This window comes from Brevibacillus fluminis, from assembly GCF_052072235.1.
Classification (GTDB): Bacteria; Bacillota; Bacilli; order Brevibacillales; family Brevibacillaceae; genus Brevibacillus_D; species Brevibacillus_D fluminis_A.
In genome coordinates this window covers 5,298,015-5,355,685 of the sequence record NZ_CM125436.1, presented here as the reverse complement: position 1 = coordinate 5,355,685, position 57,671 = coordinate 5,298,015, and the positions used below count along the sequence as shown (strand labels likewise).

Annotated in this window: 55 protein-coding genes, 2 pseudogenes and 1 riboswitch (2 of these 58 cut by a window edge); of the genes and pseudogenes, 43 read left to right on the top strand and 14 right to left on the bottom strand. The window is 53.2% G+C overall.

The features are described from left to right. The 11 genes and pseudogenes from ACTID9_RS26210 to ACTID9_RS26160 all read left to right on the top strand — a co-directional run. Positions 1 to 139, top strand: partial view of an SWIM zinc finger family protein gene (locus ACTID9_RS26210; RefSeq protein ID WP_441068205.1) — the final stretch only. The gene continues 1,562 nt to the left of window position 1, outside the view; 139 of the gene's 1,701 nt are visible here — the last part of the coding sequence; its start codon lies off the left edge, out of view; it ends in the stop codon at positions 137 to 139. Between the two features lie 472 nt (positions 140 to 611). Then, positions 612 to 1,580: a serine/threonine protein kinase gene (locus ACTID9_RS26205; RefSeq protein ID WP_441068203.1), complete on the top strand. Its 969-nt coding sequence runs from the start codon at positions 612 to 614 to the stop codon at positions 1,578 to 1,580. Next, positions 1,562 to 1,765: pseudogene (locus ACTID9_RS26200) on the top strand (hypothetical protein); the annotation flags it as partial. The gene ACTID9_RS26205 and the pseudogene ACTID9_RS26200, both read left to right, overlap by 19 nt. Positions 1,766 to 1,789: 24 nt before the next feature. Further along, positions 1,790 to 2,329: a DUF2628 domain-containing protein gene (locus ACTID9_RS26195; protein WP_441072737.1), complete on the top strand. Its 540-nt coding sequence runs from the start codon at positions 1,790 to 1,792 to the stop codon at positions 2,327 to 2,329. 135 nt (positions 2,330 to 2,464) lie between these two features. Continuing rightward, positions 2,465 to 3,478: a hypothetical protein gene (locus ACTID9_RS26190; protein ID WP_441068201.1), complete on the top strand. Its 1,014-nt coding sequence runs from the start codon at positions 2,465 to 2,467 to the stop codon at positions 3,476 to 3,478. 50 nt (positions 3,479 to 3,528) lie between these two features. Then, a complete protein-coding gene (locus ACTID9_RS26185) occupies positions 3,529 to 4,440 on the top strand; it encodes a LysM peptidoglycan-binding domain-containing protein (protein WP_441068199.1) in 912 nt (303 codons plus the stop codon). A 100-nt stretch (positions 4,441 to 4,540) separates the two neighbouring features. After that, positions 4,541 to 6,376 carry a dynamin family protein gene (locus ACTID9_RS26180; RefSeq protein ID WP_441068197.1) on the top strand — a complete coding sequence of 612 codons (1,836 nt, stop codon included), beginning with the start codon at positions 4,541 to 4,543 and terminating at the stop codon, positions 6,374 to 6,376. Further along, positions 6,373 to 7,947 (top strand): dynamin family protein, encoded by a 1,575-nt coding sequence (locus tag ACTID9_RS26175; RefSeq protein ID WP_441068195.1) that lies wholly within the window; start codon positions 6,373 to 6,375, stop codon positions 7,945 to 7,947. The genes ACTID9_RS26180 and ACTID9_RS26175 overlap by 4 nt, the downstream gene beginning before the upstream one ends. Before the next feature lie 11 nt (positions 7,948 to 7,958). Next, entirely contained in the window at positions 7,959 to 10,412 is a 2,454-nt protein-coding gene (locus ACTID9_RS26170) for an Hsp70 family protein (RefSeq protein ID WP_441068193.1), read from the top strand. Between the two features lie 33 nt (positions 10,413 to 10,445). Then, positions 10,446 to 11,393, top strand: coding sequence for a hypothetical protein (locus ACTID9_RS26165; protein ID WP_441068191.1), 948 nt, complete (start codon positions 10,446 to 10,448; stop codon positions 11,391 to 11,393). A 171-nt stretch (positions 11,394 to 11,564) separates the two neighbouring features. Beyond that, complete coding sequence (locus ACTID9_RS26160; protein WP_441068189.1) at positions 11,565 to 12,326, top strand: protein-glutamine gamma-glutamyltransferase; 762 nt, start codon at positions 11,565 to 11,567, stop codon at positions 12,324 to 12,326. A gap of 163 nt (positions 12,327 to 12,489) precedes the next feature. Here the strand turns inward: ACTID9_RS26160 and ACTID9_RS26155 are convergent, their stop codons facing one another. Together ACTID9_RS26155 and ACTID9_RS26150 are read right to left on the bottom strand one after the other, a co-directional pair. Beyond that, positions 12,490 to 12,795, bottom strand: a complete 306-nt coding sequence (locus tag ACTID9_RS26155; RefSeq protein WP_441068187.1) for a transporter — start codon at positions 12,793 to 12,795, stop codon at positions 12,490 to 12,492. A 453-nt stretch (positions 12,796 to 13,248) separates the two neighbouring features. Beyond that, a complete protein-coding gene (locus ACTID9_RS26150; protein ID WP_441068185.1) occupies positions 13,249 to 13,683 on the bottom strand; it encodes a DUF488 domain-containing protein in 435 nt (144 codons plus the stop codon). Between the two features lie 264 nt (positions 13,684 to 13,947). On the opposite strand from ACTID9_RS26150, the gene ACTID9_RS26145 reads away from it, so the two are divergent. After that, complete coding sequence (locus ACTID9_RS26145) at positions 13,948 to 15,219, top strand: MDR family MFS transporter (protein ID WP_441068183.1); 1,272 nt, start codon at positions 13,948 to 13,950, stop codon at positions 15,217 to 15,219. A 99-nt stretch (positions 15,220 to 15,318) separates the two neighbouring features. Here ACTID9_RS26145 and ACTID9_RS26140 read toward each other — a convergent pair. Then, positions 15,319 to 15,471 (bottom strand): annotated as a pseudogene (locus tag ACTID9_RS26140) (GNAT family N-acetyltransferase); the annotation flags it as partial. A 230-nt stretch (positions 15,472 to 15,701) separates the two neighbouring features. Here ACTID9_RS26140 and ACTID9_RS26135 point away from each other — a divergent pair. After that, positions 15,702 to 17,219, top strand: a complete 1,518-nt coding sequence (locus ACTID9_RS26135) for a YcdB/YcdC domain-containing protein (RefSeq protein WP_441068181.1) — start codon at positions 15,702 to 15,704, stop codon at positions 17,217 to 17,219. Positions 17,220 to 17,299: 80 nt separating this feature from the next. Here ACTID9_RS26135 and ACTID9_RS26130 read toward each other — a convergent pair whose 3' ends face one another. Further along, entirely contained in the window at positions 17,300 to 18,205 is a 906-nt protein-coding gene (locus tag ACTID9_RS26130) for an ArsR/SmtB family transcription factor (RefSeq protein WP_441068179.1), read from the bottom strand. A gap of 237 nt (positions 18,206 to 18,442) precedes the next feature. On the opposite strand from ACTID9_RS26130, the gene ACTID9_RS26125 reads away from it, so the two are divergent. Beyond that, on the top strand, positions 18,443 to 19,465 hold the full coding sequence (locus ACTID9_RS26125) for an alcohol dehydrogenase catalytic domain-containing protein (protein ID WP_441068177.1): 1,023 nt from the start codon (positions 18,443 to 18,445) through the stop codon (positions 19,463 to 19,465). A gap of 77 nt (positions 19,466 to 19,542) precedes the next feature. After that, positions 19,543 to 19,785: an oligopeptide/dipeptide ABC transporter ATP-binding protein gene (locus tag ACTID9_RS26120; protein WP_441068175.1), complete on the top strand. Its 243-nt coding sequence runs from the start codon at positions 19,543 to 19,545 to the stop codon at positions 19,783 to 19,785. Between the two features lie 57 nt (positions 19,786 to 19,842). Here the strand turns inward: ACTID9_RS26120 and ACTID9_RS26115 are convergent, their stop codons facing one another. Then, positions 19,843 to 20,199: a winged helix-turn-helix transcriptional regulator gene (locus tag ACTID9_RS26115; protein WP_441068173.1), complete on the bottom strand. Its 357-nt coding sequence runs from the start codon at positions 20,197 to 20,199 to the stop codon at positions 19,843 to 19,845. Between the two features lie 12 nt (positions 20,200 to 20,211). Between ACTID9_RS26115 and ACTID9_RS26110 the strand changes: the two genes are divergently transcribed. Next, positions 20,212 to 20,394, top strand: a complete 183-nt coding sequence (locus ACTID9_RS26110) for a hypothetical protein (protein ID WP_441068171.1) — start codon at positions 20,212 to 20,214, stop codon at positions 20,392 to 20,394. A gap of 68 nt (positions 20,395 to 20,462) precedes the next feature. On the opposite strand, the gene ACTID9_RS26105 is transcribed toward ACTID9_RS26110, so the two are convergent. Together ACTID9_RS26105 and ACTID9_RS26100 are read right to left on the bottom strand one after the other, a co-directional pair. Then, on the bottom strand, positions 20,463 to 21,275 hold the full coding sequence (locus ACTID9_RS26105; RefSeq protein ID WP_441068169.1) for a fumarylacetoacetate hydrolase family protein: 813 nt from the start codon (positions 21,273 to 21,275) through the stop codon (positions 20,463 to 20,465). A gap of 23 nt (positions 21,276 to 21,298) precedes the next feature. Further along, entirely contained in the window at positions 21,299 to 22,093 is a 795-nt protein-coding gene (locus ACTID9_RS26100; protein ID WP_441068167.1) for an acetoacetate decarboxylase family protein, read from the bottom strand. Between the two features lie 184 nt (positions 22,094 to 22,277). Here ACTID9_RS26100 and ACTID9_RS26095 point away from each other — a divergent pair, with 184 nt between their 5' ends. Beyond that, entirely contained in the window at positions 22,278 to 23,369 is a 1,092-nt protein-coding gene (locus tag ACTID9_RS26095) for an MFS transporter (protein ID WP_441068165.1), read from the top strand. Between the two features lie 44 nt (positions 23,370 to 23,413). Here ACTID9_RS26095 and ACTID9_RS26090 read toward each other — a convergent pair whose 3' ends face one another. Then, the gene (locus tag ACTID9_RS26090) at positions 23,414 to 24,865 is read right to left on the bottom strand and encodes an IS1182 family transposase (RefSeq protein ID WP_441068163.1); all 1,452 of its coding nucleotides are present in this window, start codon (positions 24,863 to 24,865) and stop codon (positions 23,414 to 23,416) included. 611 nt (positions 24,866 to 25,476) lie between these two features. On the opposite strand from ACTID9_RS26090, the gene ACTID9_RS26085 reads away from it, so the two are divergent. The 14 genes from ACTID9_RS26085 to solA all read left to right on the top strand — a co-directional run bounded on the left by ACTID9_RS26085 (position 25,477) and on the right by solA (position 39,300). After that, positions 25,477 to 25,977: a MarR family transcriptional regulator gene (locus tag ACTID9_RS26085; protein ID WP_441068162.1), complete on the top strand. Its 501-nt coding sequence runs from the start codon at positions 25,477 to 25,479 to the stop codon at positions 25,975 to 25,977. Between the two features lie 302 nt (positions 25,978 to 26,279). Continuing rightward, on the top strand, positions 26,280 to 27,755 hold the full coding sequence (locus ACTID9_RS26080; RefSeq protein WP_441068160.1) for a 4-hydroxyphenylacetate 3-hydroxylase family protein: 1,476 nt from the start codon (positions 26,280 to 26,282) through the stop codon (positions 27,753 to 27,755). Continuing rightward, positions 27,756 to 29,225 (top strand): aldehyde dehydrogenase, encoded by a 1,470-nt coding sequence (locus ACTID9_RS26075; RefSeq protein ID WP_441068158.1) that lies wholly within the window; start codon positions 27,756 to 27,758, stop codon positions 29,223 to 29,225. A 35-nt stretch (positions 29,226 to 29,260) separates the two neighbouring features. Further along, on the top strand, positions 29,261 to 30,139 hold the full coding sequence (locus ACTID9_RS26070; protein ID WP_441068156.1) for a hypothetical protein: 879 nt from the start codon (positions 29,261 to 29,263) through the stop codon (positions 30,137 to 30,139). 61 nt (positions 30,140 to 30,200) lie between these two features. Further along, entirely contained in the window at positions 30,201 to 31,562 is a 1,362-nt protein-coding gene (locus ACTID9_RS26065) for a glutamine synthetase family protein (protein WP_441068154.1), read from the top strand. Then, positions 31,546 to 32,304 carry a gamma-glutamyl-gamma-aminobutyrate hydrolase family protein gene (locus ACTID9_RS26060; RefSeq protein ID WP_441068152.1) on the top strand — a complete coding sequence of 253 codons (759 nt, stop codon included), beginning with the start codon at positions 31,546 to 31,548 and terminating at the stop codon, positions 32,302 to 32,304. Before ACTID9_RS26065 ends, ACTID9_RS26060 begins: the two co-directional genes overlap by 17 nt. After that, positions 32,264 to 32,569: an aldehyde dehydrogenase family protein gene (locus ACTID9_RS26055; RefSeq protein WP_441068150.1), complete on the top strand. Its 306-nt coding sequence runs from the start codon at positions 32,264 to 32,266 to the stop codon at positions 32,567 to 32,569. Before ACTID9_RS26060 ends, ACTID9_RS26055 begins: the two co-directional genes overlap by 41 nt. A gap of 275 nt (positions 32,570 to 32,844) precedes the next feature. Then, the gene (locus tag ACTID9_RS26050) at positions 32,845 to 33,951 is read left to right on the top strand and encodes an amidohydrolase family protein (RefSeq protein WP_441068148.1); all 1,107 of its coding nucleotides are present in this window, start codon (positions 32,845 to 32,847) and stop codon (positions 33,949 to 33,951) included. An 18-nt stretch (positions 33,952 to 33,969) separates the two neighbouring features. Then, positions 33,970 to 34,383, top strand: coding sequence for a Rieske (2Fe-2S) protein (locus tag ACTID9_RS26045; protein WP_441068146.1), 414 nt, complete (start codon positions 33,970 to 33,972; stop codon positions 34,381 to 34,383). Positions 34,384 to 34,525: 142 nt separating this feature from the next. Continuing rightward, positions 34,526 to 35,182, top strand: a complete 657-nt coding sequence (locus ACTID9_RS26040; RefSeq protein WP_441068144.1) for a TetR family transcriptional regulator — start codon at positions 34,526 to 34,528, stop codon at positions 35,180 to 35,182. Positions 35,183 to 35,455: 273 nt separating this feature from the next. Then, on the top strand, positions 35,456 to 36,301 hold the full coding sequence (locus ACTID9_RS26035) for a MetQ/NlpA family ABC transporter substrate-binding protein (protein WP_441068142.1): 846 nt from the start codon (positions 35,456 to 35,458) through the stop codon (positions 36,299 to 36,301). Between the two features lie 117 nt (positions 36,302 to 36,418). Beyond that, positions 36,419 to 37,447, top strand: coding sequence for a methionine ABC transporter ATP-binding protein (locus tag ACTID9_RS26030; protein WP_441068139.1), 1,029 nt, complete (start codon positions 36,419 to 36,421; stop codon positions 37,445 to 37,447). Continuing rightward, the gene (locus tag ACTID9_RS26025) at positions 37,437 to 38,111 is read left to right on the top strand and encodes a methionine ABC transporter permease (protein ID WP_441068137.1); all 675 of its coding nucleotides are present in this window, start codon (positions 37,437 to 37,439) and stop codon (positions 38,109 to 38,111) included. The genes ACTID9_RS26030 and ACTID9_RS26025 overlap by 11 nt, the downstream gene beginning before the upstream one ends. 49 nt (positions 38,112 to 38,160) lie before the next feature. Then, positions 38,161 to 39,300 carry an N-methyl-L-tryptophan oxidase gene (gene solA / locus ACTID9_RS26020; RefSeq protein ID WP_441068135.1) on the top strand — a complete coding sequence of 380 codons (1,140 nt, stop codon included), beginning with the start codon at positions 38,161 to 38,163 and terminating at the stop codon, positions 39,298 to 39,300. Between the two features lie 57 nt (positions 39,301 to 39,357). On the opposite strand, the gene ACTID9_RS26015 is transcribed toward solA, so the two are convergent. Continuing rightward, entirely contained in the window at positions 39,358 to 40,242 is an 885-nt protein-coding gene (locus ACTID9_RS26015; protein ID WP_441068133.1) for a hypothetical protein, read from the bottom strand. 224 nt (positions 40,243 to 40,466) lie between these two features. On the opposite strand from ACTID9_RS26015, the gene ACTID9_RS26010 reads away from it, so the two are divergent. The 6 genes from ACTID9_RS26010 (at position 40,467) to ACTID9_RS25985 (ending at position 47,193) form a co-directional block, all read left to right on the top strand. Then, a complete protein-coding gene (locus ACTID9_RS26010; RefSeq protein ID WP_441072736.1) occupies positions 40,467 to 41,474 on the top strand; it encodes a LacI family DNA-binding transcriptional regulator in 1,008 nt (335 codons plus the stop codon). A 46-nt stretch (positions 41,475 to 41,520) separates the two neighbouring features. Continuing rightward, positions 41,521 to 42,489: a sugar phosphate isomerase/epimerase family protein gene (locus ACTID9_RS26005; RefSeq protein WP_441068131.1), complete on the top strand. Its 969-nt coding sequence runs from the start codon at positions 41,521 to 41,523 to the stop codon at positions 42,487 to 42,489. A gap of 10 nt (positions 42,490 to 42,499) precedes the next feature. After that, positions 42,500 to 43,558 (top strand): Gfo/Idh/MocA family protein, encoded by a 1,059-nt coding sequence (locus ACTID9_RS26000; protein ID WP_441068129.1) that lies wholly within the window; start codon positions 42,500 to 42,502, stop codon positions 43,556 to 43,558. A gap of 39 nt (positions 43,559 to 43,597) precedes the next feature. Beyond that, complete coding sequence (locus tag ACTID9_RS25995; protein WP_441068127.1) at positions 43,598 to 44,947, top strand: extracellular solute-binding protein; 1,350 nt, start codon at positions 43,598 to 43,600, stop codon at positions 44,945 to 44,947. 103 nt (positions 44,948 to 45,050) lie between these two features. Continuing rightward, positions 45,051 to 46,358, top strand: a complete 1,308-nt coding sequence (locus tag ACTID9_RS25990) for an ABC transporter permease subunit (protein ID WP_441068125.1) — start codon at positions 45,051 to 45,053, stop codon at positions 46,356 to 46,358. A gap of 10 nt (positions 46,359 to 46,368) precedes the next feature. Further along, positions 46,369 to 47,193: a carbohydrate ABC transporter permease gene (locus ACTID9_RS25985; RefSeq protein WP_441068123.1), complete on the top strand. Its 825-nt coding sequence runs from the start codon at positions 46,369 to 46,371 to the stop codon at positions 47,191 to 47,193. A gap of 30 nt (positions 47,194 to 47,223) precedes the next feature. Here the strand turns inward: ACTID9_RS25985 and ACTID9_RS25980 are convergent, their stop codons facing one another. Together ACTID9_RS25980 and thiT are read right to left on the bottom strand one after the other, a co-directional pair. After that, complete coding sequence (locus ACTID9_RS25980) at positions 47,224 to 48,084, bottom strand: 5'-nucleotidase, lipoprotein e(P4) family (protein WP_441068121.1); 861 nt, start codon at positions 48,082 to 48,084, stop codon at positions 47,224 to 47,226. Positions 48,085 to 48,243: 159 nt separating this feature from the next. Beyond that, positions 48,244 to 48,795, bottom strand: a complete 552-nt coding sequence (gene thiT / locus ACTID9_RS25975) for an energy-coupled thiamine transporter ThiT (RefSeq protein ID WP_441068118.1) — start codon at positions 48,793 to 48,795, stop codon at positions 48,244 to 48,246. Positions 48,796 to 49,002: 207 nt separating this feature from the next. Then, positions 49,003 to 49,113: riboswitch (TPP riboswitch) on the bottom strand. 145 nt (positions 49,114 to 49,258) lie between these two features. On the opposite strand from thiT, the gene ACTID9_RS25970 reads away from it, so the two are divergent. Then, positions 49,259 to 49,678, top strand: a complete 420-nt coding sequence (locus ACTID9_RS25970) for a hypothetical protein (protein WP_441068116.1) — start codon at positions 49,259 to 49,261, stop codon at positions 49,676 to 49,678. Between the two features lie 170 nt (positions 49,679 to 49,848). Here the strand turns inward: ACTID9_RS25970 and ACTID9_RS25965 are convergent, their stop codons facing one another. Further along, positions 49,849 to 51,093 carry an MDR family MFS transporter gene (locus ACTID9_RS25965; RefSeq protein WP_441068115.1) on the bottom strand — a complete coding sequence of 415 codons (1,245 nt, stop codon included), beginning with the start codon at positions 51,091 to 51,093 and terminating at the stop codon, positions 49,849 to 49,851. A gap of 118 nt (positions 51,094 to 51,211) precedes the next feature. Here ACTID9_RS25965 and ACTID9_RS25960 point away from each other — a divergent pair, with 118 nt between their 5' ends. After that, the gene (locus ACTID9_RS25960; RefSeq protein ID WP_441068113.1) at positions 51,212 to 51,466 is read left to right on the top strand and encodes a hypothetical protein; all 255 of its coding nucleotides are present in this window, start codon (positions 51,212 to 51,214) and stop codon (positions 51,464 to 51,466) included. Positions 51,467 to 51,471: 5 nt separating this feature from the next. After that, positions 51,472 to 51,894: a DUF3995 domain-containing protein gene (locus tag ACTID9_RS25955; protein ID WP_441068111.1), complete on the top strand. Its 423-nt coding sequence runs from the start codon at positions 51,472 to 51,474 to the stop codon at positions 51,892 to 51,894. 12 nt (positions 51,895 to 51,906) lie between these two features. On the opposite strand, the gene ACTID9_RS25950 is transcribed toward ACTID9_RS25955, so the two are convergent. Then, positions 51,907 to 52,779, bottom strand: a complete 873-nt coding sequence (locus ACTID9_RS25950) for a LysR family transcriptional regulator (protein WP_441068109.1) — start codon at positions 52,777 to 52,779, stop codon at positions 51,907 to 51,909. Positions 52,780 to 52,909: 130 nt separating this feature from the next. Between ACTID9_RS25950 and ACTID9_RS25945 the strand changes: the two genes are divergently transcribed. The 3 genes from ACTID9_RS25945 (at position 52,910) to ACTID9_RS25935 (ending at position 56,477) form a co-directional block, all read left to right on the top strand. Then, entirely contained in the window at positions 52,910 to 53,692 is a 783-nt protein-coding gene (locus tag ACTID9_RS25945) for a SagB/ThcOx family dehydrogenase (RefSeq protein ID WP_441068107.1), read from the top strand. A 133-nt stretch (positions 53,693 to 53,825) separates the two neighbouring features. Next, a complete protein-coding gene (locus tag ACTID9_RS25940) occupies positions 53,826 to 54,635 on the top strand; it encodes a VOC family protein (protein WP_441068105.1) in 810 nt (269 codons plus the stop codon). Between the two features lie 141 nt (positions 54,636 to 54,776). Next, positions 54,777 to 56,477 carry a methyl-accepting chemotaxis protein gene (locus ACTID9_RS25935; protein ID WP_441068103.1) on the top strand — a complete coding sequence of 567 codons (1,701 nt, stop codon included), beginning with the start codon at positions 54,777 to 54,779 and terminating at the stop codon, positions 56,475 to 56,477. Between the two features lie 53 nt (positions 56,478 to 56,530). On the opposite strand, the gene ACTID9_RS25930 is transcribed toward ACTID9_RS25935, so the two are convergent. Then, positions 56,531 to 57,671: the 3' portion of an amino acid permease gene (locus ACTID9_RS25930; protein WP_441068101.1), read on the bottom strand. The gene runs 272 nt beyond the window's last position; only the last 1,141 of its 1,413 coding nucleotides appear in the window; its start codon lies off the right edge, out of view — the gene reads right to left on this strand; its stop codon occupies positions 56,531 to 56,533.

Sequence of the window (57,671 nt, the reverse complement as noted above, 5' to 3'; positions counted from 1 at the left end):
TGTATGCCGAATCATTCGATTGCTGGAGAAAGCAGGCGGAAAAGTGGAGGCGGTAGAAATTGCAAACACGCTTCTTGGAAAGTATCCCAACAGGTCTGCCTTTAAGGATGAATTGATGAAGCTACACTACGGGGGGTAACGAAAGAAGATGGTGAACCAAAAGCCAAACGGTTTCCCGCAGCTTCTTTACATTTTATTGGGACCTTCTAACCAAAAAAAGAGATAGCGGCCAATGATCCCACGGCCTATCGCGCTTCGATGATTGCCTAGAAAACGTTGAAGATCGGCAGCAAATTTTTTGACCAACCGTTCGCGATAAAAGATCGAGCAGCATCATATTCCACCGCACTATCTACTCCCTTGAAATACGAACAGTTATCACAGGCTATCCTCTGTGATAACTGTTTTTTTGCTTTGCAACCCGACAGCTGCACCCTCTTTTTTCATAAGGCCGTTTGCAGAGAAATACGTTATTCTAACGGGATTCATGATCAAAATCGAATGGGGAGAGGTTCGTGTATTGTCATACTTGCGGAAAGCCCTGTAACCATGAAGCGAAATTTTGTAAAAACTGCGGCAGTCCTTTACGAAACCAAGGCAAGCTTCCTCTTTTGCAAGATCGATACCTCCTCTTGAATGAGATTGGCCGTGGCGGGATGGGGGCTGTTTACCTCGTCCAAGACCTGCGATTCTCGGCAAAATTGTGTGTGATGAAAGAAATGCTGTGCCCATCCTCTCGGGAAAGTGACATTCAGGAAGCCATTCAACGATTCCACCTGGAGGCGGATACACTGGGATTGCTCAGACACCCTGGCATTCCATATGTCATTGACCGCTTTCACGATCAGCAGCGCCACTATCTAGTAATGGAGTATGTGAACGGTTTGGACTTGAAAAAAGCGCTGCAGTTATATATGGAGAAGTACGGGGAAGCCTTTCAGGTCGATCATGCCATGGAATATATGTACAGATTGGCCTTGATTTTGGACTATATTCATACCAGAGTCCCGGTTGTCATTCACCGTGATATTAAGCCGGCGAACATCATCATCGATACCGAGGGACAATTGAAGCTTGTTGATTTCGGCATATCCAAATCCCAAAATCAACGGGGGCATTCCGGCATCATCGGTACGATCGGCTATGCGCCACCGGAACAGTTGAAGGGGTTTTGCGATGAGCGCTCGGACATTTATTCGCTCGGCATGACCATCCACCATCTGCTTACCGGAAAAGACCCGACGCAGGAGTGGAATGGGGAAGTGGGCAGATTGCGTGCGAAGAATCCGGCAATTCCTGCGCAAGTGGATGATCTGATTCACTGGATGACACAGCCGAATCCATCCGCAAGGCCAGCTCGGGCGGACATCATCGTCCAGCAGCTAACCATGCTGGCGAACCGGCTGGAACCTAATTTTCTTCTGCACAGCCGAAAAGACAGCCCTTTGCATACGATGATTGAGCAGTACCTTTCAACCACAAAAATGCCGGAAACTCGTGTGGTTAAAGCCTGTCACCGATGTCGGACAAAAAATCTGGCGTTTAGCCAATTTTGCAAAGAATGTGGACAACGATTTTGAGTATTAATAAAGTATCAGGACCGAAGAACTATCTTTTATGGAGGAGGTCAAGGATGAAGGCATGTTCAAAGTGTGGAACATCCAATGCGGATCATGCGAATTTTTGCCAAGCTTGCCGTTCGCCGTTGCAGGTGGTGAGTGCAAGCGGCCAGACATCGGGGAGAACGGTGAAGTCAAACAGCAAGTTCTGTCAGACGTGTGGAGCAAGCGTGCAGCCGCAGGACAAATATTGTGAAAAATGCGGGACCCAATTGGCAAATCAGGTAACAGCAGTGGTTCACAGTCATGGAGAGACCCGGCAGGGAACAGAGATTTCCCAGGATGATCTCATCGTATTTGTAGGAAATAACCAAGCCTATTATCTTCAGAAGTGGATGACGTCTTTGCAGCCGGAGAAACGCAGCGGATGGAATTGGGTTGCCTTTTTCTTTGCTCCGATGTGGTTTGCCTACCGGAAAATGTATCTGCAGGCATTTATCTTTTTTATTGTGCAAAGCATCGTCTCTTCCATCACGTTCGGAATCACCGGTTTGGCAGGAGCCATTATTGGCGGTCTATTCGGAAACGCCTATTATTACAAGCATGCGAAACAAAAAATCCAACAGACCATGCTCAGTACGGATAACCCCGACATGAGAAAAATGAAGCTGATGCAAGCAGGCGGTACGAGTAAGGGGGCCTTGATTCTGGTCATCGTTCTTTGGCTGCTCTGGAGCACCCTGACTACCCTTGCAGGAATGCCGGCCTAAATGTTTGGAAAATTCAAACGTTACTTACCCTGGGTGGGGTTCCTTTTCTCGCTCGTTGTCCTCTTTCCTGATCATGCGGATGCCAATAGTGCTCCGGTTTACAGCCCCAGTCTGAACACTCCGTTATTCCCGATCATGAATACCGAAATTGTCGTGAAAGATGAACAGCTCACGTTTTCCATTGAAGATGATGATTTTTATAAAGCAAACGTGGATGTGCACTACACGTTTTTCAACCCTTTGTCGAAAAACATCACGACCCAGGTCGCCTTTCCGTACTCCGGCCATTCTTCAGCGAATCCGTTTCAGGTGACGGTCGACGGGAAGAACCTGGAGCCGCAAAGTCTCGTGCGGATCGAGGACAGGAAGCGGTATGAGCGGTTTTTACAAACATTTGCGGCGGAAAAAACGATCATGGTTGACCCTGTAACAGGCGACATCAACGATGACTGGGGTCATGATGGTTCGTACGATGTCCAATTGGTCGTGTTTCCGCTGACGTTTGAAGCATTGCAGGAAAAAGACGTGCGCATTCACTATCAGCAAATGGCTGGAACGGATAATGTCCTCTACATGAATCCGGTGAAGCTGTATCAATACTATTTGCTGCCCGCATCTGCCTGGAAGATGTTCCAGCATCTGCATGTCACCATCATCACCCCTCAAGATGTATTTTTCGCCGCAAATCTTCCTTTTGAACAAATGGCTGGAGCCGATCAGAAAAATCGTTGGGAAGGTGATTTTCCCTCACTGCCCAAGGTGAATCTGGCGTTTTCGATCATGACGCGGGAAGGGCTGCTTTGGAATATTGCTTCGAGAGAATTTTATGATAGCATCGTGCTTCTGCTCATCACCCTGATTGGTGCGGTCATAACCATTTTTCTGGCAATCCAGTTTCATCGCACGAAAAAATGGTGGTTACATTGGTTGATAGGTCCAATCGCCACGAGTGCAGCCGTTACGGCTGCGGTCATTCAGTTCATCCTTCTGCTTATTTTCGCGGTTCCGATCTTTTCGCGAAGTACGTGGATCGGTTCTTACGGCATCATCGCTACATTTTTCCTCACGATCTTTTTCGGCGGCAGTTTCTATGTGATTACATCCATCGTCATTCACATTCTCGCAAAAATGAAGCAGAAAAATGCGTGAATGCTTATTTGCCTTGTGAATGAAAAACCATAGGGAAGAGAGGGATTGGTATGGATTGGTTTCTGACGGATGGCGACGGTGAAAATGATCACTTGGCGCATGACACAAATGTGACAGAAGAGGTACACGAGGTTCATCAACCTGTGGTGGAAGAACTTGCGCAAGATACGTTGGGTGCGTTTGACGATACAGCACACAACTCGGCACTCGACATTGATATTGAGGAATACCATTCTCAGCCTGCGGACGGGTTATGCGTGCCGTATTCACTCATCGGTATTGCGGATCAGTTTGTCGGCTATGACATTCCGGAGGCTGAGTTTGTCGCGGTTGCCGAAGCGAATGGATTGATCGCGTACAATAACGACGGCACCTGGTCGGGTATGACCCTGGAAGATGCCACGAAGCTGCTCGACTTGTATGGAATCCCCTCTCATGTCGAGCAGGGCAACATTGATACGTTGATCGAGAATTTGGAAAATGGCAACAAGATCGTCTTGGCCGTAGATTCTGATGAAATCTGGTATCCCATGGAAGGCGGTGGCCTCATGGAAAATCAGGCGGATCATGCCATCCAGCTCATTGGCATCGATACGTCTGACCCGAATAATCCGATCGCCATCGTAAATGATCCAGGACAACCGGATGGGCAGGCATGGACGCTGCCATTGGGATTATTGGAAGAGGCGTGGGCTGACTCCGGCTATTCCATGCTGGTGACAGGTCCGGCGCCTGATGGTACTGCCTTTGACTTTATCAGTCTGATTTCCACACCGACGGAAGACGTGCAATCAACAGCCGTTGACGTTCAATATGAGTCGTATACCATCCAGCCAGGCGATACACTTTGGGATTTGGCGATACGCTTCAATACGAGTATAGAAGAATTGGTTGAACTAAATGACATTGAGAATCCTGATCTGATCATCGCAGGCGAAGAGTTAAAGATTCCGACCAACTAATGAAAGAAATCGAGTGTGGAGTGCGCCTTTCATGGATCAGCGAAAGGAGAAGGAAACTCCCACTCGATTTTTAGATTGAGCCAGAGGTCAGGAGGTTTCCATGAAAAACAGCAGTGACATTTTATCCACTTGTCATGCCGTATTAGAGAAAATAAACAAATTAGCCGTGAAGGAAGGAAAAACGCAGGCCGTGACGGAGGTGGAGGAGCTTCAACGGTACATTCACTCTCTTGGTTCTGCCGGAATCAAAACGGTCACCGTCATTCTTGGAGAATTCAAACGGGGGAAATCCAGCTTCATCAATGCGCTGCTTGGCGAGGAAATCTGTCCAGTCAATACGGATATTACCACCAGCATTGTGTCACAAATCCAGTACGGCGCCACCAATGACGCAACCGTGTACTTCACCAATCAGGAAACGAAAACGATAAAGAAAGAGGAGGTTTCCCGTTATGTAACGGAGCAAGAAAACCAGGACAATGTCAAACAGGTTCAACTGGTTGACATCATGACGAATAACAAGCAGCTGCAGGACACAGAGATGATCATCGTGGACACCCCCGGGCTCGGTGCTTTGAACAAATCCCATTCCGAAATCACCCTGAAATATTTGGCAAAAGCCGATATTATCCTGTTTGTCAGCGATGCAACCTCACCATTTACCACCTCGGAATTGGAGATTATCGAAACCGCCTACCGCATCAGCAAACATCTGTATTTTGTGATGACGAAAATTGATCTCATTCGCGGATGGAAGGAGATCGTGCAAGAAAATCAAAAAAAACTCCGCCAGCTCCTTCCCGAATTAGCGGAGAGCACGACCTTTATCCCGGTTTCCTCCCACTACAAATGGGATTACGTGGAGAATCAGGACATCGATAGCCTCAGCTTCAGCAACTTTGAATACCTTGAACAGCTTCTCTTTCAGGAGCTGCAAAGCAAGGTGGCAAGCCAAAAAGTCGCAGGGCCAATCATGGAAACGCGGAAAATTCTTCAGGAGAATTTTCAAAAACCATTTTTTCAAGATCAAAAGTCGTTACATGATTTGAACCCGAAAGAAGCGATATTGGCACAGATCCAGGAGGAAAAAGCCAGAAAGGGAAAACTACAGCGCACGGCTTGGGTCAACAAACTGTCCGAGGCGCATACGGAGTTAAGGTTTGGCGCGAAAGAGCTGCTTGAAGATCGGATGAAGCAGTTGAGCAAAAAAATTGAAGCAAAAATGAAAGATAAAAACTTTTACAAAGACACCAACGGGGTGAATCAATACCTCAACAATGAACTGTTTATCATTTCTACAGAAATTGATCATCTGGTCGATGGCTTTGTTGCGGAGATGTTTCGCTATCTGCAAACGGAATACGCGATCGACAGCATGGTCCAGGAGGAGGACGGCCTGTTTGAACAGATCGATGTGGATGCCGTCGCGGTCGGGCAATTTGAGCGTAAGTCTGCCATCGACAAAACGATGAGCTATGTCAGGCATTTTTCAGGCATCATTACGTTCTCCTCGCTTGGGTCGATCTCAGGAGGGCTTATTTCCACTGTTTTGGGTGGTGCGGTTGCGAGCGGGATTGGCATGGTCGCACTGGCCGTCGGCGGAGCGATTGTGTTTTTATCCCGGGATAAAGTGAAAACGGTGGAACTGCTCAACGAATGCAAAGAGATCATTCGAGAGGCGCGTACCACGTTAAACATGCGGCTGGATAAAACGCTCTATAAAATTCAGAAGGAAATCAGGGAGACCATTGAAAAAAAACTCAAATCCAAAATCGAGGAATGCGATCAGCGCAGTAAGGAACTGGAGATTCGGCTGAATCTGAATTCGGTGGAATTTGCCAAAATGAAAACGGAAATGGAAAACAAAGGGAAAGTGATTGCGGAGATCGATAAAGAGCTGATTGCGGTTCTAAAGGAAGTGCAAAAATCGTCATGACAATCATTCATACCGCTGATTTGCTGGTAACCGACGTCATCAACATCCTTTCGAATTACAAGGAGCTGCAGTCGATTCAGGAAGAATTGCAGGCAGTTAAGGCCAGGTTAAAAGAGCCGTTGCGCGTCGCTGTCGTAGGCGTGATCAAAGCGGGAAAAACGACCCTGCTGAACGCGTTGATGGGTGAGAAGCTTCTGAAAACAGGCGAAAACGAGACCACTTTCAATGTGACCTGGTACAAGTACGGTGAGAGGCCGGAATTGATGATTTGTCTAAAGGACAGCAGGATGATCAAAGAAGATGTTTCCCTGTTGAATGAATGGACGACACATAACCACGCCAATCCCGAGATAAAAAACGTCGAGTATGTCATTTATAAATACCCCAGTCCGATTTTGAAACAGATCGAGTTCATTGATACACCCGGGCTGAAATCGACTCATCAGGACGATGCGGAAAATACCCGTGAATTCATCGGGCTGCCGGTGAATGAATTAGCGGACCGAACGACGTCGGAAGGGTCGAAGGCGGATGCCATCATCTACGCTTTTCAGCGGGGAATATCTGACGATGAAAACAAGATGCTGGAGATGTTCCGCAATCCGCTGTTCTCCCATGCCTCGCCGATCAATGCCATCGGAGTTTTGACCAAAGTGGATATGTACTGGGGGAAACAGGTTCCGGCCCCCATGCAGGAAGGAAAGAAAATTGCCGATCGATACACAAACCATGAGGAGATCCGCAGCCTGCTTTATGAGATTGTGCCGATTAGCGCCAAGATGGCGGAAAACTGCCGCAGCTTGACTGAGGAACACATGGAGGTGCTGTACAGGCTGTCCCGGCTTGACGAGGCCACCTTGGGCAGGATGTTTAAAGGTGTTCACTTCTTTTGTGATTTTGCATTTCCGCATGTACAGGTGACACCCGAAGAACGAACCCGGCTGTATGATACGTTAGGCTTTTACGGAGTCTATGTGGCCATTCAGGCTGTCAGGGAGGGGATCACCGCACCGGTTGAGCTGGCGAGACATGTGAGCAGGCAGAGCGGAATCCCGGCGTTAAGCCAGAAGATTCGGCAGCATTTTGGAAACCGATCGTTCATGATTAAATTTCAATATGCATTAAGCCGGATCAAATCACTTTGTCTGTCTGCATCCATCACCTATCGCAATCACCAGGATATCAAGCAAAAGATGGATCATATCATCAATCGATGCGATGAAATCGTCGCACGGGAGCACATCTTTCAAGAGATGGAAGTCCTGCAGTTCTTTTATCAAGGCCACTTGCATGTGAGCGAGGAAGAAAGCAGAGAGCTGCTTGAGATAACCGGAGAGTATGGAAGTCATTGTGAAGCCAGATTGGGCGTGGAGGAAGGATTGTCGATCTTGAGCCTGGCCCGAATCGCTCACGAGAAGTCCATGCGATGGATCAAAAAAACGGATGACATCTTCTCCAATCGATATGAGATTCAGGCAGCGCGCGTAATAGCCCGTTCGTATGAAATTATGTACTTTCACTTAAGCAGTGTAAGCGGCTTCCAAACTTCCGGGTTCGACGATGGAGGGTGAATGGTGAAGCGATGGCGAGAATAGGGATTGATTTTGGCACGTGTTTTACAAGTGCAGCCTTCATTGAGAATGGAAAGCCTGTGGCGATCGATCTGAGCACGGGAATCGGGAAAGGCGACAAATTCTCGATGCCCACCTGCGTATTTGTTGACGAGCATAAGGTGCTTGTCGGACAAGTGGCTGACAACAAAAGAAAGTCGGACCCCAGCCGGTTTAAAGAGCATTTTAAAAACGACTTGATTGATAACATTCCGTACTCGATCCAAGGCAGGTACTTTTATCACCCCAAGGATTTGGCAAAGGAAATTCTCCTGCATGTAAAAAAACAGGCGATGAAACGTCTGGATGTGGAAAGAATCGATCATGCCGTTATTACCTATCCTGCCAATTTTAGTGAAAAATACCGCGACGCGCTGAAGGAAGCGGCTTTCAATGCTGGATTTGTCCGGGTTGATCTGCTGGACGAACCTACTGCCGCAGCGATTTATTACGCGAGCAAAGAGAAAATCGAGATTGGGACAAAAATTTTGGTATATGACCTGGGTGGGGGGACGTTTGATGTTGCCCTGATCGAAAAAGCGGAGGAAGGATTTTCGCTTCTGACGCCATCGAAAGGAATTGCGAATTGCGGTGGCAAGTATTTCGATGACGAGATTGAACGGCACATCATCATGGAAACCAAAGAGCTGTCAGATGAAATCGCCCGATTAAAACAGGGCGGCCAGGAATATGACAAAAAAATTCTTCAGTTCATCAAAGATAAGATCCAGGAAGCCGCATTGGACGTGAAAATACAATTAAGTGAAGATGTGATCGGCACGGCCTATATCACAACCAATGCAACGAACGCACCGATCGAATACAAATTGACCCGCGCCGCTTTTGAAAAATTGATCAGCAAAGACATCCAGAATTCCTGCAACAAGATCAAAGAGGTGGTTCGAAATGCCGGGCTGACGATGGCGGAAATTGATCGGGTTTTGCTTGTCGGAGGCAGTACGCGCATTCCTTATGTCGTCACGATGGTGGAACAAACCGTAGGAACAAAAGTCAAGCAGGACGCCGACCGCGACTTGGTTGTTTCCTTTGGCGCCGCGCTTTGGGCCGAGCGCTGGGCAGAAGCAGGCAACGAAGCGGAACAGCATGAAAACATCGAGCATGAACCGCTTTCGGATAACCCGCTGCCGAACTTTCCAGATACGATCACCAAGATTGACGATACGCCTGTCCCGCCCGAAAACCGCAACGACTTCCGGTGTTCGACGGTTGAGGAAATCGTGCGAGCCATTTCGGAGGCTCCCCGCGAAGCGGTGATTACCATCGAGCCGGGCAGATACGAATTGCCAGAGTCGATTGTGCTGACACGGCCGCTTTCCTTGCAAGGAGCGGGAAGTGACCGTACTTTTCTGGTGATCTCTTCCTATTCGGCGATTTTGATTGATAGCGATGAATATAGCGGCAGCATCACGGGCGTGACCATCATCCACGAGGAAAGCACGAGAGACATTTCGCCTGATGAGCTGCTATACTCCATCCGTGTTTTGAAAGGGAATGTCGTCATTTCGGATTGTTCGTTTCGGGGGGAAGGAGATGTCGAATATGTTGGCGTTGCGTTTGAGGGGTTCTCAACCGGCAAGCTCATGCGATCGGTTTTTGATTATTACGCCAAAGCCATCCAAGTGCTTGGCTCGTCAACCCCAGTCCTTTTCGAAAACCGCTGTATCAACTCCTGGGAAGCCGGTATTTACGTCGATCATTTTGCCCAGCCGCTGATCGAAAACAACATCTGCAGCGGGCATGCGGATTTTTCACCGATCGGGATTTGGATAAAAGGAGAAGCAAGTCCCACATTGATCCAAAATCTTTGCGACCAAAACAGGCACGGAATCCATTTTGCGGATCAATCGACGGGCAGCCTGACGGATAATCAATGCGAACACAATCTGGAAAACGGAATCCTTTTGACAGACCAGGCGGACCCGATCCTTGAGAACAATATTTGTACAGATAATGCGCGGGCGGGCATCTTTATCGCGCTCTCACAGCCAAGCGCGAACGCATCCGTTCAGCGAAACATTTGTACAGGAAATCACACGGGGATCGTCATCTCCAAACACGCGACTCTTCCCGTAGAGGGGAATCTCTGTCAGGAAAATACCAACCATGGCATTGAGGTACTTCTGTCGGCAAGCGCTTTTCTCGGATATAACGATTGCATGCAAAATGGGCAGGACGGGATCTGGGTGGGGGGAAAAGCTGCGCCAACACTCCAAAACAACGTATGCCAAGGCAACAGGCGTTATGGCATCAGCTTTTTTGATGAGGCAAGAGGCAAAGCGCTGCAGAACGATTGTACTTCGAATCAACTGAAGGATGTTTTTTGTACGGACGTCGCAGAACCAATCATCAATCACATTCCCATAAAACCAAGCATGTTGGCAAAATTAAAATATTTTTCGAAATGAGCAACGAAAACGGCGATCTTCGGAGGAATTTTTATGTGTACATCGCGTTTCCTGCAGAAGGTATTTCTGTTCTTCTTCGTTTTTTGTTTGCTTGCTCCGTCCGCTCAAGCGGCTGATCCAGCAACCTCTTTTCCGGAACCCACATCCACGCTGATTCCCGTCATGAAAAGCGTTGCCGAGTTAAAGGAAAATCAGGTTCAAATGTGGATTTCCCAAGCGGATTTGAGCAAAGCCACCGTCGATATTCAGTATGTCATCCATAATCCCTCGAATGAGAAGATTACGCTTCCCGTTACCTTTCCCTATCAAAATTTTGATGCAATTAAAGAGTTTCAGGTGCTTACCGATGGAAAGCCGATTACCTTGAAACGATTCACGGAGATCACCGATCAAGCCAAGTATCGGGAGAACCTGGTGAAATACGGGGCAGATAAATGGCTGGCAGTGGACCCGATTACGGGGCAAGTAGAGGAAAAAGCGGCCGACTTGCACACAATCGAAAAAGTGATGGTACTGCCGCTCACCATAGCTGCCAAGCAAGAGATAACCGGAACCATTCATTATATTCAGAGTGCCGGGATTCAACAGAAGAATGAAAAGCAAACCGTAATGGCGTATCAGTACCTCCTTCTGCCGGCAGCTTCCTGGCGTCAACTGGATATGTTGCAACTGCGTGTCATTGCGCCAAAAGATACATCTTTTGCGGCTACGCTCCCCTTGAAAAAGAGTGGGAGCGCCGGCGAGTTTCATCCTCCGCTGCCGCAGCAGGTTCAATCCGACCTGAAATCGTGGGATGTGTGGGAGCTGAAATTCAATGGAGTCCCATCGAAAAACTTGTCCTTCTCCGTGATGGAGAAGGGGAGTGAGGAAGGTAGTGATCAAGGTGCTTTTACCTGGATGACGTATCTTTTCATGGCAATTGCTGCTGTACTTCTCTTGATGGTACTAATCAGCAAGTTGAAAAAGCAAACGTCCGGTTGAGCGTGGTTCTTGGGATCAATGACTTGGCCAAGTTTGCGAGGAGCTAGCGAGTTTAGCTCCTCTTTCTTTTTTGAAAGGAAGCACTGGTACTCACACATATGTACTGTAAGAAACGGGTTCATGCCCCTCCGCATATACATAAGCATTATGAACGGCGGAGGAATGACGGGTATGATAAAAATCGGTCAATCATTGATCAATGGCGAAACCATTCGGAATCAACTGCGTTTGAACCAGACACAGCTGGAAATCGTAGAACGGATGTCAGCGAGCCAACACGTGTTCTCATACGATTCTCTGGATCAACTGAAGTTTGAATTAAAGCTAAGAAACGACATCGTCGAAACGGCCAAAGCGCTTAATGATAGCGGTGCTTCGTTTGCCTCCTTTTCAAGATCGCGAGCGAATCCGGCATATTGGCATCTGACCGATTTTGGAGGTTTTCAACTCCGGTATGGAGTGAAGCCTTCCGACGCCATTCTCGATATTTTTATGAATGGTTCCGAATATGCTTTCGAGTGTTCAACCGCAATTATTATTGTTTATTATCGAGCGGTGCTGCAATCGATTGGTGCACGATCGTTCAACCGGTTATTTCCTGCGATTTTGCTTTTTGACGGTCAATTTGATGAGGGACTGGGATTAACCACACAGGATTTATCGAAAACAGTAATCCTGCCAGGAGATGTATTGTATTTCGACAATCCTGATTATAATCCTGAAACCCCCGAATGGATGGGAGAAAACGTTGTGTATGTGGGGAACGGTTTCTTTTATGGCCATGGAATCGGGATTATGGGAGCCGCAGACATGATCGATAATCTGAATACGCTAAGAAAGCCAGGGGCGAGACGTTCAGCTTATTTGATGGATCGGGTTGCCCGTCCGGATTTTGCCTCTTTGGCCCGGTACAGCACGGATTCCATGCCTTGAACGCTCAATATTCTGGGGGTTTTTTCAGAAGATAGGCAGAAAACCTCTAACCGACTGCTCGCGATCACTTGCGGAACAGTCGGTTAGTTGATCGGGTGAATCCTTGGTCAAGGTATGCCTATCCGGTGTATCGAATCGTTGGGGAAGGAAATGGAGCAGTGGCTTAAAAGCATGTAAATGAAAGAATCAGCCTTAGATCAAATCCGGTATATCTCCACGACCTTCCCGTCCATCTAAACCCTGCAACGGACCTGGCGCCTACGAATACAGGGAAAAACCAGAATTGATCCCCATCTACGAGCCAAAGATAGGTAAAACGAAACAGACAACCCGAAATCGCTCCAGGATCAATTCGAAAGGGAGCAGGTTGCATGGGGATGAAGGTTGGGGGAGGAGATGTCGGGGGCGGCACCTGTTGTGATCCTGGCGGTCGACCTGGAGGTGGTCCAAAAGGTGGTCCAAATGCCATTGAATATCACTCCTTTTACATGATCTTTGACCATTGTATGTTCGATCGAATCACAATGATTGGGCAGATTTTGTCCGGGGTTGCGACTGTTTTCCGTTCAATCCGACGTTTCTTGCTTTTCCTTGCGCTCCGACACTCTGTTGCTGCACGGTATGTGACGCTTCGATGGCTGCGTTGTTTCCGGCTGCGCTGCTTTTGCCGGCGCCGCTCGCGATCTGTGTGGTGTTTGGCCTCACTCCTTTGCATGGTTGTCTTCGATTAGTAATGCGAGAATACGCAGGGGGGTGTTGGACAACGGGCTGCATAAGAGAAAATGTACAGATGCACAAGGGCTGCTGCCTGCTAATTTTTTTGAATGGAAGAGAGCGGCAGGCTACGTCCAAAACAAACAAAAGCAACTGCACGGGAAGTGGCAGTTGCTCGTGTTTCAAATGATCTTGAACAAACCTTCGTTTATAAATGGACAATCTCAATCCGCGGGTCGAACTCACGCAAATACTCCACAACCAGCTTGCGGTGGCAATGGTGCGGTTTTTCTTCGCTGCATAAAAAGCAAGGGACCTTGTCGCCCAGCCATTCGTGCATGTGCGTCTCGACTTTTCGCTCCTGCAGCAGACCGAGGAACGTCTTCTCAAACTCGCTCCACGCAATCTCTTTTTGCTTCACGGCTTTCATCAAGCTTTCCGTTGGCGCTAGCGACAGCTCGTGGCGGTATTCGATATTCAGCAGTTCCAGGATGTATTCGAGGTCGTCCTTCTTGGTGAAGCCGGCCAATTGGGAGGTGTTATGCAAACGTACGTCGATCAGGCGTCCGACGTTGTTGTCTTGCAGGGCTGACGCAAAGGTGCGCAGCGATTTTTTGGAAAAACCGATGGTTGTGGCTTGCATGTGCATTCTCCTTCGCTGCCTTTGCTTCATCTCCTTGCAGAGTCCGGCAGATGGTAATGGGTGGGCTGAATGGGTCCATACGATTCTATGTTAGTGAGGGAAGAAAGCGCTGTCAACAAGCGAACATTCTTCCAGGGGCAAACGAATGATTCTATGAAAGGGACTAGCAGCACATTCCAACTTTTTAAAATTTTATTTATTGATTGAATTCATTTTACTTTTGTCATATATTGGTTCTTATCACCACTGAGAAGGAGCAGATATATGCGCTTCAGGGATTTGCATCCGAATATAAAAATCCGGTTTGTGGAGATGTTTGTCGCCAACATTCTCGGGAATATGATTTATCCGTTCATGACGATTTATTTTGCCCAACGGATGGGGGCTGCGCTTACCGGAATCCTTTTGATGGTGAATGTGCTTGTCGGGGTCGTCGCTGAATTTTATGGAGGGACGCTGGCTGACAAGGTTGGGCGGCGGAAGGTGATTTTGTTCTCGGAGTTTTTGCGGTTTGCCGCGTTCGGTATTACCGCCCTTGCCAATTCGCCGTGGTTTGATTCCACGTGGGTCACGTTTGCGATGGCGATGCTGCTCAGCATCTTCTGGGGGCTGTCGTCTCCGGCGCAAGAGGCGATGCTGATCGACTGTTCCACGGAAGCGAACCGTCCGTTGATTTACGGGTTTGGCTACTGGGCATGGAACGTTTCTGTGCTGGTCGGCAGCTTGGTTGGCGGGTTCTTTTTCCAGACGCATCGGTTCGAAATCTTTTTGGGCGCTACCTGTGCTTCCTTGCTTTCGCTTGCTCTCATCTACTTTTTTATCCAGGAGACGTATGTTCCCGAAAAGCGGGAGCAGTCTGAAAAAAATCCGCTATTATCTATCATTTCCGCTTACAAATCGGTGGTTACCGACAAGCTGTTCATGCTGTTTTTGCTGGCAGGTCTCTTAAACGGAGCGATTGAGAACATGGCCGGGCAGTATACGAGCGTGCGGCTGATTCAGGAGTTTCACCCGCAGCAGTTGTTTTCATTCGCTGGCTTCAGCCTGCAGGCGGACGGGGTGAGAATGTACGGGCTGCTCACGGCTACCAATACGTTCATCGTCGTTTTGCTGGGGCTGGTTGCCGTCCATGTGATCAAGATGCTTTCGCAGCGATTCGCGCTGGTGGCCGGAATTTTGCTCTATGCCGCCGGGTATTCGATCGTTTCGTTCACGAACCAGCCGTGGCTGCTGATTCTGTTCACCGCAGTAGCGACAATCGGCGAGCTGATTTGGGTGCCGGTGATGCAGAGCACGACGCCGAAGCTGATACCGGATGATAAGCGCAGCACGTACATGGCGGTTCTCGGCACATCGTTCAAGCTGAAGATGATCATGGCATCCCTATCCGTCACACTCGGTTCCTTTGTGTCCTCCTATGTGATGAGCGGTCTGTTTTTCCTGTCCGGGGTCATCGCGATCGTGCTGTTTTCCGGATTGTTCACCAAGCTGGAGAAAAAAGAGCAGGAACAGGTAAGCGGCGGAATCGCGATGTAGCCAGAGGTTTGCCAAAAATCTTGAAATCCCCCGGGCTGATCTGACTCTCTCTTTTGCAAGAAGAGGGGGGCGGGTCGAGTGAGGGGGATTTTATTCTCGCTAGAACAGTTTTGCCATATGGTATTCATCGATAAATTGCCCGTCCACCAATAGTGAATGGCGCTTGGTTCCCTCGATTGCGAATCCCGCTTTTTTGTACAGCGTACTTCCCGCCTCATTATGCGTCATGACAGTCAATTCGAGCCGGTGTATGCCGGTGACCGCTACATCGCCAACAAGGGAGGAACCTCCTTTTTTCCAACTTTCCGGCACAGCGGTGTCATGAAAGTCGGTTTGGTGGATCAAATGAGAGGAAGCCAGCGACTTTTATATGTACACATTCATGAAAAAAGGCAAGCCGACGATCAGAGCCTCTGTAAACAGCACAGGCTTTTTCGATCGCGTTTCGGTTGTGCCGGAAAGCGGGATGTGCGTGCACATCTGTGGCGCAAGAAGTGCAGTTCACGCCAGAATTGGCGCAAAAAATCCGCGATCGGGCTGGTAAAGGAAGAAGGGGCGGCTACCGGAAGCTGTGCGCGGCAGCGACGGCGGTCGCTTGTCTGGCGACTGCGCTTGCGGTTTGGAATCCCGATCCATCCAAGCTCCAGAATCAAGTCAAGCAATCGGCGGCTGCGCTATCGGACCAAAAGAGCAAGGCGATCATGCAAACAGCTTTGCAGCCGCTACAAAAGGCGATTCCCGAGCTTAGCGGCTACAAGCTGGAGATGACGGGAAGCACGGCTGGGATGATTACGTCATTTTTGCGGGAAAAAGATGGTGTGTACGCGAACATTGCCGTCAACAAGCAGACGGGTCAACTTGAGGTGTTCAAGTGGTCGACGGGAGATGGAGCGCAGAAGCAGCCGCCCGCACACGTGGCGAAGGAGAAGGCGGAGCAGTTCCTGCAGGCGATGCTCGGCGAAAGAAGCGCACAGTACAAGCAGGTGGCCGCAGGGGAGATCGCCCGGCCGCGCAGCGGTTACCTCGATTTGGATGTGCCGGCGATCGCAGTCATGTACAAACAGATGAAAAATGGGGAGGCCGTACCTTTTTCCGATGTGGTGATTTGGGTCGATGGCGCCGGCAAAGTCGTTTCGTACGGCAAAGTGAATGCAGCCGAGCAAGCGACTTTTACCAGGCTGAAAGAGGCGCTGCCCGAATTGAATCCAGATGCCGTGCTATCCAACAAGGGGTTTCATTCGTCAGGCTATTCGTTCCTCCTGACGAATGCAGACAAGGAAGGGAATCAGGCACTGATCAGCATGACGGGGCAAGGCGATGCAGTGACCGATTACGCGGTGGAGAGCGCAGGCGGCCGGGAGGAACCTGTCGCATGGGCGCCAAAAACGGCAGCCGTCGAGAAAGCAGACCAATTCCTGCAAAGCATGCTCGGCAAAGAGCGGAACCAGTATCGGGAAACTGGGAATGCCGCTATTCCCACCTACATGCGCTATTACAACGACATCCCCGTGCTGGAAGATAATCTGTATGTGGCTGTAGATCGAAGCGGGCGCATTCGTCAGTACAGCCGCAGCGACGTTGCACATGATCCCGCTTTGCTGCCGGACCCGTCCAGCGCGGTTTCCAGACAGAGCGCGGAAGGCGTATTGGCGAAAAACATGAAGCTGCGCTACATCGAGCAAGCGGTCATCAAGCGCTATCCGCAGGCAGGCGGGAAGCCGGAAGTACGGCCGATGCTTGACTACACGCCCACAGTTGCTCACTTGCAAATAGGGGTTAGCCGTTCCCTCTATTGGTACATCGATGCCGTAACCGGCAAAATTCACTATGGCACCGGCAACAACGGAATGGATTACGACCGCCGAGGCACGCATGAGCCGATCACGCTCAATGCTGGCAAAGCCAATCAGCCGGTCATGGTCAAAACGAAAGAAGAGGCGGCAAGTTTGCTGGCTAATACCGTTACATCAACATCGATGCAATTACGGGAAAAGCTGTGATCCATTGAGTAGAAGCAAAAAGCAAGGCGGATTGTGGGATGGAGCCACGAGCTGCCTTGCTTTTTTTTGCTGGAGGCTTATTACAGGCCGAGAAACTGCTCCACTTGCCCGCTCAGCATGCGAAAGGCGTGCGGCCGCAAGCTGTAGAAGGCCGCAGTCTCCCCGACCGTATGGTTCATTACAAGCCCGGCGGAACGAAGCGTGGTGACGTGGTCATGCACGGTGCTTTTCGCCAAACCGGTATAGGCGGTGATCTCATTCAACGTTCGCGGCTGCTCTTTCAAATAGCGCATGATCTTCATTCTGCTTCGGTCGGCGATGCAGCGAGTGAAGCGCGCGATCTGCATGGGCGGTTCGTCCTCGGCGAGCGGAAGGGCATCGACGGCGTACATGCAGATTGTGCTTGCGCCGAAGTGATGGATGAGATTGAACGGGCTATAGTGATGCTGAGGGATCAGGAACAGTTGCTGCAGTCCTTCCTTTGGCTCGAAGCGACATCCGTTGGTCACCTCGCCGCTGAACGCGACAGCATCATCATAGCGAATCTTTGCCCATTTTTGCTGGTTGTTCTGGAGGTTTTCCATGATCCGCGGGTCGAGATGGCGGAAATAGCATTCATCCCATTGGGCGAGCAATTCGAGCATCTGCTCCCGGATCAGGTGTAAATTGACGGAAAACGTGCTGACATACGGGACAAGCCGCTCATACATCTCACCGACGGACAAATCCGCAAACCAGTCGAGAAAGTCAGCAGTCGTCTGCTTGTGTGGAGACTGGAGGATCAGGATGGAAAGCGGATGCCAAAAGGTATGCAGAGCGACCTGCTCCAGCCGGGCGGCAAAATCCACAGGGAGCTGCGCTTTCGTCACTGTTACCCACTCCGTTCCAAGGTCCAGCCGCTTTTGGATTTTTTTGCATAAAAAAGCGTACAAGCTGATGAACAGCTCGTTTGCGGGCGCAAATCCTATCTCAACAGAATATGCCATTCTATTCGCTCCCTACCGAATGAAATTGTTTTTTAATTATAAAGCAGTGGGGCACAAAATTGTACCTGGTTGGTTGAGGGAGAGCGTGCGGGCAAAGAGAATGGCGAAAAAGAAACTGCAAAAATATGGATGACAAACTCTTTTTGTTCGGTTATGATTTGAATTATTAAAACGTTCGGTGTGTACCGAATGATAACAGAGTTTGTTTTTAACCGTATGACAATGGGAGATGATCGCATGAAAGCAGTGGCATTCGATGTGAACCAGGTAGCGCCAGCCCTTTTCCATGAGTGGGAAAAACCGCAGCCGGACGCAGGGGAAGTATTGATTCGTCTTCATGCTGCCGCGCTCAATCACCGGGACATCAATATCACCAATCCGAAGAACAAGGTTTCCTTCGTTTATGGATCGGACGGGGCCGGCGTGGTGGAGAAAATAGGAGAAGGCGTGACCGGATGGAGCCCAGGGGATGAGGTGATTCTCAACGCGATGGTTGCATGTCTAACGTGCCCTGCTTGTTTGGCGGGGGAGCATTCGCTTTGTGAGAACGAGAGTCTTTTGGGCGGACGGATCTGGGGCGGCACGTTTGCGGAATACATCAAAGTTCCGGCGCGCAATGTGGTACCCAAGCCGGATCATCTCACCATGACCCAAGCTGCGGCACTGCCGATGGCATTTGGCACAGCGTGGCGTGCCCTCATCACGCAGGCGCGCTTGACGCCAGGCGATACCGTGCTCATCCAGGGGATTGGCGGGGGCGTTGCGCTGGCTTGCTTGCAAATTGCCGTGGGCATGGGAGCGAGGGTCATCGTTACGTCAGGCTCGGCGGACAAATTGCAAAAAGCCATCAACATGGGGGCGTATGCGGGGATTCATTATAAAGAAGAGGATGTTGCTGCCCGCACCAAGGAGCTTACGGGCGGCAAAGGCGCGGACGTGATTGTGGCGAGCACTGGCGACGTATTGTCCAACAGCATCCAAGCAGCTGCGAAAAAAGGCAGAATCGTGCAATTCTCCTATATCGGCAAACCGGTGGAGTCCTTTGATGTGGACCAGCTTATGTTCAGGCAGCTCGCGCTGATCGGATCGGCGATGCATACGCATGGTGAGTTTGAGGCGGTGCTGCGTTTCGTGCATGAGAAAAAGATCGTGCCGATCGTGTCGGAAATCCGCCCGCTGGAGGAGTTTGCGGATGCGTTCGCGAGCATGAGGCAGGCCTCGCAATTCGGCAAGATCGTGTTGACCATGCCGCAAACGTGATCCGCGACCGACAGGAGTAGGTCTGCCCGAGGCGAATACCATACACCGCAAGACGATTCGGATGACGGGTGACCGGGATGAACGATGCCGTTCACCCCGATCACCAGCAGGCATCGCAACCAGCCGTGCCGCTGCCCAATCCGCTGCAAAAACGGGAGCGGATCATGCTGCGGGGGGAGATCCTTTCGCCGATGAACCCGCCATCCGGGTGTATTTTTCATACGAGATGCCCGTTTGTAATGGACCGCTGCAAGCGCGAGGCCCCCGTGAAGCAGGAGGCCGCGCCGCAGCATTTCGTGTCTTGCCACTTGTATTCGTAATGACAAAAACACCCGGGTGCGGGTGTTTTTTTTTAGGCTGCATGTGAGGGAAGCGTGTCACGAAGGGGTAGTACCCGCTTGCGCTTGGGCATCTTCCTGAAGCTGCCGCAAATGCGCACGACCCCATTCGCTCATAAGCTGCAGAATCGGGGTAAGGCTGGAGCCGTACGAGGTCAAGCTGTATTCGACCGTGACGATTTTTCCGCTCTGTTCGGTTCGCTTGATCAGACCGTCGGCTTCCAGCTCGCGAAGCGCTTGTGCCAGCATCTTGCCGGTGATCTCGGGGATCAGCCGTTTGAGTTCGCCATAACGGTATGGCTTGTGGCCGAGATGCCACATGAGGCGGGATTTCCACTTTCCCCCCATCGCGTCGACGGTGACCTCGACAGGGCAATAGTATTTCTTTTTTTGCATGCGGCTCCAACCATGCAGCTTGTGGCCAGCTACGGGCACTATTGGGGCTACGCGTGCGCGTTTTTGCTTGCCGCTGTCCTGATCGCAGCTTCTCTGGCTTTTTTTTACCGGACAGCCGAAAAGCGACCGGGCGCGCGCAGCGATGAACTTCGCGGGAGTGTGCAGGAGAACCGCGCGGGGCGGAATTCAGCCTGAAGATGCCTGCCAAAACAGCCAAAAGGTCTGCCAAGTGCAATCGACTGGCAGACCTTTTGGCTGTTTGGTTACTCGATTTCAAAAGCGGTGTTGCGGGCGTTGTCCGAATCCTCGGGCTGGGCACCGAAATCGGCGAAATCAACCTCGCTTTCGACGATGGTCGTCGTCAGGCGGGGATAGCCTTCGATTTCGACCTCGACGACATCGCCGGGCTGGACCGGACGGGAATTGGCTGGCGTGCCGGTCAGAATGATATCGCCGGGTTCCAGCGTGATCAGGCGGGATAGGTCGGCGACGATATAGTCGAACGGAAATTTCAGCGTGCGGGTATGGTCTTCCTGGACGACTTTGCCGTTCACATAGGTGCGCAGCACGAGGGTGTGCGGGTCCACCTGATGGGCGGGAATCAGCGCAGGGCCGATCGGGCAAAAGCCATCCTGCCCTTTGACACGCAGCATGGAGCCGGCATCGGATGTGCGGAAATCGTGCAGGCCGTAGTCGATGACCGGGCTGTAGCCGGCGATATAGTCCCAGGCTGCTTCGCGCGAAACGTTTTTGGCTTTTTTGCCGATCACCAGCGCGATTTCACCTTCATAGTTCAAATATTGCGTATTTCGCGGCCGTGCGACCTGGGCCCGGTGGCCGGCGAGTGAAGAAGGCGGTTTCATGAAATAAGACGGCCAACGCGGGTCTTTGATGCCGAACGCTTCGATCCGGCTGGGAAAATTCAGGTGCATCGCGATGATTTTGGTCGGTTCTGCCGGAGCCAGGAACTGCGCATCGGCAGCGTTGATGATTTCACCATTATCCAAAATGAGCTGTTCGCCATCGAGGTAGCCTTTGACGATCTGCTCCCCGCGTTGTACACGGACGAGTAGCATGACGATTCCTCCCTTACTGTGCGTTATCGTTTGTGCTGTTCGACGACCTCGCCGCCGATCATGGTATAGCCGAAGGAATGATAGTAGCCGCCGAGCATCTCGATCGGCTCCAGCGCTTTCAATTCTTCAAAAGGCGAATCGAAAACGTTGATGCTCGCTGTTCCCTCCCAAATCGGGCTACATTCCTTGTCCACACCTTTGACGGTGACCATTTCGTAGAGCGCAGGCTCCAGGCTGTCCCAGCGCGGGAAATGGCGGCTGTTGTATTGCGGCGGATTGTTGACCTGCGGGCCTTTTTCGGCGAGCCCGATCAGCTGTACCTGTGCTTCAATCAGCCTTCTGCCGCCGACCGAGAGCGTAGCGCCCAGCTTTCCGCCCGGTGCGATGCGGGGGCCGGCTTTCCCGACGGTCACGGGCCGTGTCATCCAGACATCGCCGTGCTTTTTGGGGAATCCTTGCACCCAGCCGCGCAGCATGGCAAAGTCTTTGTCCACCCAAATGTAGACGCAGCGGCAGATCGGCTGGCCTTTATACTTGGCACCGACATAGACCATCGCTTCCTTGTACTGGGCATGATACGGGTCCAGCCATTCCTCGCCTTCATCGGTGCAAGACTGCCAATCGGCGAAAATTACGGAGACGGCACCGGGATCGTCGGCAGGCTCCAGCTCATCCGGCAAAAGGGCGATGACAGCATCCGGGTTGGCCCGGTATTCCACCAACAGCATGTCTCCGGAATAGTGCCAGGGAGGGGCAGGCAGCAAATTGGCTTTTCCTTCAGGAGAAAGGGGGAGCGAAAATCCGCGAAGCTTTGACATAGACGGTCAATCCTTTCCTATGAGAATGGAAACAAATGAGGTGGGGTGCGAAACACAAGCAGATCATATCATATCTAACGTTTAGTATCAAATAATTTATTTAATTTCGATAATTTTGATTCCAGTCATCCCATGCCAATGATGGGAGCCAATTCATGTGCAGTTTCATCGGAATTGAATCGGTGTGCCTGAAAAGGGTGGAAAAATTGGATGTCCAGGGGAGCGTCTCGACCGGACCGCACTGTCATATTTCGTCCCGATCATGGTTCATGAATTGGATCTGAACAACAGCCAAATCGGCCAGATCAACATGTGGCAAACGATCGGCTACGCTATTTCCGGCCCATTGATCGCATTCCGATCGGATCGGACGGGGAAGCGGAAAACGTATTTGATCGTCGCGGTTTTGGCGACGTCAGTCTTCGCGGCACTGTCGGCCGCCGCTCATTCGTACTCGGCGCTTCTTTTTCTGCGCACATTGGTGGGCGCGAGCGAGGGGCCGATCCTCCCGCTCGCGATGGCGATGGTGGCCGCCGTGTCCAGTCCGGGGCGGTTTGGGCGGAATGCGGGTATCGTAAACAGCGGCGTAGCGGTTATTGCAGGGTCGGTCGGACCTGTGCTGGTCACGCAGCTGGCCTCGATGATCAATTGGCGGATCGCATTTCTTTTGGTAAGCGTGCCAAGCTTTCTGCTGGCACTGGCGTTCGCTCCACTGTATTTGACGACGGTGGGCAAACTTTCCGTGGAAAAAATGGGGTTCGTCATGTCGACATTGGGGCTCATCACGATCATGTGGGCCGTCGTTGTTCCGCTGCTCTCCGACTATTTCGGGCGCAAACCGGCACTCATCGGCTTTTCCTTGCTGGGCGTTGCCGGACCGCTCGCACTGTACCTGGCTCCCGAATGGTTCGGCACGCTCGTCATCATTTCGCTGATCGGCGGCATCATCGGTGCCATCGCTCCGCTGTTCATGAACATCATCCCGGTCGAAACCGTCCCGGCCCACCTGTCCGCGACCGCCAGCGCGATCATCATCGGCGTCGGCGAGATCGTCGGCTCATTCGTGCTCGGCATCGGAGGATCGTTAGCCGACTCCTACGGCCTGCCGATCGTCATGCTGCTGGCCGCCATCGCGCCTTTATTGCTTGCGCTTTTATCCATGGCGTTGAAGGAAACCAGGCCACGCAAATCGGAGGCCACTGAAAAACTTACGCTTTTTCGAAGTACGAAAAAGCGATTGAACAAAAAAGACGACTATCCCCCATTTATTGGATGAATAGTCGTCTTTTCATTTGTTTCATCTTGTTTTAGCCTCGTAATTTACTCTGTCAGCTTCAATATTCGCTTCAGATTAACGGCGAATATCGCCATAGCACCTTGCATTTGCATCCCTAACAGACCCGAGGACGACGCTACGTCGTACCCGTGTCGGTGTTTTAGTTCACTGTTCTTTGCTTCAATTTTGTAACGTTCTTTCGCCTTGGCTTTAAAGTACTCGCTTTCCTGAAATGCTGCTTGTTCTGAGTGCTCGTCCGACTTCATTGTTACAGCGTACGTCTTGCTGGCTCCACCGTTGTAACACCCTTCCTTAAAGGGGCAACTCTTGCACTTTTCTACATCAAAGTAGTATATTGTCCTTTGGTTTTTCCCGCCTTCTTTCCTCCTAGCTTGCTTTGCTTTCCGAATCGCCATATGGCCGGCCTTACATACGTACATTCCTGCATCTTTGTTAAACTCGAATTCATCTTCTTTCTTACGTCCGCCTTGGGTGATCTGCGGATTCAACTTCGCAATCAATTCAATATCATTGTTTTTGCTATACGCGATGTTGTCTTTTTCTGAATATGCCGTATCGCCAATCACCGTCTTCACGTCCATGCCCGCCGCTTTGCTTTTCTCTACGAGCGTCTGTAGCTGCTTGCCGTCGTTCTTCTCTCCAGTCGTGACAATGGTAGCTGTAACGATTCGTTCTTCGGTCATTGCGAGGTGCGTTTTGTAGCCAAAGAACGACGAGTCCGCGCTCTTGTGACCGACACGCGCATCCCGATCTTGCGAGATGCGCAGTTGCTCCACGTCATCTTCAACGGTCTCTTTGAGCAGATTCAGCGGTTCTGTGATTTTTGGCAATAGGGCGAGTCCAAGTTGCTTCTCGACAGCTTGTACAAGTTTCTCACAATATTCGATCTCCGCTTCAAGCGTATCTACTACGTTCTTGGCGGGAAGTTTCTCTTTCAGAGATTCATCTACAGAATAAATCGCTTTTCGTAACTTACGGGAACGATCTTGCAAGATCTCTCTCGGAGATTTCTGATTGTAACGGGCCTTCGTATGCGTCGCGTCCACAATAATAGCCGTGCTCTTTAGGATGCCCTGGTCAATGGCTAGTTCGACAGTCTTGCCAATCAGCAAATCCAGTAAGTTCAGGTCTTTAAGTCGTAGCTTGCGGAACTTGGTGAGCGAACTCGGATCAATGACAGACTCTTCCGGTGCCATTTGAAGAAAGAATTTGAACGACATGTCGTATCGGGAACGCTCGACCACATCCACATCCGATAGCTCGAAAATGGCTTTAAGGAGCAAATATTTAAACATCCGCAAGGGGTCGATAGCGTTGCGGCCGTTGTCCAGACAATAGTTTGCTTTCAATTCGCCGTAGACGAAAGAGAAGTCCACCAGCTCGTTAATCTGGCGCAGCATGTTATCCTTTGGCACAATAAGGTCGTATAGTGCCGTATAAGGGCTGAACGCAAATGAGATTTGGGGCTGGAACAATGGGCTTCACGCCTTTCGCTATAATACATTAATTATACAGCAAAGAAGGTACTGCTCCCTCAATGTATTTGAGGAAAGGTACCTTCTTTGCTTAAAGGACTTTTTCAGTGGCCTCCGCAAATCGCAGGCGGGGCTTGCTGGCACGTCGAAATTCGTGCAGTGAAGAGAGAAACGCTTAACTGCGAATGCTAGTTTGCTATGACATCCAAAATAATAAGAATGCGTTCTAGCCATAAAGAGGGGTTCTGCAACGATGTAGGACCTCCTTTTATTATTTTTTCTCCTCAGCAGCAAAGGGATTTTCGGAAAAAAGTGGAGCGACGCCTTTACGATGCCCACCAGGCGGAGCGAATCAAAGGGAAACGCTTTGCGCCACATCTACGTCCCTGAGATACTTCCGCCGCGCAGCGTGTGGCTTTGGGGCGCAGTTTCCCTTTGATTCGCGGAGCCGTTCTCCCCGACCCGCAGCAGGCATCGTAAGAGCGACGCGTAACTTTTTTCCGAAAATCCCCGTGCTTCCACCACAGCCCAACTTAATGCTATAATCATAATATATCTAACGGTACTCAATATTTCGGCAAATCAAGCGAGCAGTGCTTTAGGAGGAAATCATGCCCCCGATTGACGAGGAATTATTGCCTGATGAATTGGATGTTTTGAATCGCCTGACCGACTACAAAATCGACTATAGCGCCATGAAAGTGTGCACGCACCTGTATTGGGCGACGCAGCGCATGCGCAACAAAATGGAGCAAAAAGTGCTGTCCGAGTACAATCTGTCCTGGACCGCTTTTTCCATCCTGTACGACCTGTGGATCTGGGAATCGATGGAGACGCGGAAGCTGGCCGTCTCGGAAGGCGTGACGGTTGCGACGATCAGCAGCATCGCCAATACGCTTGAGCGCAAAGAGCTGTGCAGGCGGGAAGTCGATCCGAATGACCGCCGGCTGGTCCGCTTGCGGATTACGGAAAAGGGAAGGCAGATCATCGAAGAGCTGTACCCCAAGTTTAACCAAGGCGAATCCCAGGTCGTCAAAGGATTGAGTATGGAGGAGCAAAAAGCAGTCACCAAAATGCTGCGCAAAATGATCGAGAATATCGATGAGATTTAATCTGCGCCTGGCCGAAAAGCCGCGTCCCGAAAAGAGGGGCGCGGCTTTTTGCGTGCGTAAAAAACGCGAGCCACGGTGTACCTGCTATTTTTTGAATTGTTAGCTATTTAATGACTTGACAAAACAATGGGAGCCTTCTATTCTTATGCTATCGAACGTTAAATATCTAACGATAATCAATGTTGTAAAATTTCTTAATTTTCAAGTTAGTGAAAATGGATTGCGTGACCGTCCGTCAGCTTGGCAGCAAACGCTGATTTGGCGGAATTGGAAGCGCACTCAACATTTCGAGGAGGAGTAGTATGGCAGCCAGAACAGGGAAGCAATTTCTTCAGGACTTGCGCGATGGGCGAGAGATTTGGTTGAACGGCGAACGGATCGAGGATGTCACGACACATCCCAAATTCAAGGGTGGTGCCGAGTCGATGGCGAGGTTGCTCGATCTGCAGCATGAGCACCCGGACATCATGCTCTATGACTCGCCGGATACAGGCGAAAAGGTTGGCATCACCCACATGATTCCCCGCAGCAAGGACGACATCAAGCGCATCCGCAAAGCGATGAAGCTGTGGGCGGAAGCTTCCGTCGGCTTGATGGGCAGAAGCCCGGATTACATGAATGTGACGTTTGCCTGCTTTGCCGGACACGCGGATGTGTGGGCGCGGCGCGGCAACGAAAGAGGCGCGCAAAACATGATCAAGTACCAGAAGCATGTGCGCGAAAACGATCTGATCATGACCCATTCCATCATCAATCCCCAGGTAGACCGCTCCGTCGCGGAAGCGGAGCAAGGAGGAGGCGAGGTGTCGCTGCACAAGGTGGGGGAAACCGACGACGCAATCATCGTCCGCGGCGCCCGCATGTTGGCGACGTTGGCCCCTTATGCGGATGAGCTGGCTGTTTATCCCGGCAGCGATATTCGCCTGCAGGACAAAAAATACGCCATCTGCTTCTCCATCCCGATGAATACGCCGGGACTCAAGTTCATCTGCCGCGATTCGTTCAGCAAAGACCGCAGCGCCTTCGATTACCCGCTTTCCTCGCGTTTTGATGAAATGGATGCGGTCGTCATTTTTGACGATGTGCATGTGCCGAAGGACCGGGTGTTCATGGACGGCGATACGATCGGCTATTCGGAAGTGATCGGGGCCGGGTACTGGCGGAATTACATCATCTATCAAGCGATGACGCGCGCGCTGACCAAGCTGGAGTTCGCGTTCGGCCTGGGCCACAAGATCGCGGATATGACCGGCGTGAACGCATTCGATCATGTGCAAGAAAAGCTCGGCGAAATCTGGAACATGATGGAGATGACCCGCTCGGGTGTGGTGGCTGCCGAGGAAGGCGCGTTCGAGGTGGAAGGAAAAGGCGTCTGGGCGCCTGACGATCGGCCGATGCTTGCGCTGCGAGGGCTGATGCCAAAATGGATTCCACGTGCGACCGAGCTTCTGAAGCTGATCGGCGGCGGCGGCTTCATGCTCACGCCGAGTATGGCTGACATCGAGGGGCCGCTTGCCGACGACATCAAGAAGTATTACCAGGCGAGAAATGCCGACGCCGAAAACCGCATTCGCCTGTTCCGTCTCGGCTGGGATTTCGTCGGATCGGAGCTGGCGGGCCGCTGCGATCTGTACGAGCGCTTCTACTTGAGCGATGCGTTCCGCATGACGGCATTGAACTACAAGCTCGCGGACAAAACGCAGCCGGAGCGATTGGTGAACCAGCTGCTGGCCGATCCGGTGCAAAACGGCCAAGACGCGAAAATAGGGGTGAACTAAATGCTGACACAAAGCAAACGAATCAATATCGCGGGTGTGGAAGTTTCGCCTGACCACTATATCGGCGGAAAGCGTGTAAGCTCGGCATCCACGTTTCAGGTGATCAGTCCGATCGATGAATCCGTCATGGGCGAGGTGGCGGCGGGGGGCCAGGCGGAAATCGATCTGGCCGTTCAGGCTGCAAAAGAAGCGTTTCCGGCATGGGCTGCACTCGGCCCAAGCGGACGTGCTCCTTATTTGAAAAAGCTGGCCGATGTGATCGAGGCGCATCTCGAAGAGCTGGCCATCGTGGAAACGACGAACAACGGCTCACTGCTGGAAGCGAGCCGGCTGCGCGTCATGAAACGCGGCGCGATGAACATTCGTTTTTTCGCGGAATGGGCGGAAACGCTGAAAGGCGAGTCATGGGAAGCGAACGGTGTGCAGTACAGCGTCCATTACGATCCATCGGGCGTCTCGGGCTTGATTACGCCGTGGAATGCCCCGTTCATGCTGTCGACGTGGAAGGTCGGACCTGCTCTGGCCGCAGGGAATACGGTGGTGATCAAACCGCCGGAATGGGCGCCGTTCACATGCTCCCTGCTCGCTGATTTCGCCGAGGAGGCCGGGCTGCCTGCAGGTGTTCTCAATGTTGTGCAAGGGATCGGGGAAGACGCGGGAGCAGCGCTGACGGCACATCCGGACGTTACCCGGATTTCGTTCACCGGCTCGGAGGAAACCGGCAAAATCATCGGGAAGGCAGCTGCCGATCGCATCGTACCGGTCAGCCTTGAGCTGGGCGGCAAGTCCCCGCTTATCGTGTTCGCCGACTGCGATTTCGCTGCTGCGCTGCGCACAGCGCTCGGTCAATATGACAACGCAGGGCAAGTCTGCCTCGCCGGCACGCGCATTTTGGTGGAAGAATCGATCGCGAAAGACTTTATTGAAGGCATGAAAACCGGTGCCAAGGAGCTGGTGCTGGGCGATCCGCGCAAGCCGGAAACGCATGTCGGGCCGCTGATTACCCGCGAGCATTTGGAACGGGTGCAGGGGTTTGTTGAGCGGGCGCGTGCAGCCGGAGCGGAAGTCGCTTACGGCGGCGGGGTTTCCTCTGCGCTTGGCGGCTTGTACTTTGAGCCGACACTGTTTATCAATGTGCCGGAAGATGCGGAAATTTTGCAGCGGGAAGTGTTCGGTCCGGTCCTGACGCTGCAGACGTTCAAGACCGAAGAGGAAGCCATTGCGCTTGCCAATCACACGGATTATGGCTTGGCAGCCACCATTTTCACCGGAGACGAGGAGCGGGCGAACCGGGTCGGGGCTGCGGTGACAGCTGGTACGGTCTGGGTCAACACATTTTTTGCACGCGATTTGTCGGCACCGTTTGGCGGGGCGAAAAACTCCGGAATCGGGCGCGAAGGCGGCAACTGGAGCTTTGAATTTTTCTGCGATGTCAAAACGCTGGCGAAGCGGAGCGGTTCGTTTCAATAAAGCTCGACCAAACAAGTGACAGGGAGGCAACTATCATGGGGGAAATTATCGGGGCAGGCATCATCTCGCACGTACCGACGATCATGCTGCCGGAAGAGATTCGGCTGGAACTCAATGAAGGCAAAGATTTCACAGTGGTCACCGGGCTTCGCCGCCTGCGTTCAGAGGTGCTGGAAAAGCTGAAGCCGGACACGATCGTGATTTTTGATACCCATTGGCATACGACGTTTGAGACGGTCGTGGACGGGCGCCATCATTACAAAGGGCTGCATACATCGGACGAATTGCCGCGCAGCCTGTGCGACATTCCGTATGACTACGCGGGTGACCCCGAGCTGGCCGATCTGATCGAGGAAGCGGCGAAGGGAAAACCGGACACATGGGTGCATGTGAGCCGCAATGCCAACCTGCCGATCCACTACGGCACGGTCAACCTCGTTCATTATTTGCATCAAGGCGAGAAAGTGCTGTCGGTCAGCTGCGCGCAAACAGGAGAGCCGGATGATTTCCTGAAGTTCGGCAAAGTGCTGCGCGAGGCGATCGACAAGAGCGGAAAACGCGTGGTGCTGCTGGGATCAGGCGGTCTTTCCCACCGCTTCTGGCCGCTTTCCGTCATCCGCCAGCACGAGTCGGCTGACTTGTCCCACGTCTTCACGCAAGAAGCGCGTGCGATGGATGAACATGTCATCCGCTTGCTGACCGAAGGCAAGCATAGCGAGGTCATCAGCCTTATGCCCGAGTACCGCAAGCATGCGCCGGAAGGACGGTTCGGCCACTATCTCATGATGGTCAGCGCGCTGGGGGGAAGCGGCTGCACGGCCCCAGGTGTGCAGTTCTCCGACTATGAAGCGTCGGTCGGCACCGGGCAAGTGCATATATGGTTCGATCGGCCGGATAAAGGCTGGACCACGTAACGGCTGCGAACACGCTATCAAACGGGCAACTTTTGATGACGCGACGATGGAGGATTGGAACATGCAACCAAACAAAATGGCCACATATACGGACACAAGGCCGGATGCAGTCAAGGAAATCATCACGCGCCTGGAGCGGCAAGGGGTCAAATACGTCCGCGTCACTTATAGCGATATGCATGGATACCCGCGCGGGAAAGACATTCCCCTCGAGTATTTCGCCAATGTCATAGAAGATGGGCAGACGTTTTGCGTAGCCAATCTGGTCGATGGCCTGGACGGCATTCCACTGAATGCACCCGGAATGGCCCCGGACCGCGGATTTCCCGATATGCGGGCCGTTCCCGATTTATCTACGCTGGCGACCATTCCGTGGGAGCCGCATACCGTGCAATGCCTGGCCGATCTTTACGATCACAACGGCAAGGAAATCGACATTTCGCCCAGGCAGTTTTTGAAGCGGGCGGTGACGCTTTTTGAAGAAACGCTGAACCTGACCCCGGTGTTCGCGCATGAGCTGGAGTTTTATCTGCTCCAGCACACAGAGGCAGGCTGGAAAAAATACAGCGATCGTCCTTCCATGGTGTACACGGTCGGACGGCGATCGGATGAGCGGGGCATGCTGCATCAATTTTTGGACGCGGGAAAAACGCTGGGCTTGCAGCTGACCGCAGCGAACCATGAGATCGGCGGCGGGCAATTCGAGGTCAACATGCTCCATGGCACAGCCACCGAGTCGGCCGACCGCGCGTTCCGCTTCAAAAACATGGTGAAAGAGATCGCGGCCTGCAACGGGCTCCACGCCACATTCATGGGGAAACCGTTTACGCACGAGCCAGGTTCGGGCTTTCATATTCATGTCAGCTTGCTGAACGGGCAGGACGCGAATGTGTTCCATGACCCGCAGGCGGCAGACGGCTTGAGCCAAATCTGCAAGCATTTCATGGCAGGCGTGCTTCGCCATGCGCCGGCTACGATGAGTTTCCTCGCGCCTACCGTCAATGCCTACAAGCGGCTCGTACCCGACAGCATGGCGCCGCTCGCGGCAGATTGGGGCTACGATGTGCGCACGGCATTTGTCCGCATCCCGGCAGAGCGAGGGCGGGGAAGCCGTCTGGAGCTGCGCGCAGGCGATGCATCGGCGAACCCGTATCTGATCGCAGCCGCATGCCTGCTTGCCGGCTACGACGGCATCGTCAACGAACTGGAGCCGCCCGGCCCGGCGGGAGAAGGCGGCCAAGGCATCTCGCTGCCGCGCAATTTGCATGAAAGCATCGAGGTGCTGCTCCGTGACCAGCGGCTTTGCGAGCTGATCGGCGCACCGATGGTCAAAGCTTTCACCGCGATGAAAAAGGTGGAGGCGGACCGCTTTCAAAAGCACGTCACAGATTGGGAGTTTAACGAATATGTCTACCATATTTGATGGACGAAAACCGATCATCGGCATTACGCCTTGGCGCAGGGATTTGCCTACTTTTCTGGGGGAAAAGACGGATTTGTATACGCTGGATCCAGAATATTCGAACTGCATTGAGCTGGCGGGCGGCGTGCCGGTCATCCTGACGCAAAATCTGGCCAATATTGCGTCCTACATGGAGCTGCTCGACGGGCTGGTCGTGTCGGGCGGCGGCGATGTGGACCCGCGCAGCTATGGCGAAGAAAATAGCGGCCAATCGTATGACGTCAACGAAAAGGCGGACGAGTTCGAGATCGCCTTATTGCGGGAAGCGGCAGCACGGAGGTTACCGGTCTTGGGGATCTGCCGGGGCTTTCAGATGATGCAGGTCGCGTTCGGCGGGGCGATGCACCAGGATTTGCACAGCGTGTACCCCGCTCATCCCAAAAACCAGGGGGATGCCGAGACGATTTTGGCACAGCGCCATCCGGTCAAGCTGGCGGAAGGCTCCTGGCTTGCCCGGGCATACGGGACGACGGAGCGCATCGTCAATACGATCCACCACCAATGCGTGCGTGTGCTCGGGGACGGATTCAAGCCGGTCGGCTGGAGCGAGGACGGGATTGTCGAAGCGGTGGAGGCCCAGACACAGTGGCAGGCCATCGGTGTCCAATGGCACCCGGAAAAGCTGAAAAATGAAGCGGAGCTTGGGCTGTTTCGCGCATTTATTGAAGGCATCGAAGAAAACAAGCGGAAGGAGCGGTCTTGATACCGTCGAGGAGGTTATTCAGCAAGCGAACGACTCGATCTATGGGCTGGGAGCAGGCATTTGGACGCGGGACATCGGGCTTGCCCACGGGGTAGCCAAGGCGCTCAAGTCAGGGATGATCTGGATCAATGCTTATGGCGCGGTCGATCCGGCAGCCCCGTTCGGCGGCTACAAAATGAGCGGATACGGGCGAAAGATGGGCGAATACGCGATGGAGCTTTACACCGAGGTCAAGTCGGTTTGGGTCAAGCTGAATCGGATGTAGGGAAGAAGCTGTTCCGATGTCGCATAGGGATGACGCGGGAAGCAGCGGGTAACAGCCACCTGAATCGGGTGGCTTTTTTGTACGAGGAAGAAAAAAGAGAGGCCACCCGGATGATCCACGCCTGCCCGACATACAGGCGGAGCAACGTCAACAAGCCCGATCTTTCGCTTGACCGTACGATTTGACCGCGCGATAATAGGCTAAAGTCATTTTATGAACGCGTTCATATTTTGAATACGATTCTATCAACGTATGTGTAACGGGGTGAATCTAGCATGGCAGCTACATTTGAGCACAATGGATTGATTGACTGTGACGTGCATCCGGTTTTGAGCGATTTCAATGAATTGATTCCGTATCTGGATGAATCGATCCAGCAGTATATGAATATCGGCAAATTCGCCAAAGGGGCGCTCTCCAAGCAAAACAGCGGGTCGTTTAAGTTTCCCGCGTCGGCCTACGCCAATCCGCTGCCTGTCCCGCTGCGTGCCGATGCGTTTCCGCCGTCGGGGGATATTCCGGGGAGCGATCCCGCTTTTTTGGCCAAAGACTTGTTTGACCGCTGCCGGACGACAACCGGCATCCTGAATATCGGGCACGGGACGATGGCCGCTTTCCACAACGTGGAGGTTGCTGCCAAGTACACGTCAGCCGCCAACGACTGGCTGTACCACAGATGGGTGAAAAGCGACCCGCGTTACAAGATGACGATGGAGATCACGCCGCTCGATCCTGCGCTGGCCGTCAAAGAGATCGAGCGCATCGGCAAACGCCCGGAAATCGTCGGCATCAACATGCACTGTGTCAACATCCCGCTCGGCAAGCGGCATTACTGGCCGATCTATGAAATCGCGGAAGCGTACAACCTGCCGATCGTGCTGCACCCTGACACCGAGGGGACGGGCGAGTATGCGGCCAGCTTCGGGGTGGGGCCAGCGTCCACGTATATGGAATGGCATACATCCCTCGGCTTGATCGGCCAGCGGAACGTGATCAGCCTGGTATGCGAAGGCGTATTCGAGCGATTCCCGAACTTGATGGTGAATTTCATCGAATACGGATTCTCCTGGATCGCACCGACCATGTGGCGGATGGATAAAAACTGGAAGGCTCTCCGCCATGAGGTGCCATGGGTCAAAATGTTGCCGAGCGAATACATCCGCCGCAACATCCGCTTCGGCACGCAGCCGATCGAGGAGCCAGCCCGTCCGAAAGATTTGGTTGAGCTGATCCAAATGATCGATGCAGAGCACATGCTCCTGTTTTGCAGCGACTATCCGCATTGGGATGGCGATGAGGTGGAACGGGCATTCCTGCACTTCCCCAAAGAGCTGAAGCACAAAATCTTTTACCAAAATCCGCTGGATTCATTCAGGCTGTAAGCAGGGGGGGACATGGTCATGAGCAATAACGGCAAGCATCGCGTAGCAGTCTGTTCCTCTGCAGAACTGGCCGAGGGCCAGCGTCAGCTTTTTGACATCGACGGCGTCGAAATCGGCTTGATCCGCGTGGAAGGAAAGTGCCACGCCTTTCGCAACAGCTGTCCGCACCAAGGCGTGCCGATGATCTACGGTTCGGTTGTCGGGACGATGGTGCCTTCCCGGCCGCAAGAATACGTCTATGGACACCACAATGAAATCATCCGCTGTCCGCTGCACGGATGGGAGTTCAATCTGAAAACGGGAAAAGCGCTGTTTTCGCCCAGCGTCTCGCTGAAAATGTATCAGGCTGAGGAGGAAGCAGGCGAGATCGTCCTGTATATGGACCGGGAGCCAGTGCAGGTGAAGCGCAAGCAATTTTTCTGCGCGCTCTAGTCATTCCTGGGCACAACCTTCCCGCGCATCGCGGAGCTTCATGCCGGGGGGCGAGGGGAGGGTTTCAGGCGTGCAGGCCAAGTTGTGTATAATTAAGAAAGGCAACATGCCTGTAGCCAAGATCAGTAGGGGAATGAGTGGAATGATGAACAGAAAAGACATCAAAATAAAGCGCATGCTCCAATATTTTGTCGATGCCACCGTACAGATCATAAAAGAAGAAGGCATCGAAAATGTCAGCGCGCGCAAAATCGCGGACATCGCTGGCTATACGAGTTCGACGATCTACAACTATTTCGGCGAGCTGTCCCATCTGCTCTATTTCGCCTCCATGCGCTTTGTGAAAGATTACTTGCTGGAGCTGCCCTCCTATTTGGAACGGGGAAAAACCTACACGGAAAAATATTTGCTGAGCTGGGAATGCTTTTGCAAACATTCCTTTGCCAATCCGCAAATTTACCATGCGGTCTATATCGCCGATCTGGGAGAAAAACCGGAGGAAATGCTGGCCCGTTATTTTTCCATTTATTCCAGCGATTTAGTAGGGTTTTCCGACGAGATCCGTCCGCTGCTTTTTGAGTCTGACTTAACAACGAGGAGCAAGGCGCTGCTCGAGATGGCCAAGCGGGAGCGAGAGATTACCGACGAAGCGATCGAGGAAGTCAACGAAATGGCGGTGCTCATCTGGGAAGGAATGATGACGGCTCTCGTGAACAACCGGCGGAATACCGACCCGCAAGAAGCGGTAGAAAAAACGATGAACTATATTGCAAATATTGTGAAAATACTTGAAAGATAGAGGTTTGGGCAAAAAGATGGCACTTGTCTGCCATCCTATATTTTTCTCTTGATCATTGTGCCCAGTATAGAGATAATAGCAAGTGTCCTTTGATTTGGTAACGCGAAACCGCGGTGTTCTTTTGATTCTTTCCCCGGTTTTGGTGTGAATCGGCGAGCTGGAAGAAATCGTTCATTTTTTATATTTGTAAAAAACCTTGACGGATGGTTCGATAGCTAGTATATTCAATTCCATAGTAAACCAATCGGATATCCGGTTAATAGGAGGGCAATTATGAAGAAATCGTACTTATCCATTTTCCTGGCGATGGCTGTAGCTCTGGTAGTGACCGGTTGCGGAGCTGGCCAACAACCTGCTCCACAAGCTGGCGGCGATGCGAATGCCGCGAAACCTGCCGCTGAAGAAAAATTGAAACTGGGCGTTATGGCCGGTGCGGAAGAAGAGATCTGGAAAGTGGCGAAAGACGTCGCCAAGAAAGACGGCTTGGACCTCGAACTGGTAACGTTCAGCGATTACGTTCAACCGAACAAAGTTCTCGAAGACGGCCAACTGGATGCCAACGCGTTCCAACATCAGCCATACCTCGATGAATTCAACAAAACCAACGGTACGCATATCGTGAAGCTGGCAGACACCATCAACTATCCAATCGGTGTGTACTCGCAAAAAATCAAAAACTTGTCCGAGCTGAAAGACGGCGATGTGCTCGGTCTGCCAAACGATCCGACAAACGGCGGACGCGCGCTGGTTCTGTTCCAAAGCGCAGGTCTGATCAAATTGAAAGACGGCGTGACCACAACCGCAACGGTTAAAGATATTGTAGACAACCCTAAGCATCTGCAGTTCAAAGAGCTGGATGCGGCGTTCATTCCGAAAGCGCTGGGCGATTTGACAGCAGCGGTGATCAACACCAACTATGCGATTGAAAACGGTTTGTCCCCAAGCAAAGACGCGATTTACCGCGAGCCGAAAGATTCCCCATGGGTGAACATCATTGCGGTTCGTGAAGCAGACAAAGACAAACCGGTCTTCCAAAAGCTGGTGAAAGCATTCCAGTCTGAAGAAGTGAAAAAGTTTGTAACCGAGAAATACGGCGATTCCATGGTTCCTGCTTGGTAAACGATTCATTACTTTTGTACACAGGTCTCCTCGATACATGAGGGGACCTGTGGTTTGCTTTTTCCAGCACAGTTGCGGTAGCAGAACTATTTTTCATGATGGGGGTAGGTGGATACCTTGATAAAGCTAGAAGGAATCTCGAAGGTATTTTATCAAAACAAGCGGCAGATCACAGCGGTCAAAGAAGCGACGCTGCACATCGAGAAAGGCGAGATTTTCGGAATTATCGGCTTCAGCGGTGCGGGAAAAAGCACGCTGATTCGCTGCATCAATTTTTTGGAGAAGCCGACATCGGGCAAAGTGCTGATCGGCGGCGTCGATCTGGGCAGCTTGAATGAAGCGCAGCTTCGCGGTGTTCGCCGCAAAATCGGCATGATTTTTCAAAACTTCAATCTGTTATCCTCCGCTACCGTCTTTGAAAACGTAGCTGCGCCGCTTCGCCTGGTACATGCCCCGAAACAGGAGGTTGCGAAAAAGGTTCGCGAGCTGTTGGAACTGGTCGGCTTGAAAGAAAAAGAGACGATGTATCCGTCGCAATTGTCCGGCGGGCAAAAGCAGCGCGTCGCGATCGCGCGCGCATTGGCGAGCGATCCTGAAATTTTGCTGTGCGACGAGGCGACATCGGCACTCGACCCGCAGACGACAGAATCGATTCTCGACCTGCTGCTGGAAATCAACCGGAAGTACAACATCACCATCGCGCTGATCACCCATGAAATGCATGTGATCAAGAAAATTTGCGACCGTGTGGCAGTGATGGAGAACGGCGAGGTTGTCGAGCAGGGCAAAGTGCTGGATGTCTTCTCCAATCCGCAAAAGCCGATTACGAAAAACTTCATCAAGAGCATCTTTGACGTGAACCTGCCGCAGCATCTGGTCAACAAGATTCAGGAAGAGCAGGTGCCGGGGAAAATTTTGCGCATCTCGTTCATCGGAGACAATGCCGCAGAGCCGATTTTGGCTGATTTGGCCACCAAGTTTACGCTGCGGCCCAACATTTTGTACGGAAACATTACGCAAATCAAGGATACGACGTTTGGCTGCCTGATCATCCGCGTGACGGGTGAAGCCGAGGCGATTCAGGCGGGCATCGATTATTTGGCAGGGGAACGGCTGCAGATTGAGGTGATTGAACATGCTGACTAATTTTTTTCAAAGCTTTGTGGAAAACAGCGACCTGTACGCACAGTCGATTGAAGAAACGGCGATCATGGTCGGCTATGCATTGGTCATCTCCACGATCATCGGGCTGATCGTCGGCGTCGTGCTGGTTGTGACCCGCAAGAACCATATTTATGAAAACCAGGTTATCTTTCAGATTCTCAATGTGATCATCAACATCTTGCGGTCGCTGCCGTTCATCATTTTGATGGTGGCCATCATTCCGTTTACCAAGCTCGTCGTCGGAACGACGATCGGCGTGAAAGGTGCGATCGTGCCCTTGATTGTGTATACGGCGCCGTACATCGCGCGCTTGATGGAGTCGGCGCTGCTGGAAGTGGACAAAGGCGTCATTGAAGCGTTTCAGGCGATGGGAGCGACCCGTCAGCAGATTATTACGCGCGTCTTGCTGAAGGAAGCGAGACCGGGCCTTATCCTCAGCTTGACGATCGGGGCGATCGGCCTGATCGGGGCGACCGCGATGGCGGGTGTGGTTGGAGCGGGCGGTTTGGGTGACGTCGCAATCCGTTTCGGTTACCAGCGTTGGGACCCGGCTGTCATGCTGACGTGCGTCATTTTCCTGATCGTGATCGTGCAAGTGATCCAATCGCTGGGCGAGCTGATCGCCAAGCGACTGCGCAGACGCTAACGCTGTGCGATCGATCCAACCAAGCTGACAGAAATCAGGTGACAGACAGATGACAGGCACACATGAGGTAATCATATTGGGAGCAGGTTCGATGGGGATGGCGGCGGGCGCTTTTTTGGCCAGGCAGGGCGTCAAAGTGCTGCTGATCGACGCGTTCGATCCGCCCCATGCCAACGGTAGCCATCACGGAGATACCCGCATGATTCGCCATGCGTACGGGGAAGGCAGCAAATATGTTCCATTGGTGCTACGGGCACAGGAGCTGTGGGGCGAACTGGAGCGAGAAACGGGGAAGCGTCTGTTTGAAAAGACAGGCGTGCTGGGACTCGGCGCATCGGATTCGCAGTTTTTGGAGGAGGAGATCCGGAGCGCTCGTGAATTTTCCTTGCCGCTGGAGATTTTGCAGGCCGATGAGATGGTGAAAAGGTGGCCAGGCATCCGGGTGCCGGAATCGTTCATCGGGGCTTTCGAACCGGCTTCCGGCCTCTTGTACAGCGAGGAGTGCGTTCGAGCATACCGTGAACAGGCAGTAGCGCATGGCGCGAAACTGCTCATGAATACCCGGGCGCAGGCAATCGAGTACCATGCGGATGGCGTGACCGTGCGGACCGAGCGAGGCGATTACCATGCCGACAAGCTGATCGTGACGGCAGGTGCATGGACCGGATCGTTGCTCTCCGATTTGTCCATTCCATTGCAGCCGATCCGCAAGACCGTAGTCTGGTATGAAGCGGACGAATCGCTTTATGGCGCCGGCCGCTTTCCTTCTTATTTCATCGATTTGCCGGAGGAGCGTTTTTACGGCTTCCCGAGCATGCAAGGCGCAGGCTTGAAGATCGGCAGCCATGATGCCGGGACACCGGTTGATCCGGACCGTGTCAATCGGACGTTCGGCGCTTTGGACAGCGATGAAGGCAGTCTGGCGGCGGTGAGCCAGCGCTTTTTCCCTGGTGTGAAGGGCCAACTCAAAAATGGCCAGGTATGCATGATCACCTGGACACCTGACCATGATTTCATCATCGACCGCCACCCGCTGCACGAGCATGTGCTGATCATCTCCGCTTGCTCGGCGCACGGCTTCAAATTCGCCAGCGCGATCGGCGAAATGGCGATGCATCTGACGCTTGCAGGCAAAACGGATTTTGACATCGCGCCGTTTTCGCTCGGCCGGTTTTTGCCGAAAAAATAAACAGGTACGGAATAACAAACAGGCTCCTGCGTTGTGCAGAGGCCTGTTTTTCTTCGTTTATTCCTTCATCGTCTTCCAATATTCGTACGAATGAACCGCCATTCCGGCAAAGGAGGGGTGCTCCGACAGCAGGGGAGACAGCTTGGCCAGCTGTGCGTTCATGTACGTTTTTCCTTCTTCCGCAAAGCTGACGAAGTTCCCTTCGCCGCTCTTCTTCGCCTCCACCGCAATGAAGATGCGCTTGCCCAGCTCATCAGCGAAAGCCAGTTCTTGCGCCGAGAGCGCGGAAATGCTGTTCGATCCCACAGCCCGGTCGCGGTAGGCCATTACAGTCGCATGATCATGCTGCGCGATCAGCCATTTGCCAAACGATGCTGCGTCATCATTGGGCAGGGCGATGCTGTCCAGCCAAAACGGGATGTCGCAGCCGATTTCGAGCCCGGGTGTCTTGCGGGCTTTGGCTGCATATGCCTCGATGTTTCCCATCCATTGCCCGATGACGGCGGACTGCCTGGTTTTCCATTCGGGCAAAAGGTACGGCTCGATGTCGAGGTGGATGCCTGTGAAGCGTTCCTCTTTGCTCACGCCGGCATTGTAAGCGAGCACCCGGTCGACCCATGCCAGCAGGCTGGTGCGGTTTTGCTCCAGACCCCAGCTACGCTCTCCGCCCAAAGCGTGGACGGCGATTCCGGATGCTGTCGCTTTTTTGATGAAGGTCTGGTACTCGGCGGCTTTGCGCGCAGGCGAGAAGTTGAGGTAAAGCAGCGTGACGCCGTGTTCCTTGGCGAACGCCAGTATTTGCTCCGGCTCAGAGGAGATGAGCTGGGATTGCCACAGCCAGGTAGCTTTTGTCTCTGCCTTGGCGGCGGAGAAGCCGGTTACGACGATCAGTGCGGGAATAAGCAGAAATAGTCCGATAATCCGTGGTGCGTACTTCATCATGCGTTCCTCCAGAAGTCAGTCATGCTGAGGGGAAAGGAAAGGCTGCTTGCAAAGGGTGCCAAATTTTTCTTCTCTTTATTCGTATCGTCGTTTTCGGTGTATTGCATGAGTCACGATACGCTTTATTTTAATTTTCAGAATACTAATTGACAATCGTGCCCAGTAAATGGTATTTTTTGTAACAGGAAAACGTTTTCCCATAAAACGGAAAGAAGTGACCGACCATTACAGTAACCATTAAGGACATCGCACAACTCGCCAACGTATCCATCGCAACAGTCTCCCGGGTCTTGAACAATTCCAAACCCGTTCGTCCGGAATTGCGGGAGCGAGTCATGAAGGTTGTGGAAGAGACGGGCTTTCAGCCGAACGCTGTCGCCAGAAGTCTGGTCAACAAGGAGACCCGGATCATCGGGGTGATGATTCCCGACATTTCCAACAACTTTTACTCCAACCTGATCTATGGAATCGACAGCGTCATCAGTGAGTATGATTACAGCCTGTTTTTGGCCATCTCGGACGAAGTGGTGGAAAAAGAGCTGAAATTTTTGCGGCTGTTCAAGGAAAAGCAGCTGGACGGCGTGATCATGGCGAGCATCCATTTTCTTGAAGGCCATTTCCAGCAGCTGCAGGACATTCAGGTGCCGCTGGTCGTGACGGGCCATGATTTGCCTGGCTACAACATCCCTACCGTCAACATCAACAACGTCCAGGCTTCCTACGATGCCACCGCCTATCTGATTGCGCAGGGGCATCAAAAGATCGCCTGCATTTCCGGCCCGCTGTGGGACCCGCCGTGCGGCCTCGACCGTCTGGGCGGGTATCGCAAGGCGATGCGGGCGCACGGCCTCGACATTCATGACGGCTTCATGCAGGAAGGCGAGTTCACGGCCAAAAGCGGCTATGAAGCGATGCGGAAAATTTGGGAGGAGAGCGTCCGGCCGACAGCCGTCTTCGTGGCGACCGACCTGATGGCTGTCGGCGTCCTGAATTATCTCTATGATCAAGGAGTCAAGGTGCCGGAAGACGTCTCGGTCATGGGCTTTGACGATTTGGAAATGGCGTCGCTGACGCGTCCGATGCTGTCCACCGTGCACAATGATCCGTACATGTACGGGCGGGCGGCGGCGGAGCAAATATTGAAGCAGCTGCGCAACGAACCGGTGGAAAGGATGAGTATTGTCCCGCATGATCTCGTGATTCGGCAAAGCGTGTGTGCGATCGGGAAGTAAGCATCCATTTTCATAAAAGCAATCGAATGCGAGAGGGGGAAGCGTTTTGAAACTTGGCGTATTCACCGTCCTGTTTGCGGAAAAGCCGTTTGAGGAGATGCTCGATTATGTGAAGGAGGCCGGGCTGGAAGCGGTAGAGATCGGCACGGGAGGCTATCCTGGCGATGCGCATTGCAAGCCCGACGAGCTGTTGGAGCATCCCGACAAGCTGCGCGCGTTCAAAAAGGCGGTGGAGGACCGGGGCCTGACGATCAGCGCGCTCAGCTGCCACGGCAATCCGCTCACACCGGACAAAGAGTTTGCCCGGCATTCCCATGAGACCTTTGTCAAAACGGTCCATTTGGCCGAGCGGCTGGAGGTTTCCGTGATCAACTGCTTCTCCGGCACGGCGGGCGACCATGAGGGGGCCAAATACCCGAGCTGGCCGGTGGCGCCCTGGCCCAACGAGTACCGCGATGTGCTGACCTGGCAGTGGGAAAACAAGCTGATCCCGTATTGGAAAGAATGGGCGGATTACGCGGCATCCCATCAGGTCAAGGTGGCGCTGGAGATGCATGGCGGTTTCCTGGTTCACACCCCCGGCACGCTGCTCAGGCTGCGCGAGGCGGCTGGCGAAAACATCGGGGCCAACTTTGATCCGAGCCACATGTGGTGGCAGGGGATCGACCCGGTGGCGGGGATCAAGATTTTGGGCAAGGAGAAGGCGCTGTTCCATTTCCATGCCAAAGACACGTATATCGATCAGGAAAAGGTGAACATGTACGGTCTGACAGACATGAATTCGTATGCGAATCTGCAGGAGCGCGCCTGGTACTTCCGCACGGTCGGATACGGGCACGATGCGAAAGACTGGGCCGACATGATGAGCGCGCTGCGCATGTACGGCTATGACGGGGCGATCAGCATCGAGCATGAAGATGCGCTCATGTCGATCGAGGAAGGGTTCACGCGCGCGGTGGCCAACCTGCAGCAGGTGATTTTGCGCGAGCCGGTCAAAAATCTGTGGTGGGTGTAGGAGGGAGAGCATGGCGGAGAAGCGGAAATGGAAAATCGGCATCATCGGTGCGGGAAGTATTTCAGAAGCGCATTTGGAGGCGATGAAAGGGGATTCGCGGGCAGAAGTGATGGCGATCGCCGACATCTCGGAGGAGCAAGGGGCGAGTCGAGCGGAGCAGTATCGGATTCCGCAGGTGTTCACCGATTACGGCGAGATGCTTAAGCTTGCGGACATCGATGCGGTCATCGTCTGCGTCCCCAACTACCTGCATATTGAAGCGACCAAAAGCGCGCTTGCGGCCGGCAAGCATGTGCTGTGCGAAAAACCGATGGCGATGAACGTCGCGCAAGCCGAGGAAATGATCGCGGCAGCCAGGCAGGCGGACAAAATCCTCATGGTGGCGCAAAACAACCGGTTCCGCAGCGACACCCAATACGTGAAACAAATGCTGGAAGAAGGCAAGCTGGGTGAGGTATACCATGCCAAGGCGGGCTGGGTCAGGCGAAACGGGATTCCTGGCTGGGGCAGCTGGTTTACGCGCAAGGATTTGGCGGGCGGCGGCCCTTTGATCGATATCGGCGTGCATATGCTCGATGTCGCCTTGTGGCTCGTCGGACATCCGAAGCCGGTTTCGGTGCTCGGCCAGACCTATGCCCAATTCGGGCCGCACAAGCGCGGCTTGTCGGAGTGGGGCCGAAAGGATGAGAGCGGCTATTTTGATGTAGAAGACATGGCGGTTGCCATGATCACGTTTGAAAATGGCTTCACGCTTACGCTGGACGCAAGCTGGGCTTCTCACATCAAAGAGGAAAACGTTTTCCTTGACTTGTACGGAAAAGAGGGCGGTACCTCGCTGCGGCTGATGGATCAGCAATTCGCGTACTACCACGAGCTAAACGGCGCTGCCGCCACCACCGAAATCCAGCCCAATCCGGTGAAGGAGCGGGTGCAGCTGTTCCGCAATTTCCTCGATTCCGTGGAAGGGACGGCGACGCCGCTGTGCACGCCGGAGCAGGCGCTGTACATCAATCGGCTGATCGAGGCGATCTACCTTTCGGCGCAGACGGGGGAAGCAGTCCGATTGTGAACATGGTTTCAGGGAAAGAAAACATAAGGGGGAAATGGAATGAAAGTTTTGAAAGGACTTACATCGGTCGGGCTCAGCTTGTCGATGGCAATCTCCTTGGCAGCATGTTCATCCACTCCACAGCAATCCGCGCCCGCGTCCACTCCGCAGCAGCCGGCAGCACCTACCACAGAGGCACCGAAACCGGAATCCGCACAGCCGCAGCCTGCGGCGGAAAAAGTGAAGCTCGTCTATGCCCGCGGCAAGGACGTCACCGAATCCACGAAAAAGCTTGTCGAAGCTTTCCAGAACGCCCATCCCGACATTGAAGTCGAAATCCGCGAAACGCCTTCCGACACCGGCCAAAGCCACGACCAGTACGTCACCATGTTCAGCGCGCAATCATCCGAAATCGATGTGTTCGACCTCGATGTTATCTGGCCCGCAGAATTTGCCCAAGCGGGATATTTGCTCCCGCTCGACCGCCTGATCGAACAGGACGGGATCGACACCAGCAAATATATCAAGGGCGCCTTGGATGCGGGCAATTTTGGCGGCCAGCAGTGGACCATGCCCAAATTCATCGATGCCGGGCTGCTGTTTTATCGCAAAGATTTGGTCAAGGAAGCGCCGAAAACATGGGATGACCTCATCGCGCAAGCCAAGGCGACAAAAGGCAAGGACGGCATCAAGTTCGGCTATTTGATGCAAGCCAAGCAATACGAAGGGCTTGTCTGCAACTTCGTCGAGTTCGCCGCTGCCTACGGCGGCAAGATTTTGGATGAACAGGGCAATGTGGCGGTGAACAACCCCGGCACGATCAAAGGCTTGAAAAAAATGATGGAGATCGTGAAGTCCGATATTGTGCCGAAAAATATTACGACATTTACGGAGACCGAATCCCATACCGCTTTTATTGAAGGACAATCGCCGTTCATCCGCAACTGGCCGTACCAGTTCGCATTGGCACAGGATCAAACCCAATCCAAAATCGTCGACAAGGTCGCGATCGCTCCATTGCCTTCGGGCGATGCACGCTCGGCGGCGGCGCTCGGCGGCTGGATGGGCGGCATTAACAAATACACCAAGCATCCGAAAGAGGCATGGGAATTCCTCAAATTCATGACAGGTGCCGAAGGACAAAAAATCTCCGCCGTCTCCGGCGGTCTGGCACCGACGCTGCTGCCTGTGTACAGTGATGCGGACGTCCAGAAAGCGAGTCCGCTGTTTGCCAACCAAGATTTTGTCAATGGCGTCAGCGCGGCCGTGTCCCGCCCGACCAGCCCGATTTACCCGAAAATTTCCGAAGTAATCCAAATCGAGGTGTCCAAAGCGCTGGCTGGTCAGCAAACGGCCGAGCAAGCGGCGAAAAACATGGAGACCAAAATGAACGAGCTGATGAAAAAATAAGGCAGGGCACGAAGGTGTAGCCGTAAAAGCCCTCAAGGAAAGCGATGCTGACATCCTTGGGGGCTGCTCACTTTTCGCATGCAGGAAAGGAAGCTGGTGATGGATGACCCGTGTGAAAAAAGGATCACTGTCGGAGAAGCAGATGGGCTATCTTTTGATTGCCCCGGCCTTGCTGATCATTCTCATCATTGCGATTTGGCCTGTCGTACGTTCATTTTGGATCAGCCTGCATGACATCAGGCTCAACGATCCGACCAAAACCGAGGTGCACAACGCGTACGGCCTGGACATGGAGCGGTACGTGAACTCGCTGCCGATTTTGCTGCGCAATCTGACCAAGGAGGCAAATGCCGCCGAAGGCAGCGCCAAGGAAGAGCTGCTGGCATTGAAACAGCAGGCCGAACAAATGAAGGCGACGCTCGCGCAATCGGGCGAAATCGCCCAGCGCTACCAAGAGATTGACAAGCTGTTGCTCGATTTCAAGCCGGTGCCCAATGAACTCAAGTATGTCGCGCTGTCCGATGCTCAGACGCAGGCGCTCCGTGCGACACTGCAGGATCTGGAAACGAAGCTTATGGAAATGGGCAAGCAGAAGCAGCTGGAAAAGCCGGAGGGGGTCATCGCGGTCGTCAAAGGGATCGAAGCCTCGATCATTTCGCCCAACTATGTTGGTTTTGCTTACTATCAGCAGTTTCTGGCGGACAGCCGCATGTGGGCGGCGCTGTACAACACGCTTTTTTTCACGGTGGTATCCGTCGCCATCGAGCTGGTGCTGGGGCTGTGGATCGCGCTTTTGATCAACAAGCAGTTTTACGGGCGCGGTTTGGTGCGTGCGACCGTCCTCATTCCTTGGGCGATCCCGACCGTCATTTCCGCCATGATGTGGAAGTTTTTGTATGACGGACAAAATGGCATTGTGGCGTATCTGTTTGAACAGACCGGATTGGTCGCGGACATGGGGATGCTGCTGACGACAAAGGCGGGAGCGATGTTCTCCGTGATTTTGGCGGACGTGTGGAAAACGACGCCGTTCATGGCCCTGCTGCTGTTCGCCGGACTTCAGACGATACCGCACAGCCTGTACGAGGCGGCGGAAGTCGATGGGGCCGGCAAGGTGCAGCAGTTTTTCCGGATCACGCTGCCGATGCTGAAGTCGACGCTCCTGGTCTCCCTCTTGTTCCGCACGCTGGATGCATTCCGCGTGTTCGACCTGATCTATGCGCTGACGGGAGGCGGGCCGGCCAACTCGACCGAGACGATTTCCATCTACGCGTACAAGACCATGTTTGCGCAAATGAGCTTTGGCGAAGGGTCTGCGCTCGCCGTCATCGTCTTTTTGTGCGTAGCCTTGATTTCGATCGGGTATATCAAAATTCTGGGCGCCGACCTGCTCGGTGAAGGCGGAAGATAGGGGGGAGAGCATGCAGAAAAAAGCAGGACCGCTGTTCTATGTCTTTTTGACACTGTTCATATTCATTGTCATGTTTCCGTTTGTATGGATTCTCCAGGCGGCGCTCAAGCCACCGGGCGAGCTGTTCGGAGACCATGCCTTCCGCCTTGTGCAATCTCCCTCCTTTGACAATTTTGTCCGCGTCTTTACGGAGCGGCCGTTTGCCCGTTATTTGTGGAACTCCACCGTGGTAGCGACGCTTACCACGCTGTACTCCATCGTCATCGCGTCCGCTGCCGCCTATGCGATCGCCTGGCTCAACTTTCGCGGGAAAACGATCATTTTGGGGATCGTCCTGGCCGTCTCCATGTTCCCGCAGATCGCGACCATTTCGCCGATCTTCATGTTCATGCAGTCGATGGGCCTCACGAACAGCTATCTGGGCCTGATCCTGCCGTACACGACATTCGCGCTGCCGCTTGCCATCTGGAATTTGACGATTTTTTTCCGTAAAATCCCGAGCGATTTGGGAGAAGCGGCCAAGGTCGACGGCGCGACAATTTGGCAAACGATGACCAAGGTGTTTTTTCCGCTCGCCATGCCAGGCGTGTTCACAACCACGATTCTGGTGTTCATCGCGGCATGGAACGAATTTTTGTTTGCGCTCACGATCAATACGCAGGAGGCGATGAAGACGGTTCCGGTCGGTATCGTCATGTTCCAGGGGCTTTATACGATCCCGTGGGGCGAGATTTCCGCTGCGTCCATCATCGTCACGATTCCGCTTGTGATCATGGTGCTGATTTTCCAGCGGCGCATCATCTCCGGGCTGACATCGGGCGCGGTCAAGGAATAGGAAAACCCTGCTGAAGCGAGCAGGGTTTTTTTATCGCGCTTGCTGCCGCACGGGGGAAGGCGAAGGAGAGAGCGCTTTTTTTCGCGCTTCCAGCTTCTGCTCCGGGGACAGCTGCCGGTAATTGTACAAGGCGTATTCCCAATCGCCGTACATCGGATTGGGCAGTACGATGAAGGAGCGGCCGAATTTTTCTTTTAACAGATCCACGGCCTTGCTGCGGTCTGCCACGCTGCGCCCATCGAAAATTTGCGCGAAGTCGCTCAGGTTGTCGCCCATCAAAAGCACGATGTGATGGTCGCGCTCGATCTGCTGGCGCCGCGATTCCTTGGAGCTTTCCCCATCGGAGAGGAGCAGGTGGGTTGCCCTCGCCTGCGGGAAACCGGCAGCTATCAGGTTGCGGATAGTGCTGTCGGTGTGCTCGACTGAACGATTGGACACGTAGTAGATGTCCACGCCGCGCTTGTGCGCTTTGGTTAAAAAGTCGACGGCGCCGGGAAGCGCTCGCGCTTGGGCAAGCTTGACCCACTCGTTCCAGGAGAGCGCCTCTGTACCGCTGTGGTTTTCAAGCTGTGCGACGTTATACGGGCTGTTATCCAGCAGCGTTTCATCGATATCGACGATCACGGCCCGCTTTTTCGTGACGGACCGGTCGGCCAAGTCTTTCTCCAGCATCATGTCTGCGAGGGCGAATGCCTGGTAGTAGAGCGCGCGGGCTTCAGCGGAAGTTTGGTACCAGGTGTAGGCCATGACCGATTGCTTCAGCAGTTCATCGGAAGGGTCCGGGCGGGCTGGCACTCTGGCATACGGTGCATGTGCCGCGAGCAGCGGAGCGGGAATGAGCAGCAGACATGCGGCGAACAGCGCCAGCGCTGCGAATGGGCGGTTTCTCATCGGGCGATTCCCTCACTTTTTGTACATGGTGGTTGTCATGACGCATCGTGCGTGATGCATTACTAGCGTGCGTCTCTTTTTCCTGATCCATCCATTTTTTTGCCCGATAAAAAACCGCCAGTTTTCGCTGACGGTTCGGTTGTATGCTTCTGCATGGGCCTATGAGGTATAGGAGCGGGCCAACAAAATTTGCTGCGGTGCTTTTTTGGCGAGCAGCGTAAGCACGATTCCGGTAATGATGAACTCTGGGACCAGGTACGACAGATTGTACAGCGCGGAATACGTGGCGACCGGCATTCCTTCTGGTGCGTAGGAGCCGAACCAGACAACCCCTGATGTGAAGTGGCAGAGGAAGCGGATGGCGATTGCGCCAAACAGGAACGACCAGACTTTTCCCAATTGCGGCACGCCGGCAGCAGGACGCGCGAGTCCGACAAGGCCGACAGCGGTGTAGGCGATCGGATAATCGAGCAGCAGCTGTACCGGATGCACGACATAGCCGCCGATCAGGTGGTCGAGTTCGCCGACGAGAAGGCCGGTGATCAGTCCCGGCACCACGCCCCGGCGCAGGGCGATGATGGCGATCGGCAGCATGATGAGCGAGATGGAGCCGCCCTGCGGCATTTGAAACAGCTTGATCATTCCAAGAATATAGGCAAGAGCAGCCATGATGGCAATTTCGGTCATAATGGTGAGGCGTTTCGTATTCATTTTGTTCCCTCCGTTTTATGGATTCATTGATCGACAAAAACAACTGCCAACGAAAACATCCTTCCCCCTTTCAGCATCGGACTGACGGCGGAAGCGGTGGGAAAACAAAAATGAGTGCATACGGCAGCAAGCGTTCATCGCGCGTTTTGACAGCAAAAAAACCGCTGTGCAAGCAACGGTTTTATCATACAGATGAACATCACACAAGAGTGACTCCATATCATTCCCTCCGCCGGCATTATCCAGATCAGGTCAAACGGTCGACAGCAGCATAGCTGTCCTCTCAGCCTGGTTCCCCAAGCTCCCGCATATTCAATTTTACATAATTATGGTAGCAAATATGTCTGGGTTGTCAAGGGAAAAGCGGGCTCGAACTGTTTTTGTGTACCCCGGTATTCGTCCAATCCACAGCATTTGTCCCGTCATACACTTATCATGACCATAGACGAAGGAGTGGATTGCCATGACATATAATCGACCACCGTATCCGCCGCCCGGTGGTGGGGGAGGCGGGAGCCAGATGTTTCCGCCGGGAGGCAGCCAAATGTTTCCGCCAGGGGGAAGTCAGATGTACCCGCCGGGAGGCAGCCAGATGTTTCCACCGCCACCTGGTGGACAGCATCAGCAAGGCGGGCCAGCAGGGCCGCCGCCTCATCGAACGCCACAGCGTCCGCAAAATCAGCTGTATCGCGTCGATCCCGGCGCCATTTCCGGCTGCTTGTACCGCTACACGTATGTTTGGCTCAATAACGGGCGCCATTTCTGGTTTTATCCAACGTTTGTGGGCCGCACCTCCGTTTCCGGATTCCGCTGGCAGGGCAACATGTGGATGTATTACGGGATCGATCTCAACCGGATCGAATCGTTTACCTGCCACTACTAACGGCGCGTGCTTCCATGCTCATCAGCAAAAAGCCACCTTTTAGGGTGGCTTTTTGGTCGTGTAAGAATTTATAAGTGCATGCGCTTATAAATTCTGGAGCGGAAGAAAAACTTCCACAGATCGAAGGATCTGCTTCTTGAAAGGACTTCTGAAAGAAGTTTTTCTTATCGTTATTCCGCAGCGATAGGCTGCGCCGGGCAGGCTTCTTTCCCTTGCCGCTTTTCCCATAAGTGCTGTCCGCGATGAAAAAACGGAAAGGCGAGAAAGGTAAGCAGCATCAGCACCCCGAATATGACCGGTCCTTGCCCGAACCCGAAGGCGTTGAGCAATATCCCGCCGAGCCACGCCCCGCCGCTCTGGCCGATGAAGGCGAAGCCGCTCGCGCCATAATACGCTCCGCGCAGGTGTTCAGGGGCGATTTCGCCGATCAGCACATCGCCGATGACAAAGCAGAGAATTTCGCCGATCGTAAACAACACCATTGAAAAAGCGAGCAAAACCATGTTGTCAAACACCCCGAATCCGAACAAGCCGATGCCGAACAAGAGGCAGCCCGCTTTCAGCGAGGTTAACGAGGAGAAGCGTTTCATCAGTTTGGCCAGCGGAAACTGAAACACCAGCACGGACAAGGTGTTCACGATAAACAGGAACGAATACGTCTCGACGCGATCGTTGCCGATATATTGCGATAGCGTCGTATCCAGATGCGAGTAGGCGCCTGTGACAAACACATTGCCAAGCAGAAGATAGCGAAAGACTTTATCGGTGAAGACGGTTTTCACCATCTGCCGGATCGGGATGGTGGTCATTTTTTCCCGGAGCTGCTGGCGATACGTCAGCATGAAACAAACGATGACCGCCACATAGAAGGCAGAGATCGCGCTGCTGGCCAAAAACGGCAAAAACGAGGCGGACCCTCCGGCGCCGAGCTTCAAGCCAACAAGCGGCCCGATCGCCCCGCCGATATTAATCGCGAAATAACGCGCATGAAACGCATTGGCACGTCGTTCCGGCGGCGTCACATCCGTAAGCAGCGCTCGCGCGGCCGGCTCGAATATGCTGCGGCACAATCCGTTGATTGCACTTAGCACAAAAAACAGCCATGTTGCATCAGCCAGCGCGAAACCGGCGAAGGCAAGGCTCCAAACCGCCATCGAGCCGATCATGACCGGATAACGCCCCAGCCGATCGGACAGGCCGCCAAAAAAGCTGCTCAACGTCCCGACGAAAAAACTGACGGCCAGTATCGCGCCGATTGTGGCCGGATCAATCCCCTTCACTTTTCCCAAGTATATGCCCAGAAAAGGAATCGTCATGAAAAAACCGGTGCGCGACAAAAACGTGCCGATGATGACCCCCCACGCGACCGGATGAAAGTGAAAAAATTCGCGTAAACGTGCAGCATTGATGCTCATCAACGATCAACCTCCCTCAAGGGAACTATGGTTTCATTATAGCTATCCCAAAAGCGACAAAAAGGGTATGATTCGATTACAATTGTTCACCTTTTGCGGGAAGGAAAGGGGAGGTGCTGTGCAGACGGTGTTGTATTATTGGGAGCTGCGCCACTGGCTGAAGCCCCATGCGATCAACACGCCCATCGCGATAACGGTTGAGCAGCTTGCCGGTGTCTGGCACTGTACGGCCCGCGATGTGAAAGCGATGATCCGCAAGCACGGTCACACCGTGCCTCGCCCATGCCTGGGAGAGCCATCGACAGGGCAGGGAGTGGATCTTTTATTTGCGCAAAGGCATCATGAGGAGCTTATAAACGAAGAGAGGGGATGAACCGGATGACGCTGTTTTTTGCGTGGATCGTCAGCGGACTGTTGACGGTGATTGGAATCATGCATGGGTATTGGTGTTTTGGCGGCAAGGCCGGGACAAAGCAGGTGATCCCGACCAGGAACGGCCAACCGCTGTTCAAGCCGGGTAAAATCGGCACGGCGATCATCGCGCTTTTGGCATGGGCAGGTGCGTTTTTGCTGCTTGTCCAGGCGCATGTGATCGAGGTGCCCCTTCCAGCTTGGATTCCAACCTGGATTTGCTGGGCAATGGTGGCTGCGCTCTATATGCGGGTCATCGGCGACTTCCGCTTTATCGGCATTTCCAAACGATACAAGACCTCGCTTTTTGCCAAATACGATTCCATGATCTACGTTCCGCTGTGCTTCACGTTGGCCAGCCTGGCTTTGGTCGTCATGCTGAACACATGAAAAAACGCCCGATCAGTCAGCGGTCGATCGGGCGGCAAACACACTTTGCGCATGCAAGATAAATTCGGCGGTCATGGGGGAGACGGTCTGCAAATCGCGGACGGCCATGACCAGCTCGCGCGAGATTGCGGGGCGGAGCGGAATCGGAGCGACTTTTGGCAATCGTTCCGGCATGTACAGCTCCGGCAAAATCGTCACGCCCACCCATTCCTGCACCATGGCGAGGATAGTGCCTGCATCGCGCACCTCAAAGGTGCTGACGGGGACGATCCCGTTGTCATGGAGCAGCTTTTTCATGCAATCATCTTTCAGCATGATGAAGCATTTGTCGGCAATCTGCTCGAAAGAAAGGGCCGTTTCCGTGCGAAGCGGATGATCGTCGGGGATGACAACCATCATTTCGTCGCGGACGAGTGGAAAGACATGCACGTCTTTTTCCGGATGGATGGTAAAGCCGACATCCACGACCGAACCGGCGAGCCAATGGTTCACCTCGGCATGCTCGCCCTCAAACAGAACGATCTCCACCTGCGGGTACCGTTTGCGGAAAGCGCCGATCAACCCGGGCAAGATCCGATTCGATACGCTATGAATGGAGCCGATGCGCAAGGTGCCTGTTTCGATGCCTTGATAAGCGTCGGCTTCTTCTTTCATGCAGCTGGCGATGCGCAAAATCTCCCGCGCGTGTTGCAGCATCCGCTCGCCGATGCTGGTGATCGCGATGCCGCTCCGGCTCCGGTTGAACAGCGTAATGCCCAGCTCATCCTCCAGCGAGCGAATCATCTGGGAAACGGCCGATTGGGTGAAGCCCAGCGCTTCCGCGGCCCTGGTAAAATTCCTCGTTTCCGCCACCGTAATGAACACATGCAGCTGGGTGTGTGTCATCCTTCTTCTTCCTTCCATTAGTTAAAACTAATCAAAAGTATCACGAAACATCGTTTTACTGATTATAACACAGTTCGTATACTTGGTTCTGTCAACGGCTTCAAACCGTGAAAACAGGAGGAGAGAGAACATGCATCCGGATTGGCAAAAAATTTGCAACGATTTTCTGCAGGCAACATCCTATGCGATCGGCGATTTGGAGGAGGGCTGGGCGGCCAAGTTTGACTTTTCCAAACGCGTCCCGACTTATTTGCGGTACCTGGAGGCAAAGGTGCGTATTCCGCTTGGCAAGCCTGACTTTCCGGCATCACCTGATTTGTGGGAGCTGGTGCAAAACCGCCGGGCGCGACGCAACTTTCTCAATCAGCCGCTCACATTAAATGAGCTGAACATTTTGCTGTGGGGCACCCAAGGCATCACGGCCGACATGGGCGACTATCAGCTGCGCACGACTTCTTCGGCAGGAGCCTTGTATCCGATCGAAACCTATCTGCTCATCAATCATGTGGAGGGCGTGGAAAAAGGGCTGTACCATCTTGATGTCGAGGAATGGTGTCTGGAGGGGCTGAAGCTGGAAGATGTGTCCGAGATCGCCTATCTGTTTACGGAAAAACAGGAAATGGCGCGCCGGGCTGCCGTCAATTTTGTCTGGACTGCTGTCGTCGAACGGACGAGACAAAAATACAAGGAACGCGCGTATCGCTATATCATGTGGGAGGCAGGTTACGTCGCGCAAAATCTCCATGTGGCGGCAAACGGCCTGGGGCTTGGCGTCTGCTCGATCGGGCATTGGTTTGATAAAGAGATGAGCGAGTATCTCGGCATCGATGGCATCGAGCATCTCTCGGTTCAGATGGCATCGGTAGGCAAGGTAGAAGGGATCGACTGGCTGCGCGATCGCCGGCCGTCGTAAGGATGAGCTGCCTCGGCCCGATGAAACGTAAAACAACCTGCGAAGCTGCAAAACGATAGAGGGTTTTGGCCAGTAAAAAGGAACTAGTAGGAAACCGGCGGCTTTGCTGCCCATCACGGATGGAGGTGGCTGAATGGGATTTGCCTTTGATCATATCGTTCATCTTGTCAACGACCCGCTGCAAGCGGCGGCAGATTTGCGGGCGCAAGGGTTTCACGCGCTTGAAGGCGGGCGTCATACCCATTGGGGGACGTACAATTCGCTTTGCTATTTCGATCTGGGTTACATCGAGTTTTTGGGCGTGTATGACCGGACGCTGACCGAGGCGGAACAGGAAAATCTGCTTGTCCGGGACTGCGCCCTGCGCCTGCCACAGCAGGAAGGTTTCGTCCGCGTGGCAATCCGGACGGACGACATCGCCCAGACAGCCGAGATGCTGAAAAAGCGCGGCCTTCACGTATCAGGCCCGTTTCCCGGGAGCCGCGTGCGCCCGGACGGCAAGCGGCTGTCGTGGTCGATGCTGTTTGCAAGCCACCACGAATCGTCGTTGCGCCTGCCTTTTTTCATCCAGTGGGGGGAAGGGGACGAGGAGCGGCGTGCTGATCTGACGGCGCGCGGCACAATTGCTCCGCACGAGCTGGGACCGCTTGCGCTTGGCTCAGTCAAAATCGCCGTAGCCGACCTCGCTTCCCATATACACCAGTGGAGCGGCTGGTTTGGCTTGGCGTGCGGCGAACATTTCATCGACGAGGGAATGCAGGCGGTTTGCCAGACGATGCACCTGCCGGGGGGAGACCTCTTGTTTTGCAGCCCGACCGGACCTGGGCCTGTGGCCGACATCATCGCGGCGCAGGGGGAAGGTATTTTTGAGTTGGAGGTAGTCGGGGCCAATCAGGAAGGCGTACTCGAACGAATCGGTGCAATCTATCGATGGTGTAAATAAAGAAACAAAAGACTGATCAATCCGAAAAGGGCGATCAGTCTTTTGTTTTTTTCCGAATGATTTTTCCCATGATATACCGCTGAAACAATCGGGGCGTATGCTAAACATCACCAATATACATAGAAATGGTGGAGAGCACACATGAGATTGACGATTTCAGGCAAGCTGAGAGCGGGGCTGTTTGCCATCTTGGCGTTGATGTTGGCGATCGGCGGGGTATCCGTCTACAAAATGACGGAGATGGGGGATCAGGCAAAAGAGGTGAATGAGCGCTGGGTTCCGGCCATCAAGCTGCTGGGCGAAATCAAGGCGAACCTCATCGATATTGAGCAGCACTCGCTGCTGCTGGTGCTGGAGACGGACAGCCAGCAAAAAAGCCAAATCGAAACGCACATGAACGCAGTAATAGAAGATTTGCGCAAAAATCAAAGCGAGTATGAAGCGCTCATCACAACGGATGAAGAGCGAAGCATCTTTCAAAATTTGACCGAAACCGAAAAAGAGATGGCTCAGCTGACGGAAAAGCTGACAACAGCAGGCAAGGCGAATGACATCCAAAACGCCAACAAGGTGGCAAAAGAGCTGAAAACGTATTTGGACAAGGCGCTCGAGCTGGTCGGGCAAGGAATCAAACTCACGGAGTCTTCATCGGACACAGCGATGGACAACTCGGTCAAGCTGTATGAGACGGGAAAATGGTTCGTCAACGCGATGAGCGTGATCGCGATCTTGCTGACCATCGGCATCACGATCCTGCTTTCCCGCTCGATCGCCCGACCGTTGGTTGCCATGGAGCGAACCGCGCGAAAAATTGCAAACGGCGATTTGACGATCGAGCAGATCAACGTGCCAAACAAGGATGAGATCGGCGATTTGGCGGATTCCTTCAATGAAATGGCGCGCAATCTCCGCAGCTTGATCGCCCAGGTGAGCGAAAGCGCCAAGCAAGTGGCTGCCTCTTCCGAAGAATTGACGGCAAGCTCCGAGCAGATTGCAAGCGCCACCGAACAAATCGCGCACACGATGGAAAAAGTGGCGGTGGGGGCGGAGGAACAGGCGCGAAGCATCGAGGAGGGCGCGAGGTCGATCGACGACATGTCGGCAGGCGTGCAGCATATCGCCAGCAATGCAGAAAGCGTCACGGAAGCCGCGATTGAAGCGTCGGCCATCGCCGCGGAAGGGAACAAAACCATTCAGACGACGGTCGAGCAAATGAACGCGATCCATCATACGGTGGACAAGCTGGCGGAAGCGGTGCGCGGTTTAGGCGTACGTTCGCAGCAAATCGGACAAATCACAGAGGTGATCACGGGCATCGCAGGCCAAACCAACCTGTTGGCGCTGAATGCAGCCATCGAGGCAGCGCGCGTAGGCGAGCACGGCGCAGGGTTCGCGGTGGTGGCAAATGAGGTGCGGAAGCTGGCGGAGCAGTCGATGAAATCGGCCGAGCAAATCGCCGAATTGATTGCGGCGATCCAGGAAGAGACGACACAAGCGGTAGCCTTGATGGAAACCGGAACAGAAGAGGTGGCAGCGGGGGCGGCGGCAGTGAACCTGGCCGGGCAGGCATTCGAGCAAATTCAGCGCTCCGTCCACGAGGTGACGATCCAAATCCAACACGTCTCGACGGCCACTGGCCAAATGTCCGCAAGCACCGCGCAGGTTGTGCAATCGATCCATGTCATTGCGGATGCGGCAGAGGTGGCAGCAGAAGGCACGCAGCATGTCTCGACGATCGCAGAGGAGCAGCTGGCTTCCATGGAAGAGATCACGGCAGCCGCCGCATCGCTCACGGCCTTGTCTGAAGGACTCCAAACCGCAATTGGCAAATTCAGCGTGTAACAGGCAAAAAGGAAGGACCGCCAGCGCGATACTGACGGTCCTTTTTACGATGATTATCGGTCGAGCTTGACGTTTTGATTCGCGCGCAGATGGCTGTGGCGGTAGCTGTACGCAAAGTAGATCACGATGCCGATCACCAGCCAGACCAAAAAGCCAACCCACGTGAATGCCGGGAGATTCAAAATCAGATAGCCGCAGAACAGTACGGACAAAATCGGCAGCAGCGGCACCAATGGTACGCGGAAGGTGCGCGGCAAGTCCGGATTGGTTTTGCGCAGCACCATCACGCCGATCGAAACGACGATAAAGGCGAACAGCGTGCCGATGTTGGTCAGGTTCGCCAGCTTGTCCAGCGGAACGAAGCCGCTGAACAGGGCAACGAAAACCCCGACCGTAACCGTGCTGTGCATCGGTGTCTTTGTTTTGCTGTTGACGCGGGCAAAGCGTCTAGGCAGCAAACCGTCACGGCTGATCGCAAAGAACAAGCGGGTTTGACCAAACATCATGACGAGCAGCACGGTGGTAATCCCGCAGATCGCGCCAAGTGAAATCAAACCGGCTGCCCAGTCCTGCTGAACGAAGGAGAGGGCAAAAGCGACCGGATTCGATACGCCCAATTGCGTGTAAGGGACAATTCCGGTCAAGACCAGAGAAACCGCGATATACAGGATGGTGCAAATCGCCAGAGAAGAGATGATTCCGATCGGCATGTCGCGCTGCGGATTCTTTACTTCCTCGGCAGCCGTAGACACGGCATCGAAACCGATGAAAGCGAAAAAGACGGTGGCAGCGCCGGTAACGACACCGGAGAAGCCGAATGGCATGAACGGAGTCCAGTTGGACGGCTTGACGTACCAAACACCGACAGCCAGGAAAAGCAGAACAACCACAATTTTGATGATAACCATTATATTATTGAAGCGCGTTGACTCACGAATCCCTTTGGACAGCAAAACCGTCATGACGAAAACGATCAGCACAGCAGGCAAATCGACGAACGTCCCTTTTGCCGCATCGTAGGCACCTGTTATAGCGACGGGCAAATGGATGCCGAATCCGGCCAAAAGCCCTTGTGCATAGCCAGACCATCCGCTCGCGACCGCTGCTGAAGCAAGCCCATACTCCAGAATCAAGTCCCACCCCAGAATCCACGCAAAAATTTCGCCAAATGCCGCATAGCTGTACGTATAGGCG

Coding starts and splice junctions, on each gene's coding strand:
- ACTID9_RS26025 (WP_441068137.1), top strand. CDS start 37,437: ATGCTGACTAATTTTTTTCAAAGCTTTGTGGAAAACAGCGACCTGTAC.
- ACTID9_RS25990 (WP_441068125.1), top strand. CDS start 45,051: ATGACCCGTGTGAAAAAAGGATCACTGTCGGAGAAGCAGATGGGCTAT.
- ACTID9_RS25935 (WP_441068103.1), top strand. CDS start 54,777: ATGAGATTGACGATTTCAGGCAAGCTGAGAGCGGGGCTGTTTGCCATC.
- ACTID9_RS26110 (WP_441068171.1), top strand. CDS start 20,212: ATGCAGCTTGTGGCCAGCTACGGGCACTATTGGGGCTACGCGTGCGCG.
- ACTID9_RS26120 (WP_441068175.1), top strand. CDS start 19,543: ATGAACGATGCCGTTCACCCCGATCACCAGCAGGCATCGCAACCAGCC.
- ACTID9_RS25985 (WP_441068123.1), top strand. CDS start 46,369: ATGCAGAAAAAAGCAGGACCGCTGTTCTATGTCTTTTTGACACTGTTC.
- ACTID9_RS26190 (WP_441068201.1), top strand. CDS start 2,465: ATGAATACCGAAATTGTCGTGAAAGATGAACAGCTCACGTTTTCCATT.
- thiT (WP_441068118.1), bottom strand. CDS start 48,795: ATGAATACGAAACGCCTCACCATTATGACCGAAATTGCCATCATGGCT.
- solA (WP_441068135.1), top strand. CDS start 38,161: ATGACAGGCACACATGAGGTAATCATATTGGGAGCAGGTTCGATGGGG.
- ACTID9_RS25950 (WP_441068109.1), bottom strand. CDS start 52,779: ATGACACACACCCAGCTGCATGTGTTCATTACGGTGGCGGAAACGAGG.
- ACTID9_RS26035 (WP_441068142.1), top strand. CDS start 35,456: ATGAAGAAATCGTACTTATCCATTTTCCTGGCGATGGCTGTAGCTCTG.
- ACTID9_RS26130 (WP_441068179.1), bottom strand. CDS start 18,205: ATGGCATATTCTGTTGAGATAGGATTTGCGCCCGCAAACGAGCTGTTC.
- ACTID9_RS26000 (WP_441068129.1), top strand. CDS start 42,500: ATGGCGGAGAAGCGGAAATGGAAAATCGGCATCATCGGTGCGGGAAGT.
- ACTID9_RS26185 (WP_441068199.1), top strand. CDS start 3,529: ATGGATTGGTTTCTGACGGATGGCGACGGTGAAAATGATCACTTGGCG.
- ACTID9_RS25940 (WP_441068105.1), top strand. CDS start 53,826: ATGGGATTTGCCTTTGATCATATCGTTCATCTTGTCAACGACCCGCTG.
- ACTID9_RS25955 (WP_441068111.1), top strand. CDS start 51,472: ATGACGCTGTTTTTTGCGTGGATCGTCAGCGGACTGTTGACGGTGATT.
- ACTID9_RS26150 (WP_441068185.1), bottom strand. CDS start 13,683: ATGCAAGCCACAACCATCGGTTTTTCCAAAAAATCGCTGCGCACCTTT.
- ACTID9_RS26180 (WP_441068197.1), top strand. CDS start 4,541: ATGAAAAACAGCAGTGACATTTTATCCACTTGTCATGCCGTATTAGAG.
- ACTID9_RS26065 (WP_441068154.1), top strand. CDS start 30,201: ATGCAACCAAACAAAATGGCCACATATACGGACACAAGGCCGGATGCA.
- ACTID9_RS26050 (WP_441068148.1), top strand. CDS start 32,845: ATGGCAGCTACATTTGAGCACAATGGATTGATTGACTGTGACGTGCAT.
- ACTID9_RS26045 (WP_441068146.1), top strand. CDS start 33,970: ATGAGCAATAACGGCAAGCATCGCGTAGCAGTCTGTTCCTCTGCAGAA.
- ACTID9_RS26160 (WP_441068189.1), top strand. CDS start 11,565: ATGATAAAAATCGGTCAATCATTGATCAATGGCGAAACCATTCGGAAT.
- ACTID9_RS26080 (WP_441068160.1), top strand. CDS start 26,280: ATGGCAGCCAGAACAGGGAAGCAATTTCTTCAGGACTTGCGCGATGGG.
- ACTID9_RS26125 (WP_441068177.1), top strand. CDS start 18,443: ATGAAAGCAGTGGCATTCGATGTGAACCAGGTAGCGCCAGCCCTTTTC.
- ACTID9_RS26105 (WP_441068169.1), bottom strand. CDS start 21,275: ATGCTACTCGTCCGTGTACAACGCGGGGAGCAGATCGTCAAAGGCTAC.
- ACTID9_RS26115 (WP_441068173.1), bottom strand. CDS start 20,199: ATGCAAAAAAAGAAATACTATTGCCCTGTCGAGGTCACCGTCGACGCG.
- ACTID9_RS25995 (WP_441068127.1), top strand. CDS start 43,598: ATGAAAGTTTTGAAAGGACTTACATCGGTCGGGCTCAGCTTGTCGATG.
- ACTID9_RS26015 (WP_441068133.1), bottom strand. CDS start 40,242: ATGATGAAGTACGCACCACGGATTATCGGACTATTTCTGCTTATTCCC.
- ACTID9_RS26155 (WP_441068187.1), bottom strand. CDS start 12,795: ATGGCATTTGGACCACCTTTTGGACCACCTCCAGGTCGACCGCCAGGA.
- ACTID9_RS26070 (WP_441068156.1), top strand. CDS start 29,261: ATGGGGGAAATTATCGGGGCAGGCATCATCTCGCACGTACCGACGATC.
- ACTID9_RS26165 (WP_441068191.1), top strand. CDS start 10,446: ATGTGTACATCGCGTTTCCTGCAGAAGGTATTTCTGTTCTTCTTCGTT.
- ACTID9_RS26145 (WP_441068183.1), top strand. CDS start 13,948: ATGCGCTTCAGGGATTTGCATCCGAATATAAAAATCCGGTTTGTGGAG.
- ACTID9_RS26085 (WP_441068162.1), top strand. CDS start 25,477: ATGCCCCCGATTGACGAGGAATTATTGCCTGATGAATTGGATGTTTTG.
- ACTID9_RS25970 (WP_441068116.1), top strand. CDS start 49,259: ATGACATATAATCGACCACCGTATCCGCCGCCCGGTGGTGGGGGAGGC.
- ACTID9_RS26170 (WP_441068193.1), top strand. CDS start 7,959: ATGGCGAGAATAGGGATTGATTTTGGCACGTGTTTTACAAGTGCAGCC.
- ACTID9_RS26060 (WP_441068152.1), top strand. CDS start 31,546: ATGTCTACCATATTTGATGGACGAAAACCGATCATCGGCATTACGCCT.
- ACTID9_RS26040 (WP_441068144.1), top strand. CDS start 34,526: ATGATGAACAGAAAAGACATCAAAATAAAGCGCATGCTCCAATATTTT.
- ACTID9_RS25965 (WP_441068115.1), bottom strand. CDS start 51,093: ATGAGCATCAATGCTGCACGTTTACGCGAATTTTTTCACTTTCATCCG.
- ACTID9_RS25945 (WP_441068107.1), top strand. CDS start 52,910: ATGCATCCGGATTGGCAAAAAATTTGCAACGATTTTCTGCAGGCAACA.
- ACTID9_RS26100 (WP_441068167.1), bottom strand. CDS start 22,093: ATGTCAAAGCTTCGCGGATTTTCGCTCCCCCTTTCTCCTGAAGGAAAA.
- ACTID9_RS26175 (WP_441068195.1), top strand. CDS start 6,373: ATGACAATCATTCATACCGCTGATTTGCTGGTAACCGACGTCATCAAC.
- ACTID9_RS25980 (WP_441068121.1), bottom strand. CDS start 48,084: ATGAGAAACCGCCCATTCGCAGCGCTGGCGCTGTTCGCCGCATGTCTG.
- ACTID9_RS26075 (WP_441068158.1), top strand. CDS start 27,756: ATGCTGACACAAAGCAAACGAATCAATATCGCGGGTGTGGAAGTTTCG.